The sequence below is a fragment of the Streptomyces sp. ISL-100 genome, assembly GCF_018614615.1.
Lineage (GTDB): Bacteria > Actinomycetota > Actinomycetes > Streptomycetales > Streptomycetaceae > Streptomyces.
The window spans coordinates 1-55,622 of sequence record NZ_JAGGOK010000063.1; the positions used below are offsets into that span (position 1 = coordinate 1).

Consider the following 55,622-nt stretch of genomic DNA (forward strand, 5'->3'; position numbering starts at 1 on the left):
ACTGCGGTGACCGAACTGAGCCGCTTGCCCAGGGTGATCTCCAACGGCAGCCCGTCCAGCGCGGCCAGCACCTTCGCCCGGGTCAGCGGCAGGTCGAGCCCGATCTCCGGCTCCTGGTGCAGGGACCTGCGCAGGCCGGCCAACTCGGGCTGGAGCAGCGCTGCGGACTCACGCAGCCCCGCCTGGCGGTGGGCGGCGTCGGTCCCGGCGGGCAAGGCGTTCATCGCAGTCTCCTCAAGGAGTGGGTCCTCAGCGGGTGGAGTCCCATCCTCTCCGGACCCGGGCCGGGGAGGCGGTTGCTGCAAGGATCGGCCCGCTCGTGCCGCGCCGCCGCACGGATGCGCCGTCGGCCGGAGACCTGCCGCAGACCTCAGTCCGACTCGGGCCGCTCCTCGTCGCCGTCGTCGTCCTCGCAGTCACGGCGGTGCTTGCGCGGGATCTGCTCCGCCAGCAGGGTGCCGATCCGGTTGCGGCGTCCGGCCGTGCTCTCCGCGGTCAGCCGGATGGCACGGATCGGCAGGTCCTCACCGTCCGGCACCGGCAGTTCTGGCTTTGTAGGTGAGTTTTGAGGCCGCTGGTGACTCTGCTGCGCAATTCGTGGGGGTCACGCGGTGAGTTGGTAGGCGAGGCGTTCGAGGCGGCTGGTGCGGGTGCGTCGGAGGGGGCTTTCGGTCCAGTGGGCTCTGACCTGGCCTGATGCGTGAAACACGCCGTTCCCTGCGAGGCTTGAGGCATCTGATCACAAGCTCACAAGCTCTGGGGAACGGCGTGTCCGTCTTCAGTGGACGCAAGCGCGTTCTGATCGGACCACGGTGGCCGAAGGTCCGATGGGACCCGGGCGAACAGAGCATGACTGTGCCGGCACAGCCCGACACCCCATCTCGACGAGCCCGGCCCAGAGTGCGCCCGCAACCCGCCCACCCGGTCCCGGGCAGCCACCCACCCGCGAAGCGACCGCCGCGTACTCGGCACCCCGCCAGGACAACCGCGTGCCGCGGCGATCCGGTCGGCGTAGGTGCGGTATGCCTACGCCCAGCCGGGTGGAGCTGTCGCGAGGGCGGCGCACTGCTTCAGGGCGGCTTGGTGCAGCGCGAGCAGGGCGGTGACACGCACCGAATGGCCCTGTCCGCGGCGAATGATCCGGCCGCAATGCAGTGCTTCGCGGACGGCAGCGTCCCGGGTGGCTCGCAGGTGGTCGGCGAGCAGGCCGGGCACGTCGAGGACCACCATGGTGGTCTCGGGCCCCTGCCGCTGCCGCGACACGCACGACCGGCGGCAAAGAACCCGACAGATCGTCCGGATCCGCATCTCGCGCGGATCCCTTCTCGAACTCCGCTTCACCAGCGCCGCGTTCGGCGACCACGCGGGCGAGAGTCGCCCGGGTAACCACCAGATCGGACAACTCCTCCTCTCCGGCAGCGATCCGCTCGTTCAGCACGGCCAGCTCGGCTCGCAGCCCTTCCACCCGCAGCCGGGCCGCCCCCTCGTGCTGCTTCAGCAGCGCCAGCAGCTCCTGCCCCACGCGTCCCTCCCGGCGATACCACCGACGCAACCGCGTCGAGCTCAAACCCCGCACCCCCCAAGGACTTACCGATCCTTCGGAACGCGAAACTCCTCACGATCACCGTCCCTCAAACCGAGCCGCACCCTTGTCCTTTTGGGGTACGGAGAATCTGACGCGCGTGCTCATGGCAACACTCCACGGTTCCCGTGGACGGCCCTCAGTACCATGCTGTCGTGCGAGCTCAAGGGCATCACAGAGTCATCGGTCTCGTCCGGAACGAACAGTTCCACTGTCCCGGTCCGGCCAAGGCCGTGGCAGAGCGGATGGGACCGCGCACGGAGCACGACGGCGCATTTACTGTGCCCACGGCGCACGGCGAAGCCGCGCTGAGTTGCTGTCGGGAATCTTGGAGTTTCCCCATGCGGCAGCGTGATCAACGGGCAGGCTCGGGGCTGTTCCGAAGGCCGCTGCCGTTGTCGAGGTGCCCGTTGTCCGTCCGTCCCCGTTCCGGTGAGCAAGTCCCGTCTCTGACTGCGCAGATCGCGCGGGCGAGCAACCCGGGCGGTACGACGGCGATGTGGGTGAGAGACCGGCTGGACGGGCTGTGGTGCGACCAGGACTTCGCCGACTGGTACCCGCGCGACGGGCGCCCCGGCCTCTCGCCCGCCCAGCTCGCCACCGTCTGCGTGCTGCAGTTCCTGCTCGATCCGTCCGACCGACAGGCCGCCGAGGCGGTGCGCTGCCGCATCGACTTCAAATACGCCATGGCCCTGGAGCTGGACGATCCCGGCTTCCACCACAGTGTCCTGGCCGACTTCCGCGAGCGTCTCACCGAGGGTGATCGCGCTGACCGCCTGCTCGACCTCGCCCTGGCCCGGCTCAAGGACGCCGGGCTGGTACGCGAACGCACCACGCAGCGCACCGATTCCACCCACGTACTGGCCGCAGTGCGCGACCTGACCCGGCTGGAGCTGATCACCGAGGCGGTGCGGGCCGCGCTGGAAGAGCTCGCCGGCACCACCCCTCACCTGCTGACCGATCTGGTCGACGAGGAGTGGGGACGCCGCTACGGACGCCCGGTCCGCTTGGGCAAGAACCCCACCCGGCCCATGACCAGGATCCTCGCCACCGGCAATGACGCCTTCCGGCTGCTGGAGCGCCTCCAACAGCACGGGGCAGAGCGCGCGTTCGGCCCCCGGGCCCAGGCCCTGCGGCTGATCGTGGTGCAGAACTACTACCGTGACGCGGCAGGCCGCCTGCGCTGGCGCACCGCCGAAGACGGCGGTCTGCCGCCCTCCTCCCAGGCGATCGTCTCGCCCTACGATCCGACGGCTCGCTATGCCCGCCGGGGGCAGGTCACCCGGTGGACGGGGTTTCTCGCGCATCTCAGACATGCGCGACCGACGGCGTGAACGTGATCACGGATGTCGCCACCACCGCGGCCACCACCTACGACGCCCAGGCCCTGCCCGGCATCCACGCTCGGCTGGGGCGCCGTGGCCTGCTGCCCGCCGAGCACCTCGTCGACGGCGGCTACACCTCCCTGGTCCATCTGGAACAGGCCGCCCGAAAGCACCAGGTCACGGTCACCGGACCGCTTCCGGGCAACCCCACCCGCCAGCACCGCCAGAACGAAGGCTTCGGCCGGGACGACTTCCACATCGACTTCGACCGCCGCCAAGTGACCTGCCCTCAAGGTCAGGTCAGCCGCGGTTGGCACGGCCCTTATCCGACGTCCTCACCCACCGCAGCCCCGCTGATCGTGGCCCGGTTCACCAAGGGCCAGTGCCAACCGTGTCCGGCCCGCACCCAGTGCACCAGCTCCAGCGAAAGCGCCCGGAACGTGGGCTTTCCCCCGAGAGAACTCCGCGACCTGCAAGTCCGCGTCCGCACCGAGCAGCAGACGCCCCAGTGGAAGGCCCGCTACGCGGTCCGCTCCGGAGTCGAGGGCACCGTCAACGAGTTCGCCCACGGCCACGGTATGCGCCGCTGCCGCTACCGAGGACAGCAGAAGGCCCACCTCCAGCACGTGCTCACGGCCATCGCCGTCAACATCGAGCGCCTCAGCGCTGTGTCGCCGACAGGAAAAGCATCCCCGCCCCGGCCACCAACTGCTCTCCAGGACTTCCTGGACCAACACGGGATCCCCCGGCCGAAGTCCTGGCGGACCGCCAGCGACTGACCTCGACAACTACAAGATCCCCGACAGCAACTCAGCGCGGCTTCGCCGTGCGCCGTGGGCACAGTAAATGCGCCGTCGTGCTCCGTGCGCGGTCCCATCCGCTCTGCCACGGCCTTGGCCGGACCGGGACAGTGGAACCGTTCGTTCCGGACGAGACCGATGACTCTGTGATGCCCTTGAGCTCGCACGACAGCATGGTACTGAGGGCCGTCCACGGGAACCGTGGAGTGTTGCCATGAGCACGCGCGTCAGATTCTCCGTACTGCCTTGGCCCTCCCGGAACGGCACCGCGAAGCGAGAACCGGACAGAAACGGAGTCGCGACCATGGACGTCCTGCACGAGCGCTGCGCAGGCATCGACATCAGCAAGCGGGACGCCAAGGTGTGCGTGCGCACCCCCAGCCCGCGCCGCAAGGGCACGTTCACCAACCAGACCACGACTTTCGGGGCGACCACGAACGCCATCCTGGACCTGCGCGAACACCTCCTCGACGCGGGCGCCACCCTGGTAGTGATGGAGGCGACCGGCGACTACTGGAAGCCCTTCTACTACCTGCTGGCCGAGGAGCTGAACGTCATCCTGGTCAACGCCCGGCAGGTGAAGAACCTGCCCGGCCGCAAGACCGACGTATCCGACGCGGCGTGGCTGGCCCAACTCGGTTCCCACGGACTGGTGCGGGCCTCCTTCGTCCCTCCGCCGCCGGTGCGCGAGCTACGGGACCTGACCCGGGCCCGCACCCAGCTCACCCGCGAACGCGCCCAGGTCGTGCAGCGCCTGGAGAAGCTGCTGGAGGACGCCGGCATCAAGCTGTCCGCCGTCGTCTCCGACCTCATGGGGGTCTCCGGCCGGGCAATGCTCGAGGCCCTGAGCGCGGGTGAGCGCGACCCGCATGTCCTGGCCGAGTTGGCCAAGCGCCGCATGCGCAGCAAGATCCCTGAGCTGGGCCAGGCACTGACCGGCCGATTCCGCAAGCACCACGCGTTCCTGACCCGCATCTACCTCGACCAGTACGACCAGCTGTCCGGCTCGATCAACCTGTTGACGGCGCGGATCGAGGAGGCGATGGCCCCTTTCCGCCGGGCGCTGGAGCTGCTGGACACGATCCCCGGGGTGAACCAGGCGGTGGCCGAGGTGATCGTGGCCGAGACCGGCGCTGGCATGGCCCGGTTCCCCTCGGCCAGGCACCTGGCTTCCTGGGCCGGACTGTGTCCGGGGCACCACGAGTCGGCCGGCCGGGTCAAGAGTACGCGGGTACGTCCGGGCAACCCGTACTTGAAGGGGGCGCTGGGGATGGCCGCGTTCGGCGCGGCCCGCACCAAGGGCAGCTACCTGCAGGCGCGCTACAAACGGCTGACCGCCCGCCGGGGCCCGATGAAGGCATTGATCGCCGTCGAGCACTCGATCATCACCGCGGTCTGGCACATGCTCAGCGACGGCGTGCCCTACCACGAACTCGGCGGCAGCTACTTCACCCAGCGGGATCCCGAACGAGCCGCCCGCCGAGCCGTGTCCCGGCTTAACGAACTCGGCTACCGCGTCACCCTCGCCCCCTGGAGACCGCCGGGTGAACAGACGGAGAGGAACCCGGCGGGCAAGGCCACGACCGGGCCCACAGTCCTGCCCGAAACTCCCCCTACCTGTAGTTATTTACGCGTCAGAGTCTCTCAGTGGTGTATGGAGGCGGCACAGATGATTTGTGCGGGGCACGGAAGTTGGGGTCGTACTTATATCCCGCTCCGACGATAGTGGTGATGGAGCTGCGCCAAGCGGGGCCGAGCCTGCCGCGCAGACGCGAGATGTGCACGTCTACGGTCCGCCGCGATGCCGGTTGCGTCGGCCACAGGAGCCGGATCAAGTGTTCCCTGGAGTAGACGCGGCCAGGGTGCTGGACCAGGTGGGCCAGCAGGTCGAACTCCAGGTGCGGCAGCGTGATCCGCTCTCCGTCCACCTGCACCGTGTAGGCCCACAGATCGACGAGCAGCACACTCTCGTCGCTGCTGACGTGCCGGACAAGGCCGGGCCGGGCGTCCGCATGCCGCGGGGTGGCCGTCGTGAAGACCACCCGCACTTCTGGCCCCTCCTGGAGAACGGTGACAGGGGTGAGATCCGGACCCCTGACGATCCACTCACCCGGCGCCAGCGCGGTGAGCTGCACTCTCTGTTCTGTAGCCAGCTGTTCGTCGCTTCCCTGGTACGCCACACGTGGTCGAAGGACCGACCTGGCCTGGCGTGGTGAACTCGTCACCTCTGCGCCCCTTCTCTGCGAGGCCGTCCCGTGGGGCACGAGCCAGTGCCAGGGCCTGCACGGCCGAACCGCGGTCGGATGCGTTGAGTTGCTTGCATATGCCGGTGCATAGAGGCCATGACTGCGGAACGCAGCAGCGCTGCCCCTACTCCGAGGTAAACACTATCCGTGATCCTTCGTTTACGGAATACCCTTTCCGCATTGCGGAAGATGCGGCCGCGCTGCAACCTCAACAAAGGGGATGAGTTCGACAATAAATATCCACCTCGCGGCCGCGCCGCCGCTGATGCCGAACCCCACGCTCGCCAGCAGGAACCGGGAGGGCGGCGACAGAACCCCGGACACGGTGAGCTTTTTCAGTGTGGCCGCCGATCGGGTGACGGGGTCGGTGCCCGCAACGCACGAGGCTCCCGTGCCATTGAGGGAGGTGTTCGAAGTCTCAACCCCCCGGCACAGGAGCCTCGTTGGTTCCCTATCCTGCCGCACTCGGCCTGCCTCATGCCGTGGTCGAGTGGGTCACCATGCTCATCGTCACCCGCGAGGGTGACCGCCGCTGCAAGCTGCCCCCGCACCAACGCGCGTTGGTCGCCCTGGTGTACCTCCGCATCCGGACGATCCGGTGGGTGCGTGCCGCGGTCAGGTCGTGGCAGCGGCCCGGCAGGGCCGGTGAGATCCACAGGACGTCGCCGGTTGGGTCGGTCACGACCTGCACGTTCACCCCGTGGCGTCGGTGCTTGGCGGAGTAGTCGGCCCGGCCGTCGCCCAGGCGGTCGCACTCCGCGAGGGTTCCGTCGAGCAGGACGTAGTCCGGATCGTTCTCGCGCAGGACTTTGAGCAGGCCCGGTGCGCGGTCGGCGAGCAGGTCGACGACCGCAGTGGTGTAGGCGTGGGCGGTGCCCACCGAGATGCCGAAGCCGGCGGCGATCTGGGTGAGGGTGTCGTGCTTGCGGAGGTACACCAGGGCGACCAGCGCGCGTTGGTGCGGGGGCAGCTTGCAGCGGCGGTCACCCTCGCGGGTGACGATGAGCATGGTGACCCACTCGACCACGGCACGAGGCAGGCCGAGTGCGGCAGGATAGGGAACCAACGAGGCTCCTGTACCGGTGGGTTGAGACTTCGAACACCTCCCTCAACGGCACGGGAGCCTCATGCGCTGCGGGCACCGACCCCGTCACCCGATCGGCGGCCACACTGAAAAAGCTCACTGGATCTTGAGGATCTGGTAGAGCGGCGTCCCTGTCGGGACGAGGCATCCTCCGACTTCCCAGGAGTCCTGATCATGACGAGCCACAGCCGCGGCCTGCGGGCCGCGACCGCCATACCCCTGGCCCTGGCGGTGCCCGCCCTGGCCACCTGCTGCAAGGGCGGCGCCAACACCTGCCGGGCCCAGGTCCACATGGACAAGGCCGGGTGAGCTCGCGCAGGGGGCGCGTGGTGGGTCCTGTTCAAAGCCCGAAGACGAAGAGCAATCTCAGTCGGGGATCAGGTGGAATTCTCGTAGAAGTTCGCCGATTTGGGTGGAACTCACCTTCTTGAGCAGGTGTTTGCGTAGGAGCGCTGGGCCGGGTAGGCCGAGTTGCTGTCCGTCGCGCAGGCGGTTTGTCGAGGCGAGCAGTGTGCGGATGTCGTAGGTCGAGTTGAACACCTCCGGCACGCCGCGTTCGATGGCGAGAAGTTGGTAGACGGCTTCCATGGCGGTGCGCACCGAATATTCGGTGGTGAAGACGCAGTCGCGGGTCGGTGTCTCGGCGAATTGGCCGATGAAGGCGAAGTTGAGCGCCCCGTGTGGCACGATGTCGGGCCGGTCGCCGGCCTGGCGGGGCATGAAGAACGAGGTGACATAAGGCATCATGACCGGCACGCACTTGGCCCCGTTCGCAGCGAGTTCCGGGATGTCGGCAACCGGAACACCCAGGTGGTACAGCCATTCCTGTGTGATTTCCTCGCCTGTGCAGTACTGCATCGGCTTGTCCACGTAGTCGCCGGGGACCTCTCCGAACAGCGAGTAGAGCCAGACTACGATCTGGTCTTTGGGCTGCTGTTTGAAGTGTGGCTGCCGGTTGACCGTCCAGCTCATCAGCCAGTTGGAGTCCTTCGCGGTGACGATGCCGCCGGTGACAACTTTCCCGCTGAACGGGTCACGCTTGCAGATCCGCTGGATGTGCGCGGGGATGCGGGCGTCGAGCGCGGTGACCGTCGCCGACTCCCACTTGGTCTGCGGGATGTGCGCGCCGAACACGTCGGGGCGGCCGAATGACGGGTCCTTGGCGGCGATACGCCGCCAGAGGTCCCACGCTGGGGCCGGCCCTTCGTCGAGCTTGGCCGGGGTGTGGTGGTCGCCGTTATCGGAGTTTTCGGTGAGTGAGCCGATCGTCACCATCACCAGGTCGTCCGGGCCCAGAGCGACAGCGCCTACGGCGCCTTCACGGACCCAGTGGATTCGGGTCGCCTGCTTGTGCTCCGCGGTGATGTGGAAGTCGATGTCGGTGACTTCGGTGTCGTACTGGAACGTGACGCCCTGGTCGGTCAGCCATTTGTGCAACGGAAGGACCAGCGACTCGTACTGGTTGTACTTCGTGAACTTCAGCGTGGAGAAGTCGGCCAGCCCGCCGATGTGGTGGATGAAGCGATGCAGGTAGAGCTTCATCTCCAGCGCACTGTGCCATTCCTCGAAGGCGAACATGGTCCGCCAGAAGAGCCAAAAGTTACTCTTGAGGAAGTCTTCGCTGAAGACCTCGTTGATGCGCTTGTTCTCCATCTCTTCGCGAGTAGCGAGAAAGATTCTGATCAAGTCCTTCTGCGCCTTGTCGCTCAGCGTCAAGAGGCCTTCGGTGTGGGCGTCCTGGCCCTGGTTCTCCGTGACGCGCTGCAACGAGTAGTTGGGGTCGTCCTTGTTGAGCCAGTAAAATTCGTCAAGCACGCTCGCGCCGTCCACCTCGATGGACGGGATCGACCGGAAGAGATCCCACAGGCACTCGAAGTGGTCTTCCATCTCCCGGCCGCCACGGATGACAAAGCCCCTCTCCGGTTCCTTGATGCCGTCCAGAGCGCCACCGGGCAGCTTCAGCCGCTCCAGAATTGTGATCTTCCCACCGGACATCTGCCCGTCGCGGATGAGGAACGCCGCCGCAGCCATGGCAGACAATCCCGATCCCACGAACCACGCGGTCTTCTCCTCCACCCCAGCGGGCTTGCGCGGGCGCGCGAAAGCCTCGTAGTTACCGCTGCTGTAGAACATTGCGGAACCCCTTCATCCGGATCGGCTGCCTGAGCGTACTCCGGCACGGGTGATACTCCGGCGATATCTACTTGTGTCTCGTGACCCGGTTCGTGTCAGTTCGAGTTGCTATTGATCCCTGGTCAAACAACGTGAAGCCGTTGATGTCGCAGCGGCTGGCACCGCACTTGGTAGTTCGGAAAAGTCTGAGCTGCAGTTTCTGTGTCCTCGGGTGTGAGGCGGACGTGGTGCTCGCCGCGCGGCTGCGCCCGAAGAAGGCCGCCGAGTTCGTGGCCGTGGAGAAGAAGGTCGGCGCCGACTTCAAGCACGGCCTGTCCATGTCCCAGAATCGAGCGGGCCCGAGCGCTGGACGCCGAGCACGGGGAGCTGCGTCGCCCACCGCGCGGCACAACACTGTCCGGCTACGTCGGCCGCAAGGCCACCCGCGAGTACCTGGCGCGCGTCGAACGAGGCCGTCTCGACCTGGCGGCCTGACCGCCCCGGCCGCCCGGCCGGGGCCCACCGGCCCGGAGAGCAACCGGGCCGTGACGCCGCAGGAACGCAGAATGAGAAGGACCCCGGCACGTGTGCCGGGGTCCTTCTCGTTGTACGGGCGCGCCTCGCCTCACCCCCGTGAAGGCAGGACGCGCCCGGGTCTGTCAGGCCGTCAGGGCCGGAGCCTGCGGCGGGGTGGGCAGTGCCTTGGACAGCAGCTTGGCCACAGCGATGACGGTGCGGTCGGCCAGGTAGGGGCCGATGATCTGGATGGCGAGCGGCAGACCGTCGCGGGTCTGCCCGGTGGGCATCACCACGGCCGGCAGACCGACCGGAGAGGCCAGGTTGACCCAGCTCGTCTGGTCGAAGAAGCTGCGCTTCTCGCCGTCCACGGTGATGTACCGGTCCTGGGAGGGCACGGACGTCTGGTCGAGGACGGCGGCGGTCGGCGCGGCCGGGGTGATCAGCACATCGTGCTCGGCGAAGTAAGCGGCCCACTTCGCACGCAGCTTCTGCCGGTCCTCATCGGCCCGTGCCCAGTCGCGGTGTCGCATGGTGCGGCTCTTGAGGTAGCGAGCGGACGGCGCATCGTCGGCCACGGAGTCGGCTGCCTTCACCTCTCCGGCAAACGCCTCATCGGTGGCCGAGGCTGCGGAGGTGGCGTACATCAGACGCTCGAACAGGGTGTTGCTCGCCTCGAACTCCACGGGGCGCGTCGAGTCGTCGACGCTGGCGCCGGAGGTGCGCAGGGCACCGGCCACTTGGTCCATCAGGCTGCGCGTCGCGGCGTCCACGCGGCAGAACTCGTCGTCGGCCCAGAGACCGACCCGGTACTGACCGAGACGGGTCTTCGACGGGGCGGGCAGGTCGATCTTCCACGCGGCGTTGTCGGCTGGGGCAGGTGCGGCAAGGACGTCCAGGAGCAGGTCGAGGTCATCCGCGTCCCGCGCGATCGGGCCGAGGGTGAGCATGTCGCTGGACGTGAGCCAGCCAGGAGGCCGGGGGATGTGCCCGCGGGTGGGGACGATCGGGGAGGCGCCGCGCGACGTACGCAGGGCGAACACCCCGCAGTACGCAGCGGGCAGGCGCAGCGATCCGGCAAGGTCCGAGCCGACCTCCAGGGCGCTGAGGCCGGTAGCGACGGCGACGGACGGCCCACCAGAGGAACCGCCGGCGGTGTGGTCGGGAGAGAAGGGGTTGTTCGTCTTCCCGAAGATCGGGTTGCTCGTCTGGATGTCCTGGCACATCGTCGGCACGTTCGTCTTGCCGATGACGATGGCCCCGGCCTGGAGGAGCAGCGCGACAACGTCCGCGTCGGCGCTGGGGACATGGTCACTCAGGTTGGTGCTGCCGCACGTGGTGCGTAGGCCCTTGGTCTCCAGGGCGTCCTTGACCGTGATGGGCAGACCGTGGAGCGGGCCCAGGGTGCGGCCGGTCTCGGCGAGGTAGGCGTCTGCCTTATCGGCGGCGGCGCGGGCGGCGTCGGCGTCGAGAGTCACCACGGCGTTCAGGCCCGGGTTGACCTTGGCGTGGTGGGCAAGCACCTGGTCCAGGAGGTCCCGGGCGGTGATGGTGCCGCGCCGCAGAGCGGAGAGCTGGGCGCGCGCGGTGGAGCGGTACGGGGCGGTGCTGTTCATGGCGTCCTTGGTTGCTGCGGCTGCGGGCGCCGCGATGGCCGTCTTCGGCAGGGAGGCCGCGGCCACGGTGGTGGCGGCTGCGGCGAGGAGGGTTCTGCGGTTCACGTGCGGACTCCAGGGGCGCATTCGGCCTCGGGCTTCGTCGACGGCGCCGTGAAGTAGTGGGCGACGCGGACGAGGTGGTGGAGGTCCTTCTGCGGGGTCGGGGTGTTCAGGGCCGCGTCAGCGTAGGTAGCCGGGTTGCTTACCGGCCCGCGCTGCCGCTGGAGGAGTGCGGCACTGATCTGGTCCGCGGTGACGGCGGCGGCCTGGTGCTTCCCGGGACGCCACCAAGCGGTGCGCCGGGTCTCGGCAAGAGCCCGCGCGTCGCGGGCGAGGTAGGGGCGGAGTTCGATCTGGGCGTCTCGGATCTCTACGACACGGCGGTACAGATCGAACGACCGGTCCCGGGAGTCCTTGGCAGGCTCGACGAACACGATGCTCGGCTCCGCGGCGGAGACGGCCTGCCAGAGCCGTTCGAGCTGCTGGTACTGCTGGCGCTCACGGCGGCCCCGGCGGGCGCCCAGCAGGCGCGCGGCCACGATGGGCATGAAGTAGCCGATCTGGGTCAGGGTCGCGCCGATGTCACCGCAGATCCAGGCGTAGGGCTCGGCGGGCCGCACACTGAAACCGAACTCGGCCCCGAGGATGGCGCACAGGCGAATGCCGCTGTAGCCGAGGGTGACGACGGCGCCCACGGCGATCAAGCGCAGGCCGCGGCTGATCCACGGGTCCGCGATCTCTCCGGCGTACTTCCAGCACACGCGGGCGAGGTAGATCTCAGCAGCCGTGTACGTGCACATGTAGAGCAGCAGGTACGCCTGGAACGCCGGGTCGTGTGCGTAGTAGAGCGTGAAGTCTGTGGGCCGCTGCGAGACGGGCGTCAGCAGTGCGAACAGCACTGCCATCATCGCGATAACCGAGGTCGCGCCGGCCATCAGCCACTTCGCGCGGCGTGCGGCCTGCTCGAACGGCTTCGTCCAGAACGCGAGGACGCTGGCCTGGAGGCCGAAGACAAGCATGACGCAGCCTTGCGCCAGGGGCACGGCGATGTTGGTCACGCCGAATACGCCGTCGATGCGCACCCACACCCAGGTGAGGGAGATGGCGTAGCTCAGCGCGGAGAAGAGGTACGTGAAGGCGAGCGCGACCAGTGCAGGGTCGCGCTGCTTGGGGGTGCGCCAGGCCGTGCGTAGGTCGCGCAGTAGCAGCAGGAAGCCGGAACCCGCGATGATCAGGCACAGCGGGTGGAGTATGTCTTTCACTGTTTCCGTCTGGTCAGTCTTCGCGCCGCATGAGCGTGCGCGTGATGCGGTCAGCCGACTCGCTTTGTGATGCGGGGCGGCTGGTGATGACGTGCGCCTGGAGGAAGGAGCCGACGGCTTCCGCCTCGCGCTCTATGGTCTCGGCGTAGTTCGTCCGGCCGAGGACGGTGGCCCACAGGTCCATCTCGACGTCGCCGAGGATGATGCCGTCCTGGGAGGCTGGTTCCACGCGGCTGCCGCTGTGGCCCATCAGGAGGTGGCCGAACTCGTGGGCGATGATGTGATCTTGGTGGGCGGGGCTGGTGTCAGGGTCGTACCTGACGTAGTGCACCCCGCCGCTCTTGACCACCATGCCGCAGGGTGTGTCCCCGTCGGCAGGGCGGCCAGGCGCGATCTCGATGGGCTCACGGATCAGGTTCTCGATGTAGCCACGCAGGTCGCGCACGCTCGACACGCGGGGGAGATCCAGAGACTGAACGAAGCTGCGGCTCTCGTCGAGAACAGGGTCCACCGATATCGAAGGCTCAGCTTTGCCGGTGCGGCCTGAGCGGCGGCGCCTCATAGATCGCTCCTCGTGCTGGTGGTCAGGTGTGCTCCCGACCGGTGTCGGGCTGGTCCGTGGGCTCGATTGGTAGACCTTCGAGCCGGCGGACCTGTTCGATCATTGCGGCGGCGGCGGAGAGCCCTTCGTCGGACAGCCCGGCCGCCCTCATGGCGATGCTGGTCACCCGGGCATCCTGCAGGCGCTTCAGGGTGCTCGCGGTCACTCCCTGCTCGTTCATCCGGGCCAACTCATCCAACTGCGCGATGAGTGCTTCAGGGGCAGCGCCCTCGCTCATCCGTCTGGTGAAGCTGACGAGCTGCCGGTGCAGCTGCTCCGGCGTCGCGCCGTTGGCCTTGAACCCGTTGAGGCGAGCGATCAAACGATTGATGACCTGCGCCGTGGCGCGGTTGGACCAGTAGTCCTTCGGCACTCCGAACAAGTCGGCGAGGGCATCCATGTGCTTCTTGGTCGGGTTGTCGGCCAGTCCCTTGCGCAACTGCCACATGTAGGTGTTGGAGAAGCTGGGCAGGCCCTGCTTCTCCAGCATCTTCACGACCGTCGGGTTGGTGAAGGGCCCCCGAGGGTCGTTGGTGCACAAAAAATCAAGACGCTCCGCGAAGCTGCCCCCATCGGGACCCTCCGGCGGAGACTGCGTCCCGTGGGCATGGGTCACGGTGGCGCCTCCTCCTCCATTCATATGAGTTGACCTGGGTGGATGTGTCGGTCAACCATCGGCTTAGGATGTTAACTCAGGTTGCTCGACGGGCCAGCGCTCGGGTCGTGTGTGCGCTGGTGAGCGGGGGCTCCCGCTCTGCAACAGTAAGAGCTGTCGAACTAGTATTCGACAACGGCTCTAGTGACGGGATGGACGAACGTGACGCTTTCTCCCACTGAACGACGCCTGCAAGCCCTGCCGTCGACGATGTGGCAGCACCTCACGATGGACCGCGACATCACCTTCACCATCGGCCCGGAGGCCAAGCCGGTCGACGCCATGGCCCGCGCAACAGCGTTCGCACGGAGAACGCTGCCCATGCTGCTCAAGGACGCGCCCGGCACCGCAGTCGCCGCGGGTAGCGCCATCAAGGTGCTCGCTGAACTCGTCGACATCACCGCCCGGGACCGACACAGCACGGACGTGCTCGGCCGCGTCGCGTTCGACGGGGCGCACATCACTGTGTCCGTCGGCGAGATGAGCAGTTCTCTGCCCTCCCCGGACGAGGAGCCCGGCCTGTACCTCGTACGCGGCCTCACCGACGACATCGGCCAGTACGGTGGCGACGAGGGCGGCCACGTCACCTGGGCCTCAGTGCCCCTTTAGTCGATCGCCCACTGGTCTAGCCATTTCTGCCCGCTTGCCGTCCTGAAAAGGGCGGCCTCTGTTCTTCCGGGGTCGGCCGCAAGCTGGAAGTCGGGCTGGGCGCCATCGCCGCCCAGAAGGCTCCGCGGTGAAGCCGTCGGCGCCCGTCGGGGCCCCGATCGGGGTCAATTCGTCGGTGTTCGGCCCCTGTGATTTGAGTTCGGGCGATACCTCGGTCGGGGCGACCTATCGTGCGGCAAAGACAGCTTGGTGCCTTCCATATCCACGGACGCATCGCCGGGGAATTCCTGTACGTGCTGCACGATCCATTAGCGATGTGGCGTAAGTCACAAATGGTGTCCACATGTTGGACGGGCGGCTGGGTGCCTCTCTGGCTACCCAACCCCGACTGTCAGTCCCTGCCCGTACGGTCATGGCGTGATTAAGCACCCAGACGCCACGCTGCACCAGCTGAGCAAGGACGCCCTGGAAGCCAACGGTTGGCCTCCGTTCACCGGCATGTTCGACCTACTCAACGAATGGCCGGCCGAACTCCCGACGCGGAGGGGCGTCTACGTGTTCCTGTCGGGCGGCGAGGAGAAGATCACCTACCCGCTCGGGGAGTCGTCGATCGTCTACCTCGGCAAGGGGGAATCGGAGCGCGGAGTGCGTGGGCGGGTTGGGCAGCACAGGGGGCACATCAAGCGTGGCCCGAGCAGGAAGTACGTAGGGCATCCAGCGCACGAATGGATCATGGCCCGAGGCGGATTCTGCCTCTACTCCCTCGCCCCCGATGTCTTCGGCGCGGCGGGGATGGAACGTAAGCTACGAGAGGCGTTCAGGCTGCTGCATCGCACCCGCCCTGTCGGCAACGGGATTGACGCATAGAGAAGACATTCATACGTAGCCAGCAAAGTAGCCACAGTGGGGGTCTCTTGATGTGTTGTCGCAGGTGATAGCGCTGCGGTGATCTTCCCCGGCGTACAGCCCGACTCGTCTGCCGTCCTGACTTCTCCCGGGCCAGAAGCGCGGCCGTCGTCGCGACCACGCCCGGAAGGCCGGCCACGTCGGCACGCAGGTCGTCCACACACTGATCGCGGCGGGGCTGGTGGACGAGTGCCGGCTGGCCGTTCGTCTCGGGTGCCGTGCTGCTGCCGCGAAGCAACCAGGCCCGCATGCACACAGCGTCCTGGCCCGGCTCCAGGCCGCTAGTAGCAGACGCGGAAACCATAGGCCCGGGCGCTGGCCCGTCGCTCGGCCAGCAGCTCTTCGCTGACGACTTGGTCCAACTCCACTTGCGCCCGGTCAGTATCCCCGGCCGCCCAGAGGTCCCGCACGCGTTTCAGCACCGCCGCGTCCGCGTACTGCTTCTCGATGAAGACATCGGCCTTGCCCTCATCGCCGGGCGGAGGCGTCATGGCCTGCCACTCATTCGCCAAATCCGTGGCAAGGCTCATGAGAGTGGTGAGGAGCTCCTGGCTCAGCACGAACCCGGGAGTGGTGTGCTTGTCGGCCTGACGGGTCCACTTCTGACAAATCGCGTCAGCCGCTTTGACGTACTCCGCCTTCGTGGGAGAGCCCGGTATCGCCGATATGGGCGTCGGCGGGGTTTCCCGCCTTGGCGCTGCGGGCGGGTCCGCCGCCTGCTCTTTTACGTCGTTGCCGCTGTTTTGGTTGCCGCACACTGAGCCCGTGCAGTTATTGCAGCCCGTGACGAGCGAGAGCGTCACCAGGCCGGCACTTAACCAGCCGGCCGCGGCGCGGATACTCACTGCGCTCACCTGCTCGGCGACGGCGTGGAGACGACGACCTGATTGTTCCTGTTGTCGTCGCCGCAGACGGCCCCGGTACAGACGTTGTTGCTACCACCCACGGTGTTGGCCACGGTGAAGATGCCGATGATCCCCAGAGCCACCACCCCGAGCACCATGATGAGCTTGATCCAGACTTTCCGACGGTCCATGCCGCTCATGCCAACCATTGCGTCCCCCCGCTCGCGCCCGCTGTTTTCCGGTCATGGTGACACGGCCCGCATTTGTATAAGTGGCCTGCGTGAACAGAGGAGAAGAGTGTTCGATTGATTTCGAACAAAAGAATCGATTCTGCTATTTTCAGCCGGGTCAATCCTCCATTTTCTTTGGTCAGGCGGACCGCGACTCCGCTACGTTGAACCGAGTGACCGGGATCACAAAGTGTTGTTGATCTGCTACGTTGGGTAGACCTAACGTGCGTGCTCCCAGGGGGGTGTCATGGGACCGAACTTCACCGCAGGTATGTTGAGCGTTCTCGATCCGACCAGCCGTGTGTTGTCGGCCCGGCCAAGCGTCCAGCCGGCACCGAGTCGGACTTTCGACGAGGGGGTCGAGGCGCTGATCGCCGCTCTCTCTGTCGTGGAAGCCAAAGAGGAAAGGGCGCGCGAAGGCAGTGTCAGGGATATCGGTGACACGCACAGACCGCTCTCAAAGTTGCGCATCACAGCGGTAACTGGGAGTTTTCTCTGCGCCGTGTCAACGTTGGTGCTGTGCACGATCGCCATGGCCAGCGACACTGCCTGGCCTCTCATCGCCGTCAGCGCGATTTCGGCCAGCGCCACACTTGCGATTGTCCTCTTCTTCGCTGTCCTTCGGTGGACTCTGACTCGACAGGCGCTTGCACTGAAAAACGCCCAAGCTATGCGCGCCGTTCTGCGCCAAATGGCAGATTCCAAAGTCTCCGACTTGGAGACCAAGCAGCTTTTGCGCCTCAGTCAGGACAACCCCGAGTTAGCCAACGCCATTCTTGGGGAAATCATGACCGAGTACACGGACGCGGAGCAATCTCCCGACCGCTATTCGAGCCAGAATGATGGACGCGGAATTTCTGTAGAGCACTTGATGCAGGCAGCCAGTGTCAATCACGTGGTCGCTCGCACGCTGAGGCGACTGGCTTCCGACGTGAGCGAGGCTCGTCCGTCTGACGTGAGCGAGGCGCGTTGATGCCTCACGCTGCGGAAGTCAACGCCGACAAGGTTGACGTCGATCGCCTGATCGACCTCACTAAACAACTTGAGGGCGTCAAACCGAAGAATCTGAAGCTGGCCTTCAAGGCCATCAACTACCCGGCCCGAGTCGCGTTCAGAAGCGCAATGATGAACACTGCCGTGGCCGTCCTTGGTATTTGTGTTTCCGGGTTGCTCGTCATCGGCTTCATCTGGCTGGGCTACCAGCTGGTCCTCAAAGGCCATCCGGGCTGGTGTGTCACCCTCTGTGGAATCCCGCTCACCTCCGTGACCTCCATCTTCGTCTTGAAGAAAACCATCGCAACCCAGGCGATGAACGGGTTCGTCAACAGAACTGGCAGAACGATGAACGCAGAGGCTCAGGCCCAAGTGCCCCCTCAGTCGGCGTCGCCGGCTCAGGATCCTGCCGCGACATCACCGGGCGGTCAGAGCGCCGGCGGAACGCCTGCTCCCTGACGTCGTTCCACGACGGCTCGGCGCGAGGAAGTGGTTGCCCGCGTTTCCCGGGGAGGCGCTCGCTATTCCGCCTTCATGGGCCAGCGTGCGCCGGGCAGCTTGACGATGCGGTCACCAACGACGAACAGGTCGTACACCTCCGGGCTGACCTGCACTGTGAACTCGTGGCCGCCATCAGCACGGATTGTCAGCACACTGTCGTGGCGCATGCCGGTGGTCAGGGTCACTTCTCGCTTGAATTGGGCGATCACTTCGCCGGCGTACTGGCTGTCCACTTGCCGGCTGACTTGGCCTGCCAGGCCCCACAGGACCATGGCCAGGGGCAGTAACGCCAGGACAATCAAGATCCACATGCCCCCTGGTCGTCGGCCGGCGGGCGAGAGGACCGCACGGCCAGTTGAGCGTAATGCCGCAACGGCCCACAGCCCAGGGCGCGGCAGTAGATCGGACAGTGGAAGGCGGGCCGGAAGAAGGGGTGGTGGCCGACACCGGCCTCCGATGGGTTTTCGGCCTAAAGGAGCTCGATGGCGGCGGTGAACAGGTCAAGACCGCGAGGCTGCCGCCGTACAGGTAGGACGTGCGTGAATTCTCTGTCACGCTCCCGATCGGTGGCTGCCCCGGACGTGTCACAGGGATCGTCGTCCGACCACAGGGCGCATCCTTGACCGGGGGCGCCGAAACGAACGAGGAGACTCGCCGTGGTCATGTCTGTCGATCAGCTTTCGGAGCCGGCCGTGCGCGCGTTCGTCGCCGCGGTCAACGCCAATGACCGCGAGGCGTTCCAGGACGCTCTGGCCCCCGCGGCCACCATGTCCGACGACGGGACCGAGAGAGATCTCGGCGAGTGGACGGAGCGGGAGATCTTCTCCTCGGCCGGGCACATGGACGTCGAGTCGGAGAGGGCGGGCGGCCGGTCCTTGCTGGTCCGCTACCGCAATGAGACCTGGGGCGAGATGCGCACCGTCTGGGACTTCATCATCGACGGCGGAAAGATCGCCCGCTTCGAAACGGGGCAGGCCTAGGCGCGTCCGAGGGGGGATCAGTTCATCTCATTCGCAACCGATGCCGTCTCCGTCGCGGTCGAGGCGGTGGGGGTCGTCGGTGCCGACCATGACGGGGCCCGGCAGGTCCGAGCAATCGAGGTCCGGGCCGGGCGGTGGGCCGGGGGGATAGGTGCCCTCGGGGGTGGCCGGCTCCGGGGTGTCGGCGGGCGGCGGGGTATCGGGCGGTGGGGGAGTGTCGGCCGGTGGGGGAGTGTCGGGCGGTGTGGGGGTGTCTGTTTCGGGGGCGCAGGCGGACCAGAGGCCTGAGTCGTTCAGCTCGGCGGCGTCGCCGGCCTGCGAGATGGTCGGCCAGTGCTTGTCGTTGGGTTCGAAGAGAACCGCCTCGGCGTGCCCCGTACGCGCCAGGGATTCGTTCACGAACTCGCCCTTTTCGTTCCAGACGTACAGCAGGTAGCGGTCGTACCTGTCCTTGAGGTCCTTGTCCCGCTCGATGCGAACGGTCGAGCCCACGGGCAACAGCTGCTCCAGGCGTGCGGTTGCTTCGTCGCTGTAGCACGTTCCTTCCTCAGGGGCGTCGATCGCCAGAAGGCGTACGCGCAGTGATGAGTCCCTGGGGAGGATCTCGCCGTCTCCGCTGACCTCGATGGTGTCGCCGTCAACTATTCGCTCGACCACGGTCGATCGGCTCTCGGTGACTGGCGGCGCGGGAGGCTCACTCTCCGCTTCCTCCTCCCTTTCCTCTCTTTCGCCCTGAGGGGCGGGCTCGTTCGGAGGAGGGGGCTCTGGAGAGCGCTTGGGAGGTGGCTCAGGTGGTGGCTCAGGAGGTGGCTTGGGGGAAGTCTCTTCGCGGGGTGGCGTGGTGTCCTCGCGTGGCGGCGGGGTGTCTTCGCGCGGCCTGGTCTCCTGCGAGGTCACGGCACCGCCGTCGTTCTTCTCGCCCGCCTCGTTTCCGCCGCCGCATGCGGCAAGGGCGGTGCCCGTAGTCAGTGTGAGCGCGAGGACGGCGGTGGTGAGCGGCCTGCAGCGGTTCATGGCCCGCATCTTCTTTCGTGCGCGCAGGGCCTGTGACCGTCATTCTCCACCCTGACCAGCAACAGCGGCAATGCCCCATTTCTGGGGATTGCCGCCGCTGCGTTCGCCAAGGCAATCAGTGGCAGTACAAGCCAATCAGTGGCAGTACTTCGTGCCGTTGTTGCTCGTCGTCCAGGAGCACGAGTCCAGCTGGGTGCCGCTGGGCTTGATCAGGCGGGCCTTGTCGCTGGTGTTGTTCCAGACGTACGAGGCGCGGCCCCAGTAGCGGTCGGCCGCCGTGTTCGTGCCCTTGCCCGTGTGGATGCGGACCGTCTTGTAGGCGCCGATCCGGTACGTGCCGAAGGTGTACGTGTAGCCCGTGTTGTCCTTCAGCTTGTAGCCGCTGAGCTGGATCGACGAGGCCGTGTTGTTGTGGATGTCGACCCACTCGGCGTTCAGCGAGGTGTTGCTGCGGTTGTCGCTGCCCGGGCTGTTGTACTGGATCTTCCCGAGGTGTAGTCCGCCCTGGTGCGCGGCCGCCTGAGCGGGGGTGGCGACGACGAGCAGGGATGCCGCTGCGGCGGCGAGAGCGGCAACATGTATGCGCAAGGTGCACTCCGTGTGTGTGAGTTGTGGAGAGGAGTGTAAGGGCGCACCTTGCGTAAGGACCCGGTCCGGTCAGGGGTTCACGCGTTCGAGCCGCCGGACGCCTTTTCCGGGATGCGCGCGCCCGCGCCGCCGACCCTGATCCGCCCGTCGCCCGCGCGGAGTTCGACCGTCAGGACGCCGGGGCGGCCCATGTCGACGCCCTGGTGGAGGGTGAGGGTCGAATCCGCCGGGACCAGGCCCAGTTCGCGTGCGTACGCCCCGAAAGCCGCCGCCGCCGCGCCCGTTGCCGGGTCCTCGACGACGCCGCCCACCGGGAACGGGTCGCGGACGTGGAACGTCGTCGCGTCCTCCCGCCACACCAGCTGCACCGTCGTCAGATCCAGGCGGCGCATCAGCGCGGCCAACCGCTCGAAGTCGTACGACAGCCGCGCCAGCCGCTCGCGGGTCGCCGCCGCCAGGATCAGGTGGCGGGCGCCGGCGTACCCGATGCGCGGCGGGAACGCCGGGTCCAGGTCGGCGGCCGGCCAGTCCAGCGCGGCCAGTGCCTCCGCCACATCACCCTCCGCCACGTCCTCGACGCGCGGCTCGACGCTGGTGAGGGTGGCGCGGTACGTACCGTCGGCGCTCTCGGTCACCTTCACCGGGACCGTGCCGGCCTGCGTCTCGAACACCAGGTCGCCGGGGCGGCCCCGGTGCTCGGCGAGCGCGACGGCCGTCGCGACCGTGGCATGGCCGCAGAACGGGACCTCGGCCTTCGGGCTGAAGTAGCGGACGGTGAAGGCGCGTCCGGGCTCCAGCTCCTCCGTGAGGAACGCGGTCTCGCTGTAACCCAGCTCGGCCGCCACGGCCAGCATGCCCGCGTCGTCGAGCCCGGCCGCGTCCAGGACGACGCCTGCTGGATTGCCGCCCTCCGGGTCGGTCGAGAAGGCGGTGTAACGAAGGACGTCGGTGTCGGTGAATGACTTCATACCGCGCCCAACGGCGGAAGCCGCTCAGGTGTTCCCGTGATCGCTCAGCCTCGCCCGACGTACGGCATCGTCGTCGCCAGCACCGTCGCGAACTGCACATTCGCCTCAAGCGGGAGCTCCGCCATGTGCAGCACCGTGCGCGCCACGTCCCGTACATCCATCACCGGCTCCTCCATCAGCTCGCCGCTCGCCTGAAGGATTCCGGCCTGCATGCGCTCCGTCATGTCCGTCGCCGCGTTGCCGATGTCGATCTGGCCGCACGCGACCCGGTACGGCCGGCCGTCGAGTGAGAGGGACTTGGTCAGGCCCGTCATGGCGTGCTTGGTGGTCGTGTACGCGATGGAGTGCGGCCGGGGCGCGTGCGCCGAGATCGAGCCGTTGTTGATGATCCGGCCGCCCTGCGGGTCCTGATCCTTCATCTGCCGGTACGCCGCCTGCGCGCACAGGAACGCGCCCGTGACGTTCACGTCGACGACCGCGCGCCACTCCTCGTACCTGATGTCCTCCAGCGGCACGCCGCGCGGCCCGAACGTACCCGCGTTGTTGAAGAGCAGGTCGAGGCGTCCGTACCGCTCGTGTACGGCGGCGAAGAGGGCGTTCACGTCGTCCGGAATCGACACGTCCGCCTGTACGCACAAGGTCTCGCCGCCCGCTTCCTGCGCGGTCTCTTCGAGGGGTGCGGTACGCCGTCCTGCCAGCGCCACCGACCAGCCCGCCCCGGCGAGGGCGATGGCGACGGCCCGGCCGATGCCCGAGCCCGCTCCGGTCACGACGGCGGTCTTCGTCTGAGGGTTCATGGCCCAGCAGCGTACGTGACACGTACATGAAAGCGGCGCGACGCCCCGCGCCACTCCTGGACGGTGTCCGCGGTGACGACGCCCGGCGCGCCGGTCACGACGGCGGCATCGCTGGTGACGGAGGCGGGGAACCCGGGCCTGAAGCCCGCCTGGTTCCCGCTCAGTTCTGATCCCCCGGGTAGCGGACGCCGATGCGGTCACGCACCGCGTCGAGCGTCCGCATGACGGCGAGGCTGCCGGCCAGCGGCACGAGCGGCGACTCCTTCTCGCCCGCGCGCAGGCAGCGCATCACCTCGGCGGCTTCGTACTGGAGGCTGTGACGGCTGTCGACCCTGGCGGTGAACTCCTCCGGGTCCGCCCCGTTCCGGTGCAGCACAAACCTGTCCGGGTAGAAGAATCCGCGCCCGAGCTCGATCCGGCCCTTCGTCCCCGTCACGGCCGCCGTGATGGGGGTGTCGGCGGTGATGGAACAGCTCAGCAGCGCAGCCGCACCCGAATCCCACCCGAGGAGCATGCCGGTGTTCAGGTCGACGCCCTCCGGGGACAGGAGTGCGTCCGCCTGTACGCGGTCGGGCTCGCCCAGCAGCAGATGCGCGAACGACACCGGGTACACACCGAGGTCGAGGAGCGCCCCGCCGCCGAGCGCGGGGTCACGCAGCCGGTGCTCGGCGTCGAACGGCCCGGCGAGCCCGAAGTCGGCGTGTACGGTCCGTACTTCACCGATCGCGCCGTCCCGCACCAGCTCCACCAACCGCCGGACGACGGGGTTGCAGTACATCCACATCGCCTCCATCAGGAAGCGGTCGTGGCGCCGGGCCACGGCGACCAGTTCCTCGGCCTCCCGGGAGTTGAGCGTGAACGCCTTCTCGCACAGCACCGCACGGCCCGCCTCCAGGCACAGGCCGGCGGCCTCCCGGTGCGCGGAGTGCGGGCCGGCGACGTACACGACGTCGATGTCCTCGTCCGCGGCGAGCTCCGCCCAGCTTCCGTACGCCCGCGGTATCCCGAACCGGTCGGCGAATGCCTTCGCCTTCGCCGTCGTACGGGAAGCGACCGCGACCACCTCCGCGCCGTCGGTTTCGCGCATCGCCATCAGGTCCGTGGTGAACGACGACGCGATGCCGCCCGTCGCCAGCACGCCCCACCGCACGGTTTCCTTGCTCATCCCAGCCCCCAGGAAAAGGTCTCGACCACTCTGGACGAGCTGAGAGCATAGGTGCAGATTCAACGACATGGAGATGCGAATGCCGGAGACAGGCCAGTCCACGCAAGGTCACATATCCGGCACGGGGGTGGAAAGCGCTGCCGAAAGCGCGATCCTGACCCCCGCCGCCCGACGCACAAGCCTCCTGGTCACGCTGGTGCTCGGCGGGCTCACCGCGCTGCCACCGCTCTCCATGGACATGTACCTCCCGGCTCTCCCCGAGGTCACGGAATCCCTGCGCTCGCCCGCCGCGACCGTGCAGCTCACGCTGACCGCGTGCCTGGCCGGCATGGCGCTGGGGCAGCTGGTGGTCGGCCCGATGAGCGACAGGTTCGGCCGCCGGAAGCCCCTCCTCCTCGGCATGATCGTGTACGTCGTAGCCACCGCGATCTGCGCCTTCGCGCCCTCCACCGAGCTCCTGATCGCCTTCCGCCTGCTCCAGGGGCTCGCGGGGGCGGCGGGCATCGTGATCGCCCGGGCGGTCGTCCGTGACCTCTACGACGGCGTGGAGATGGCCCGTTTCTTCTCCACCCTCATGCTGATCTCCGGCGTCGCGCCGGTCATCGCGCCCGTCATAGGCGGCCAGGTGCTCCGCCTGACCGACTGGCGCGGCATCTTCGTAGTCCTCACCGCTGTCGGCGTCCTCCTCACCCTCGTGGTGTGGAAGTGGCTGCACGAGACGCTGCCGGTGGACCGGCGGCACGAGGGAGGCGTCGGCGAAGCCCTCCGTACGATGCGCGGCCTGCTCGCGGACCGCGTCTTCACCGGCTACGTACTGGCCGGCGGCCTCGCTTTCGCGGCCCTCTTCGCGTACATAGCCGCGTCCCCCTTCGTCGTCCAGGAGATCTACGGCGCGTCGCCCCAAACCTTCAGCCTGCTCTTCGGCATCAACTCGGTCGGCCTGATCGCGGTCGGCCAGATCAACGGCAAACTGCTGGTGGGCCGGGTCAGCATGGACAAGGTGCTGGCCACGGGCCTGACCGTGATCGCCCTCGCGTCCCTGGCCCTGCTGCTGATGTCCACGGGCGTATTCGGCAAGGTCGGTCTGGTGCCCGTCGCGGCCGGCCTCTTCGTCCTGATGTCGTCGATGGGCCTGGCCCTCCCCAACACCAACGCCCTGGCCCTGATGCGCACCCCGCACGCGGCGGGCTCGGCGTCCGCGCTGCTCGGTACGTCATCGTTCCTGATCGGCGCGATCGCATCACCCCTGGTCGGCATCGCGGGCGAGGCGACGGCGGTCCCGATGGCAGTGGTCCAGCTGACGTGCGCCCTGGCCTCACTGACGTGCTTCGCGGCCCTGTGCCGCCCGTGGAGGCGTTCACCCGTGCCGGTGTGACAGACGTGTTGGAGCGTCAGCGCGTGTACCGGGCCACTGTGTACGCAGTCGGACCGCTGAGTCCGGTCCCCCCGGACCCGTCGACCATGTCCACGATCTCGAATCCTGCGGCTGACGCGTAGCGCTCCAGTTCCCGCGGGAACAGGACACGCCGCCGGATCTCGTCCTGGGCATCGCTCCCGGAGGCGAGCACCCATCTCCTGTGCATGGTGTTGATCTGAGTCCGTAGGTCCCACTCATAGCCGATTGCGACCCGCGCGGGTCCGTCCGGAGTCTCGACAACGGCACTGATGGGCTCGGGGCGAATGATGGGCGCTACGGGCGAGCAGAGCACCAGGAGTGCGCCCGGTCGTGCGTGTGCGGCGAAAGTAGCGAACGCTTGGCTGATCTCGTCGTTGTCGTGCAGGTAGGCCAGAGAATTGCCGAGGCAGGTCACGGCGTCCATGCGTTGTTGGAGCCGAACGGTTCGCATGTCGCCGGCGCGGATGTCCAGCCCGGACCGTACTCGATGCGCGTAGTCGACCAATCCGGTCTGTAGGTCCACGCCGACGCAGTCGAAGCGCTTGGCCAAGATCTCCAAGTCGCGCCCCGTACCGCATCCGAAATCCACCAGCGTGGTCGCATCCGGCCGATGGCGTTCGATCAGGGCTTGGCATGCCTCGGCGCTGCCGCTGTCCGACTGGATCGCGTCATACAGTGCGGGGTCTCGATAGAAGAGGTTTGTTGCTTCCATGCGTTCGGCTTCCACGTCGGGGCTGGTCACATGAGGCTCCGCAGCCCGACTTCCAAGGCGAGCACGTCGCACAGCAGATCGGGCACCACGGGCGCGTGCTCGGCGTCCTCCCTGGCCTGCGCAAGCGCTTTGGGGTCAACGTATCCGAGGTCCACCAACAGTGAATCCCGCACCATGCCGGCCAGGGTAGGTAGCCCGAAGGAGCGCATTCCCGCTTCCATGACGCCAAGGAAATTCTCCGGTTCCGCCGGCGAGGCGACCGACTCGGGCAGTCCCGCACGCCTTAGCCGCTCGCGGAACAGAGCCTTTCCGCGCTTGTACTCGTGCGGTAGCTGCTCCATGAACCGCACGATGCGAGGGTGTACGAGCGGGCTTACGGGCCAGATTCCGACCCGAAGGAAACCCGGATTGTGGAGCCCGAACGCCATGAGCGTTGGCACCGGGAGTACCGGAATCGGTGCCAGGTGCTCGTTGACGTCGGCCAGTGCTCGTGCTGCCTCGTTGCCGAGCCACGGAACGGGGTCCGTCGCAGGGAGTCTGGCACTCGTTCTCGAATGGTGAGCGTTGGTCTCGTCGCCGCCGCTGCCCGTGAACATGACCTCACAGGCTCGTGCGGCTGCTTGCTTGCGGATCACGTCGAACGTTTCTTGGTAGAACGCGCCGACGGGGTCGTGGGGCGTACCGAGGGCGCGCACTCCACCCGGTACGAATGGGGGAAGTCGCATGGCAGGAGCGGCCGTGTCGCGAAAGCCGCAGTGGTCCACCAATGCCCGCCGACGCTCTCGCTGCTGTGCCCCGACGCTTCCGCCCATCAGCAACCCGAAGCTGTGCACCGCGTTGTAGCCGGCCGAACTCACTGACAAGGCGACGTTGGCGGAGTCGGATCCGCCCGAAAGTTCAATGCCGACGCACCCGATCGCCGTCGGGGCTTCGCGGACTGCCTCGGACAGCAGGGAGTCGAATACGTCGAGCGGATCCACGTCGGGGCGCAGAGGACGCGGTGCGAGTACATGCTCGGCGGGCTCGGGGTATTGCACCCTGAGGCCCGAGGAAGTGAAGACGGCTGTTGCCCGTTCGGTGAGGCGGTACACCCCCTCAAACAGCGTGTCGGCGGTGTACCGATGCTGTCTGGTCAGAGTCCGGGCTACGACGCGGGGTACGAGCCGGTCGACCCGTAGGTGCGGGCGCAGCTCCGCAAGGTCCCAGGACGCGTACAAGACATCCTCGGCCGACACGAGGAAGAGCGGCGCCGTACCGACCGCACCCGCCGTCAGACGCACTTCCCCGGGTTTCATCGTCAGTGCGGCGAAGTCTGCCTCTCCCTGCTTGCACTCCCTCACCGTCAGGCTGACACACGGCGCAGAGACCGGCACACCGCTGCGATACGACGAGTCGGCGGTGAGCCACTGGCTCGGCGGCACTGTTCCACGCAGTGCCGTGCGGGCATGCATTCTCGAAGCTCTCTCGCGCCGGCTCGGCCGACCTGTGACGCACGCTGAGGCGAGCTTGCCTGTTCCCCGCAGTCACTCCATTCCCTCCACGGATACCGTGGAGGGAATGATCGACCTGGGGAGGCAAGACATGGACCCGTCCCGCCGCAGCGTCCTGGGTGCCGGTCTGTTCTCCGTGGCGCTGACGATCCCCGGTTGGCCGGACGTAATCGGGCGTGCGGAGGCGGTACAGTCCGGCCGCACCGCGCGTATCGGGATGAACGAAGTAGACATGGTCATCGCCATGACGGAGCGAGTCTCCGATCTCGACGACCAGTTCGGCGGTCGTCACGCACGTCCCATGGCCGCCTCGTTCATGGTCAACACCGTGGCTTCATACCTTCGCGCCGACGCGTCGGAGGAGGTACGTCAAGCGATGCTGTCCGCCGCCTCAGACCTGCTGTACCTGACTGGCTACATGGCCGTGGACGAAGGGCTGCACGGCCTTGCGCAGCGCTACTACGTCAACGCCCTGCAACTGGCGGTCGCGGCCGAGGATCACCTGACGTACTGCACCACTCTGCGCGGCATGAGCGTCCAGGCGGTCGACCTGGGCTACGGGGCCAAGGCAATGGAGCTGGCCAATGCCGCTGCCGCCGCCTCGCCGAAGGCCGGTCCCCGGATGCGGGCCTTCCTTGCCGGGCAACAAGCGCACACAGCTGCGCAGACTGGCGACCGTACGAGTGCCTTGCGATACATCCGTGAGGCGGAGGCCGCCATGGACCGTGCCGAGTCACGCGGCAAGGCATTCGGCTCGTACGATCCGGCGGCGCTCAACTACCACATCAGCCAGGTCCGTTACGAACTGGGCGACGTGGCCGGCGCCATCGAAGCCATGCAGGAGTCGGACAAGGTGCGCTTCAGCGTCTATCGCCGTGCTCGGGTTCGGCACCGGGCCACGCTGGCTGAGAGGCAACTGGAGATCGGCCACCTGGAATCGGCTTGCACCACCTGGCACCAGGCCCTCGACGACTACCCCATGGTCCAGTCCGGCCGCGCCGACGAGCGCGTGAAGACGATGTTCAGCCTCCTACGCCCACATCTGAAGAACGCAACCGCCCGCGACCTGCACGACCGAGCACGGACAATCGCTCGCCCAGCGCTGGTGAGTTGACCCGGCCTGTCCAGCTCAGGAGCAAGCTGCACTTGCCCATTCCGATCCGCGAGGGGCCCCTCGACCTTCACGGCGGCGTCGGCGCCACCCCAGGCGTACGGTGCACGAGATGCGGCCGTTCTTGGATCAACGCGACAATTTCAGCGCGTGAGTGGTCCGGCGCCACATCGGCGGCGCCCGCTACGTAACTAATGAGACAGGGAAGCTCCCCTTACATATGGAGGTCAGCGATCGTCCGTATGGCGAGACATCCGTCACGCCAGATCGGTGCATCACGCCCAGAAACGACATCAGGCGGCATCGAGTGACACGAAACGACGGGGGTCGCCGTGGATTCGAAGGGAGTTCAGTAGGCGCTGACACCCAGTGCCTACGTGCCCCTCAAGCGAACCTCACGCTGTGTCAGGTACTGGGCGTAACCTGAACGACACAAGGCCGCCTTCGATCGGAAGGCGGCCTAGGGCAGCTCACGCGCGGAGTGCCATCCGTCGGGAGCTTGAGTTCAAGGGAGAAAACCTTGTCCGTACTGGACAGTACCTTGCCTCATGAAGAAGGCAACCCTGGGGTCAGCCCCTTCGACAAGATCATGCTGCTGGATCACAGCGGACAGGAGCGGTGGTCCGCCCGCGATCTACAGCGCCTCATGAGCTACGACCGCTGGGAGCGCTTCGCGGAAGTGCTCACGAGGGCACAGCAGACGATTACCGCTTCGGGCCTCGATCCGCTGGATCACTTTCGCGGTGCTGCGAAAGTGATACCGGGTGGTCGCTGGGGCCAGCAGAAGGTGTCCGACTACCGTCTGACCCGCTTCGGCGCCTACCACGTTGCCCTTGCTGGCGACGGTCGTAAGCCCGAGGTAGCCGCCGCGAAGACGTATTTCGCGGTCAAGGCCCGGGAAGCCGAGCTGGTTCAAGCACCTGCGCCGGACGTGTCGAGCCCTGAGGGAATTCTTGCGCTGGCTCAGCAGTACGTGGCTGCAGCTCAGGAGCTTGTGAGCACCAAGAAGGTCCTCGCGATCGCTGCGCCGAAGGCTGGTAAGTGGGACGCGTTCTGTGACTCGGACGGGCTCATCGACATGAACGCCGCCGCCAAGGCGCTCACAGACGTAACCGGCGGTCTTGGCCGCACTAAGTTCATGAAGCTGCTGAGGTCGCAGGAGATCCACTTCCTCCAGATCCAGAACCGGCGCCTGCCCTACGAGAACCACATCAAGGCTGGCAGGGCGGAAGTAAAGCTCGTGCAGGCGAACTACCAATGGGTCGAGCAGACCTTCTTCACCGGGAAGGGGCTCGATTGGCTCGCCGACAAGCTCGGCTCCGCCCGTCAGGCTGCCGCCTGAGACGACGTGTACCCCTCCCTCCGACAGGTAGGAGGGGTACACGTCGCCGCGCCCAGGACGAAAGTGTGTGGCCGTCACCCGACCGGCGGCGGAACGCGAAGAGGAACCGGATCGTGCTGCTGCCCGTCCCAACAGACACTGATCACAGCTGGGAGGGAAGTTTGGTCGGAGCTGACCAGTGAAAACTCGTGCAACGCCCCAGGGCGGAGCGTGAGGCCGGCGGGGAGGGGACTGCGTAGTCCTGGAGGGTCGCCCTCGATCATCACGTTGTGGGCCGTCGCAGTTCCGCGGTTGTAGAGGTGCCACAACGTGTGTCTGGAGTGTTCGATGACCAAGTCGACCCGAGGACGGTTGGCTTCTTCTTCAGCCAGTCGCCGTTCGGCCGCTTCGCGTCGCTGGTCGGCGAGTGTCTCTTCTGCCGCAACAGCTGACCTCTCGGCCGCGTTCGCCGATCGTTTCCCATCCCCCCGGGCCTTCAGGCTCACCACCACAGCGGTAGCGGCCATCACGCACGCGCCCCATGCGGGTATGTCTCCCCAGTTCATGACGGGACCTTAGCGGCACCCCGAGCGCTAGGCCTCACATGTCCAGGAGGGGTAGACGAATCTCCTCCTGGCACGATCGGATTCGTTCGGCCTTCTGTCACCGCTGCAAGCACGGTCGGGCCGGACGCTCGCACGTCGCCCACACGTCGTCGCATCGGCCTGGCCGATCGCTCGCCGTCTCAGTCCCGCCGTGCGTAGGCGATCAAATGCGGGTGGTCCTTGCGGTCGGTCCAGGGGAACAGGGCCGTGCCCGCTACCTCCACCGCTGGGATGTGCACGTTCGTCGGGAGGGCTGTTGGGCGGGAGGTTGGGAGGTCGGCTTCTACCGGGGTGTGCGTCGTCGTGGTGCCGTACGCGGTGCCCGTGTCCGTGACCATCGTCAGCGACAGTGGCTTCGTGCCGTCCGCTTCCTCGAAGCAGTGGCCGGCGCCCGTCTCCAGGTCGAAGCCCAGGCTGCCCGCCACCATGTACCGGCCCTCCGGCGCCACCGCCGCCTGTGGGTACGTCCCCGGCTCTATGGCCGGCTTCCGGCACTCCGCCTTCGCCAGTACCTTCCCCGTCGTCGTGTCGTGGACTGCCCACACGTCGTAGTCGGCGGCGCCTTTGCTGCCCCGCTTCTTCTGCCATCTGGCGAGAACCCGGCCGTCGGTCACCGAGGTCGGCACCCCCGAGGCCGAATCCGTTCCGGCGGGAGCGGTCTTTCGGCTGTGCCAGCCGTCCCGGACCCAGAACTCCCGGCGGCCGCTCACCAGCAGCCCCTTCTCCGTCACCGCCCGCACCTGGGTCTGCACCCGGCAGTCCCCGCACCCCTTCGGGTAGCGGAGGTCCGAAGCAGCGATGTGGGTGATCCGGCCCGTCACCGGGTCCACGACGGCGCTGTCCGCGCCGCCGTCGCTGACGAGGATGCCGGGGCCGGCGCCGTTCACCGTCGGGACGTCCGCCCAGGGCAGCTCGACCCGCTGCTGCGCACCGCTTTCCACGTCGTACACGTCCAGCGCCACGATCATGTCGGCCGAGGTCAGCGCGTCCTCGCCGACCTTTCCGTACGACCAGGTGACGAAGTACTCCCGGCCGTCCTTGGCCACGGCCAGCAGCCGGGGGAAGTATGTGGGGTCGGACAGGGGCTGCCAGGCGTCACCCGCCCATTGCCTTTTGCCGCTCGCGGCGTCTACCGTCCGCAGCCGGAAGCGGGTGGCGGACACCCGCTCCAGGTAGCCGACCCGCCCCGCACTCGGGGCGACCGCGTAGTCCGGCGAGACGTTGGCGATCTGCCAGCCCTGTTCGTTGGTGTACGCCGAAGGAACCGCAAGCCGCGTCGCGGGCCCGGCGGCCGCGGTCTTCTTCGCGGGTTTCGGGGGCTCGGGCTTCGTCCGCTTCTCGCCCTCGCTGCCGCCGCCGCACGTCGCCAGCAGGAGCAGCAGTGCGAGGGCGATCACACCAGCCACCAGAGCCACCCGTACGACCCGCTGTCCCATGGTCCCCCCGATGGTCAAGTCAACGGGCGTCAGCGTAGCAACTGCGCGTGGTGGCAGATCAGTTCGGCCGCAAGGCCCTCAGGCCCTCGTACGGGCGCCCCCGGCGTACTCCAGAAGTGCCTAAAATTCGACAGTGAACTCCACCCTCCCCACCGCAGAAGCCCTGCGCAGCGCACTCGCCGGACTTCTCGACGGGCTGCCGCCCAAGCAGGCCGCACAGGCCGTCGAGCGGCTGATCGCGAACTACCGGGGGACCACCCCCACCGGCGCCCCCGTGCTCCGCGACCGCTCCGACGTCGCCGCGTACGCCGCGTACCGGATGCCCGCGACCTTCGAGGCGGTACGTTCCGCGCTCGCCGCACTGCGCGACGCGGCCCCGGAGTGGATTCCGGCGACGCACGCGGACATTGGCGGGGGGACCGGTGCGGCGACCTGGGCCGTGGCGGAGGCGTGGCAGGAGAAGGCGGCCAGTACCGTCATCGACTGGGCGGAACCCGCCCTCGCGCTCGGCCGGGAGCTCGCCGAAGCCTCCGGGTCACCCGCGCTGCGCGCCGCGACGTGGCAACGCTCTCGCATCGGATCGGCGCTCCGGATCGAGAGCGCCGATCTCGTTACCGTGTCGTACGTCCTGAAGGAGCTCACCCCCGCCGGCCGCGCCACCGTGGTCACGGAGGCCGCTCGCGCCGCCCAGGCCGTCGTGATCGTCGAACCCGGCACCCCCGACGGCTACCTCCGCATCATCGAGGCCAGGCAGCAACTGATCGACGCCGGCATGAGCGTCGCCGCCCCCTGCCCGCACAGCGGCGCCTGCCCCATCGAGCCCGGCACCGACTGGTGCCACTTCTCGGCGCGGGTCAGCCGCTCCTCCCTCCACCGTCAGGTCAAGGGCGGTTCGCTGCCGTACGAGGACGAGAAGTTCAGTTACGTCGCCGCCGTCCGCGGCGACGTAGAAGCCGATCCGGCCGCCAACCGCGTGATCCGCAGGCCGCAGATCCGCAAGGGCATGGTCCTGCTGGAACTGTGTACGAAGCCGGAAGAGCTCACCCGCGAAACGGTCACCAAGAAGCGCCACGGCGACCTCTACCGGGCGGCCCGCGACATCGACTGGGGCGACGCATGGCCGCCGCCCCCGTCGGACAGGCCTTAGCCGCGCGCCTCCCCGCGCAGCTCCTGCGTACAGCACTTCACGCTGCCGCCGCCCTTGAGCAGCTCCCCGAGGTCAATCCCGACCGGCTCGTACCCGCGCGCCCGCAGCGGCTCGAAGAGCCCCAGCGCGGTCTGCGGCAGCAGCACGTGCCGCCCGTCGCTCACCGCGTTGAGCCCGAGCGCCGCCGCGTCCGCCTCCTGCGCGATGATCGCGTCCGGGAAGAGCCGGGCCAGGACGGCCCGGCTGCCGGGGGAGAAGGCGCCGGGGTAGTACATGACTTCGTCCGTACGGTCGTCCAGGACGGCCAGCGCGGTGTCCAGGTGGTAGTAGCGCGGGTCGACGAGGTCCAGGCCGATGACCGGGCGGCCGAAGAACTCCTGCGCCTCGTCGTGCGCGAGCGGGCTGGAGCGGAAGCCGCGCCCGGCGAGGATCCACGACGAGGTGACGGCGAAGTCGCCCTCGCCCTCGTTGATGTGCGCGGGCTCGCCGATCTCGGTGAAGCCGTGGGCGCGGAACCACTCCAGGTGCGCCTCGGCCTCCTGCGCCCGCTCCGCGTACGCGAACCGGGCGCCGAGCACCCGCCCGTCGATGACGGTGGCGCCGTTGGCGGCGTACACCATGTCGGGCAGCCCGGGCCTGGGCGTGAGGAGTTCGACGGTGTGGCCGAGGCTCCGGTAGCGGTCGCGCAGATCTTCCCACTGGGTGAGGGCGAGCGGCAGGTCGACCGGCTTTCCGGGGTCCATCCAGGGATTGATGGAGTACGTCACCCTGAAGTGCTCCGGGGGACACATCAGGTAGCGGCGGGGTGAGGCGTCACGAGGCAATGAGGGCTCCTCACGAGCGGCATGGGGCACAGAGTGTGCCGTGAGGAAGCCATGGTCGCGCCGAACAGGCCTGTCGCGCTGTGAACCGATCGGGTGGTTCCCGACTGGTCAGCCCGTGTCCATGCAGCGAGACGTGGCGTCTCGTCGCGCTGGTAGATTGGCCCCCATGGCCGAGACAGGAACCACCGGAACCCCCAGAACCCCCAGCACCCCCAGAACCCCCGACACCACGCGCCGCAGCGAGCGCTCCCGCCGCGCGATCTACGAAGCGGCCCTCTCCCTCGTCGGCGAGGTCGGTTACGCCAAGACGACGATCGAGGGCATCGCCGCCCGCGCCGGCGTGGGCAAGCAGACCATCTACCGCTGGTGGCCGTCGAAGGCCGCCGTCCTGCTCGAAGCCTTCATCGACCTCGGCGAACAGGCGGCGGAGGCGGCGGGAACCGATGGGAGCGAGTACGAGATCCCGGACACCGGCGACCTCGCGGCCGACCTCAGGACCGTCCTGCGCGCCACGGTCGACGAACTCGTCGACCCGAAATACGAAGCCCCCTCCCGCGCCCTCGCCGCCGCGGGCGTCGTCGACCCGAAGGTGGGCGCCGAGTTTGTCGAGAAGCTGCTCGAACCGCAGCTCCAGCTGTACGTGAAGCGGCTGCGCGCCGCGCAGGAAGCCGGCGACGTACGAGCCGGAATCGACCCGCGCATCGCCCTGGAACTCCTCGTCGCCCCGCTCGCCCACCGCTGGCTGCTGCGCACACTCCCCCTCACGCACGAGTACGCGGACGCCGTTGTCGACTACGCACTGGGCGGCCTCACGCCGCGCTGAGGTGAGTTCGCTCACGGAGTTCGCCGTACGTTCACCTCGACGCCACTTATCGGGGCAAAGGAGCCAATCACACCACCTCTGTGGTATCGGCCCACGTACCCCGGATGGGGACTGCGGCCACCCGAGGCGCAGGATGGTGGCAGCATGGACAGCACAACGCTGAGGTGAGGGGTTGAATGGGCGCCGATTTCGGCCGCTATCGCGGCACAGAGAGCAGGCAGACAGTGGAAAGCAGACTTCCCCAGTGGCTGCGCCGCCGCCCGAAGGCCACCGACGCCGACGACCTGGCCGAGGGCCGCGAGGCTCTTCTCCTGGCCGCCGCCGCCGCGGGACTGCCGCTCGCCCCCGCCGCGTACCCCGCGGGATACCGATGTTCGTGCGAACGGGTCGGCTGTCCCACCCCTGCCAGGCACCCGGTCTCGTTCGCCTGGCAGACCCAGTCGACCACCGACCCGGCGCAGATCAAACGCTGGGCCGAGGGTCAGCCGCAGGCCAACTTCATCACCGCCACCGGCATGGTCCACGACGTACTCGACGTACCGCTCGAAGCGGGCCGCAGCGCGCTTGAGCGGCTGCTCGAAGCCGGAGTCGACGTCGGCCCGGTGGCCGAGTTCGGTGCCAGCAACGGCGACGATGCGCGCCTGCTGTTCTTCACCGCCACCCGCGGCACCCCGGACGACGAGGACGAGTGGTGGCCGTGCGAGCTGGACTGCCACCCCGAGACCATGGACGAACATCCGGGGCTGCGCTGGCACTGCCGGGGCAGCTACGTCCTCGTACCGCCCGCGAAACTCCCCGGCGAGCATGAGGTCAGCTGGGTCCGCGGCCTCGAAAACCCACTGCCCGACCCGCTGACACTCCTGGAGACGCTGACCGACGCCTGCGCGCGGTACGTCGGCGAGGACGATCCGGACGACCACCACGCGGTGGCCTGGCCCCTGGGCCGCTGAGCCGGTCGAAGCAAAGGAAGCCGGAAGACCGGCTTACGACCCCTTGGCGGCCGTAAGCCCCTGAATCCGGGCGAGCACCGTTACCTGCTTGCCCTTCACCGGCACCTGCACGACCTGACTGGAGACCCGCTCCTTGGTGAGCCTGGTCTTCGCGGTGCCGGTCATCAGCGCCCGTACGTCGGCGTTGAGATCCAGCCGGACCCCCTGCGCCACGGTCTGCTGCTCGAACTGGCGGGTGGCGAAGAACACCGTCGCCCCGCCGTCCTGCGTGACGAGCCCCAGCGGCGCGAACGCCCCGGTGTCCAGCCGCTGATCGAGGTACTGGACTGTGCGGCCGAGCTGCCGCGCCGACTTCTGGCGCGTCTGGCGTACGGCGGAAGTGTGCGGCCCCGGCGCGAAGTTCTCGGGTTCGCCGTTTTGCATGTACGACGCGTACTGCTCGCTCAGATCCTTCGGAGGTACCGCGAGGTCGGGCGCGTCCGGCCTGACCGGCTCGGCCCAGCCGTCCTTGTCCTTCTTGAAGACCGGGACCTCGTTGGGCGTCAGCACCGCCAGGTGTGAGACCTCCCACAGCTGGTCGGCGCTGCCGCGTACGAACACCAGCAGCCAGCGCGTGTCGAGCCGGCCGCTGTCCTTGTCGCGGTTGCTGTCGGTGTCCGTGACGAACCACCGGGGCCAGCCCTGCTTCTTGGGGATGGCGTACTTCGCGTCCGTCAGCTCCAGCGGCTCGTGGCGCGGATTCCCCTCCGGGCTCTGCACCTGGCGCGCCTTGAGCCCGGCCTGGTTGATCGCGCCGAGCGCGCCGGTGACCCGGCCCGCGTCGAGGGCCGGGTCGTACGCCTTGTCCGCCTTGTTGTACGCCGCTGTGAAGTCCTTCAGGGCCTGTGCGGCCTCGGACTTCGTCGCCGACCGTACGACTTCCAGCTCGCCGTGCACGGTCACGCAGCCGCTCGCCGTCATCGACATCGCCGTCGCTGTCGCGAGACTCGTTCCCAGCCGCCTCAGCGTGCTCCGCCTGCCCAGCCTGCTCATGCGCTGCCTTCTGTGTCTTCGTCCCCACCGACTCCCGGAACCCTACCGGGGACAGGAAAAGCGCGAGCGTGGGGATCAGGTACAGCAGCCACACCGTGACCTGAGCCAGTGCTTCAATTCCGGGATGAACGAACTCGACGTACTCCGCGTCTTCTGCGGGCCCGACGGCCGCCACGGCAACGCCCTCGGCGTCGTACGCGACGGACGCGCGTACCCCGACGAGGCGTCCCGGCAGGCCCTCGCCGCCGAACTCGGCTTCAGCGAGACCGTGTTCGTCGACGACCCCGAGCGCGGCATCGTCGACATCTACACACCCGGCCTGCGTCTGCCCTTCGCAGGGCACCCCCTCGTCGGCACCGCCTGGCTGCTCGACCTGGAAATCGTCAACCCACCCGCGGGGGAGGTGTGGGCCCGCCACGACGGCGAGTTCACCTGGATCACGGCGCGCGCCGAGTGGGCCCCGCCGCGCCGCCTCCAGCAGTACGCGTCGGCCGCCGAGGTCGACGCGCTGCCCGCGCCGCCGCCGGGCGAGGTCTGGCTGTACGCCTGGGCCTGGGAGGACGAGGCCGCGGGCCGGGTCCGCGCCCGCGCGTTCCCGCGCCGCGACGACGGCATCACGGAGGACGAGGCGACCGGCGCCGCCGCGCTGCTGCTCACCGCCGAACTCGGCCGCGCCCTGAACATCACGCAGGGCCGCGGCTCCCAGATCCTGACGGCGCCGGGACCGGACGACGACACGATCGAGATCGGCGGCCGCGTCCGCTTCGCTCCGCACGCGCCCTGGCGCTAGGCGGTGAGCGGGAACTCCCCGCCCAGCTCGAGGAAGACCGCCCCGTTGAAGTCGAAGGCGCGCTTGCACTCGTCGATGATGCGCTGCTTCTCCAGGTCGTCCGCGTTCACCCGGTCCAGCAGCTCCCGGTAACCCCGCTTGAAAGCAGCCGGGTTCGAGATGGCCTCGAAGACGTAGAAGCGCACACCGTCGCCCTTGCGCGCGAAGCCCCAGGTCTTCTCCGCCTTGTCGCGGATGATCTGGCCGCCCGACAGGTCACCGAGATAGCGCGTGTAGTGGTGCGCCACGTACCCGGCCGGCCAGTCGCGCGCGCATTCGGCGACGCGATCGGCGTACGCCGCCGTGGCGGGCAGCGGGCGTACGCCATCGCGCCAGCTCTCACCCCGCAGGTGCGCCAGGTCGCGCTCCAGTTCGGCGGTGCGCATCAGCTCGGGCTGGATGAACGGGCCGGCGACCGGGTCGTCCGCGAGCGAATCGGCCCCGTCCTCCAGCGCCCGGTAAACGAACCACAGCTGCTCCGTGTAGCGCGCGTACGCGTCCACCGAAAGCTTCCCGCCGAGCAGGTCGCTCATGAAGGTGGAGGTCTCCGCCTGCGTGTGCTGCTCGTGCGAGGCGACACGGATCAGTGTCGAGAACGGTGTATCGGCGGCTGTGGCGGTTGCGTCCAAGGCGGGCCTCCGGGGACCGAGGGAACGGGAAAGGGAAGAGCCGGCGATGACGGCACACACGCAGCCGCCACCGCCGATCTTCCTACTTAGGTATGCCTAAGTCAATGAGTTCCCGACGACCTGTCGGTAAAAACGCTACGCCCCCCACTCATTTACGGCAGCGTGAGAATTTCCGCCCCGGTCTCCGTCACCACCAGCGTGTGCTCGAACTGCGCCGTACGCCTGCGGTCCTTGGTCACGACCGTCCAGCCGTCGTCCCACATGTCGTACTCGTGCGTACCGAGCGTGAGCATCGGTTCGATGGTGAAGGTCATGCCGGGCTGCATCACCGTCGTCGCGTGCGGGCTGTCGTAGTGCGGAATGATCAGCCCGGAGTGGAACGACGAGTTGATGCCGTGGCCGGTGAAGTCCCGCACCACGCCGTAGCCGAAGCGCTTGGCGTACGACTCGATGACCCGCCCGATGACGTTGATCTGGCGCCCCGGCTTGACCGCCTTGATGGCGCGGGCGAGCGACTCGCGGGTGCGCTCGACCAGCAGCCGCGACTCCTCGTCGACGTCACCGCACAGGTACGTCGCGTTGTTGTCGCCGTGCACACCGTTGATGTACGCCGTGACGTCGAGGTTCACGATGTCGCCGTCCCGCAGGACCGTGGAGTCCGGGATGCCGTGACAGATGACCTCGTTGACGGAACTGCACAGCGACTTCGGATAACCGCGGTAGCCGAGCGTCGACGGGTACGCGCCGTGGTCGACCATGAAGTCGTGGGCGACCCGGTCCAGCTCGTCCGTGGTCACGCCGGGCGAGATGTGCTTGGCGGCCTCCTCCATCGCCTGCGCGGCGATGCGGCCCGCGATGCGCATCCGCTCGATGGTGTCGGAATCCTGGACTTCCGGGCCGGTGTACGGCGTGGGCGCCGGCTTCCCGACGTACTCGGGACGCCGGATATTGCCGGGAACGGAACGGGCGGGAGAGAGCTCCCCTGGTACGAGCAGCGACTGGCCAGACATGCAAGCGAGTGTATCCAGCCGGGATCGGGCAGCATGGCGGCAGAGGAAGGAGCCGACGATGGCCCTGTTCAAGAAGCGCACGGTCGGAAAACCGGGCGAATGGTTCTACTGCCTGGAGCACAAGAAGGTCGAGGAGGGCCCCGAGTGCCCGGCGAAGGACCGTTTCGGTCCCTACGCGACGCGTCAGGAGGCGCAGCACGCGATGGAGACCGCGGCCGAGCGCAACCTTCAGTGGGAGACGGACCCGAAATGGCACGACAAGAACGGCGCGCAGTCGGGGGAGGAAGACGCCTGAGCGGCCCTCCCTGCCTCACCCCACCGCTTCGGCGTTCTTCTCGCTCTTCTGGGCCCGGCGACGCTGGGCGTCCGCGTCCGTATCGGCGTCGTACGTCATGAGCTTGGGCAGGGCCGCGGCGAGCAGGCCGACGGAGGCCAGGCACGCCAGGCCGCCGCTCCAGATGGCGGGCCGGGTCCCGGACCAGCCCGCCATGGCGCCGGCCCGCACCTGGCCGAGCTGCGGGCCGACGCTGTACGAGAGCACCTCGATGCCGGCGAGGCGGCCGCGCAGCTCCTCCGGGATGGTCTGGTTCCAGATGGTCGACCGCCCGAGGCCGCTGAGCATGTCGCCCGCGCCCGCGAACGCCAGGCACACGAGCACCACCCACACACTGGCGAACCACCCGGCGGCGGCGATCGCGAGCCCCCAGCCCGCCGCGCCGTACACGACGAGCTGCCCGTGCCGCTTGACGCGCGAGGCCCAGCCGCTGGTCAGGCTGACGAGGACCGATCCGACGGACCCGGCGGCGTACATCAGCCCGAGGGCCCATTCGGCGTCGAGGTCGTCCGCGAGGAACGGGAAGAGCGCGTTGGGGAACGCGAAGAACATCGCGGCCATGTCGATGGCGTACGTCCCGAGCAGTACGGGCCTGCTCCACGCGTAACGCGCGCCTTCCGCGATTCCGCGCAGGGAGGGCTTCGGGGCGCTGGGGGAGGGCGGTGCGGGCGCCAGGCGCGTACACATCAGTACCGAGGCGGCGAAACCGACGACTGTGACGGCGTACGCGCTGGGGTGACCGGCGTACGCGACGACCAGGCCCGCCAGGGCCGGCCCCACGATGGCGCCGGTCTGCCACCGCAGCGAGTTGAGCGCGGCGGCGGCGGTGAGCTGGTCGTGCGGCACGATGCGCGCCATGAGGGAGTCCAGCGCGGGTCGCTGCAGCCCGGCGAGGGCGGAGACTCCGGCGGCGACGACGTAAAGCGGCCACAGCAGCGGCTCCGGCAGCAGCGAATTGACGAGCAGCACGACGGCCAGCACGCCGAGCCCGGCCTCGCTCAGCAGGATGACCTTGCGCCGGTCGGCGGAGTCGGCCAGCGCCCCGCCGTACAGCCCGAACACGACCAGCGGCACCAGCTCGACGGCGCCCATCGCGCCGACGGCGAGCGGTGAGTCCGTGAGGTCCTTGATCTGCAGCGGCATCGCGACCATGGCCATGAAGCTGCCGAAGTAGGTGACGAGCCCCTGGACGAAGAGGAGGCGGAAGTCGCGCGAGGTGCGCCAGGGGGCGAGATCGGGCAGTACGGCCGCGAGCTTGGAGGTCACGAGCGGCCATGGTCCGCGCCCCTGCACCCACGGACAACCGATTTATGGGGGAGAGCGGGGTCTGGGGCGGCGCTCTCCACGCGGCGGAGCCGCAAAGTGTCACAGCGGGAAGGGGCGGGCCGGGGAAAGCCCCGCGCAGCGGCCACCCGCACCGGTGCCCGAACCACCCCGCTACCACCGCCCCGGCGGCGGCGCTGTCAGCTGGTCGGCCAGCCGGGACAGCCGGTCGCGGAACCGGCGGGGACCGCGCGGCGCCGGCAGGCTGTTCTCCCCGGCGGCCGCGCTCACCAGGTGCTGGACCGTGTCCAGGTCCACGTCCCCACTTCCTGGCACGGACAGCGCCTCGTGCGCCAGACCCCGGATCTCCCGGTCACCACCGTCCAGCGAGAGCACAGTCGCCCCGGCCCGCCGCGCGTCATGCACCCGCTCCAGCAACCCGGCCTCCGGCCGCTCCGGCGCCACCACGAGCAGCGTCTCGCCCCGCCCGGCCGCCTCGATCCTGCCGAGCCCCACCGACAGGTGCGCCGGCTCCCCGGGCCGCACCCGGTGGCGTACGAGCGTGGGGTTCAGTTCCGCGAGCCCGGACCAGGCCGCCTCGTCGACGAGATGCGCGGCCAGGTGCCAGGGCTCGTACGCCTCGGTTCCCACCAGCAGCAGCCCACCACCCTGCGGCACGACGGAGGACCGCAGCGCCCCGGCGAACCGCCGCGTGGCCGGCAACCACTCGGTCCCGTCGAGGACTTCACGCAGCAGGGCGACACGTACGGCATCCATGCGGCGGCATCCTGCCGTACGCCCACGCCGGCGGCAGGCGAATGCTCCCGCCTCACCCGTACGAGCGTGCTACCTGCAAGTAGGGTCGCCCCATGACTTCCACTGACAACAGCACCGGCAGTGCGGCGAAGCCGGCCGCCAAGGATCCCTGGGACCTCCCCGACGTATCGGGCCTGGTCGTCGGCGTGCTCGGCGGGACCGGCGACCAGGGGCGCGGGCTCGCGTACCGCCTCGCACGGGCCGGCCAGAAGGTGATCATCGGCTCGCGCGCCGCCGAGCGCGCGCGGAGCGCCGCCGAGGAGCTGGGGCTCGGCATCGAGGGCGCGGACAACGCGGAGTGCGCCCGGCGCAGCGACATCGTGATCGTCGCGGTGCCGTGGGACGGCCACGCCAAGACGCTCGAAGCGCTGCGCGAGGAACTGAGCGGGAAGCTCGTCGTCGACTGCGTCAACCCGCTCGGCTTCGACAAGAAGGGCGCGTACGCCCTGAAGCCGGAAGAGGGCAGCGCCGCCGAACAGGCCGCCGCCCTGCTGCCGGACTCGCGGGTGACCGCCGCCTTCCACCACCTGTCGGCCGTCCTCCTCCAGGACCCGGCGATCGACGAAATCGACACCGATGTGATGGTGCTGGGCGAGGTCCGCGCCGACACCGACATCGTGCAGGCTCTGGCGGCCCGGATCCCCGGCATGCGCGGCGTCTTCGCGGGCCGGCTGCGCAATGCCCACCAGGTGGAGTCCCTGGTCGCCAACCTGATCTCGGTGAACCGCCGCTACAAGGCGCACGCGGGCCTGCGCGTGACCGACGTATAAGCACGATCGGGGCATGGGGGACACTGGACCGCAAGCATTCTCACCCGGACAGGAGCCGACCCCCATGCCCCGCCTCGCTCTGTACGCCCTCCTTGTCTGCGTCCTCGCCGTGGCCGCCGCGGTGGTGTCCTTCGTCCAGGGCCACTGGCTCGGGGTCGTCTGGATCCTGCTGGCCGGCGTCGCCTCCAACATGGCCTGGTACTACGTGCGCAAGGCGAAGGCCGACCGCGAGACCCGGCCCGTCACGGGCTGACCGGCGCGATCTCCGGCTCGCCCTCCCAGAACTGGTAGAACTCCCGGCCGGTCCTCCAGTCGTCGACCCCCAGGCCGCGCAGCACGGCGTCGACCGCGTCGAAGAAGAGCCCGCCGACCTCGGGAATCCACAGCACGGCGAAGATCAGCAGCAGCCCGAACGGTGCGAGCGGCTCGACCTGGCGGCGGATCTTGTACGAGAGCCAGGGCTCGATCACGCCGTAACCGTCGAGCCCCGGTACCGGCAGGAAGTTCAGGATCGCGGCCGTGACCTGGAGCAGCGCGAGGAACGCGAGCGCGTAACGGAACACGTCCGGGACGCCGGCCAGCGCGTCCAGCCAGAACGGCGCGGTGCACACGATCGCGAACAGCACATTGGTCAGCGGCCCCGCCGCCGAGATGAGGCTGTGCTTCCAGCGGCCCTGGATGCGGCCCCGCTCGATGAAGACCGCGCCGCCCGGCAGGCCGATGCCGCCCATGATCACAAAGAGCACCGGCAGCACAATGCTCAGCAACGCATGCGTGTATTTGAGTGGATTAAGGGTCAAATATCCTTTCGCGCTGACGGAGATGTCGCCGCTGTGGAGGGCGGTGCGGGCGTGCGCGTACTCGTGCAGACACAGCGAGACGATCCACGCGGACGTGACGAAGAGGAAGACGGCGAACCCGGTACTCGCCGAGAACTCCGTCCACACTGCCCAGCCGGAGACCGCCATGACGGCGACGATTCCCAGGAAGACGGGACTGATCCGCCGGTCACGGCGGGTGAGGGCGGTGGTCATGGGCGGGGCTCCAGGGATGGAGGACGGCAGGACTACGAAAACGTCTCGCGCGGCAACGGTAGTTCCGGCAAAGCTGGATCCATGGCGCTCTGGAGAATGAAGTACGACGACTGGCAGATGGAATGCTGCGGCGAACCGTTCTCCGTCGGCGACGAAGTGCGGTGGCGGCTGGCGCTGCGGGGGCCGGACGAGGGGGCGCGGCGCCCCGGCCTCACCGCCCTGTACGCCGGAGAGCCGGTCACTCACCCGGTCGGACTTCTCGCCGTGGAGACCCACGGACCGGGACAGGGCGGGTCGCGTACGTACGAGCCGGTGGCGGGGGAGCGATGGCTGCGGGCGGTCGGCACCTGCCCCAAATGGTTCAGCAACGAGACGCGGCCGGACCGCCGGGGTCGCGGCTACCGGCGCGACGAGACCGGGGTCCTGGTCGAGTTGGAGACGCCCGGCGGCGCGTCGTCGCCCGCGCGTCCCGGAGAATAGAGCGGGTGCGCTACCGCATCCTCGGCCCCACGCAAGCACTCCGCGACGACGGCAGGCCCGTAACCGTCGGCGGAGCGCGCCTGCGTGCGCTCCTCACCGTGCTGGCGCTGTGGCCCGGGCGTACGGTCACGGTCGGGGCCCTCACCGACGAAGTGTGGAACGGCGAGCCGCCCGCCGACGCCACCGGCGCCCTCCAGGCCCTGGTCGCCCGCCTGCGCCGGGCCCTGGGCCGCGCCACTATCGCCTCGACCGACGGCGGCTACTGCCTGCGCGCCGACCCGGACGACGTGGACCTGTACCGCTTCGAGCGGCTGGCGGGGGAGGGCGCGCGGGCCCTGGACGACGGTGACTCGGGCAAGTGTGCGGAACTGCTCGACGAGGCGCTGGCCCTGTGGCGCGGCCCGGTCCTGGCCGACCTGCCGGACCGTACGGCGGAAGCGGCCCGCTGGGAGACCCGCCGCCTGGCGGCCCGCCGCGGCCGCCTGACCGCCCTGCTCGCGCTGGGCCGGCCGGAGGAGTCGCTTCCGGAGCTCGCGGAGCTCTGCGACGACCACCCGATAGACGAACACCTCCAGTCGCTCCGCCTGCGCGCCCTGCGCGACACGGGCCGTACGGCACAGGCGCTGGCGGCGTACGACGAACTCCGCCGCGACCTGGCATCCCGCCTGGGCACGGACCCGTCCCCGGAACTCCGAGCCCTCCACACCGAACTGCTCACCCCGCCCCCAACGAAACCCACCGCCGCCCACACGCCCCGCCCCGGAGCCCCGCGGTCCGCATGGGACGAGACCCCCGCGGGCTCGCCGGACACGGTGCCAGGAGGGGACGTGCCGGGGCGCTCCCCGCAGGGCGTTGAACGCAACGAGCCCGAACAAAACCCAGTACCCGAACGTTCGACGCCCGAGGAGACGCCACGGCGCGGCACCGACCCCAGGGCCCCGGAACCCACGGCACCCGAAGCGCCCGCACCGGAAACCCCCGCGCCGGAAGCCACGGCACCCAAACCCCCCGCACCCGCAAAGGCCCCCGCGCACGGCAACTTGCGCGCGCGGCTGACGTCCTTCGTCGGCCGCGAGAGTGACATCGCTGCCATCACCGCCGACCTGGGGCGCGCCCGGCTCGTCACCCTGCTCGGCCCCGGCGGCGCCGGCAAGACTCGCCTGTCGCAGGAGGCGGCCGAGGCCGCCAACGACGCCTGGCGGGACGGCGTCTGGCTCGCTGAGCTCGCCCCCGTCGACGACCCCGACACCGTCCCCGAAGCCGTGCTCGTCGCGTTGGGCGCACGCGAAACAGTCCTCCGCGGCGCCGGCGCCGAGGAGTTGCGCGCCGCGGACCGCCACGGCGACGACCCGCTCGTCCGCCTGGTCGAGCACTGCTCCCGCCGCCAGATGCTGATCCTGCTCGACAACTGCGAGCATGTCGTCGACGCCGCCGCCCACCTCGCCGAGGAACTGCTGGCCCGCTGCCCCGGCGTGACCGTACTCGCCACCAGCCGCGAACCCCTCGGTGTACCCGGCGAGATCGTCCGCCCCGTGGAACCCCTGCCGGACCCCATGGCCCTGCGCCTGCTCGCCGAACGCGGCGCGGCCGCGAAACCCGGCTTCCGTATCGACGACGACCTGGCCGCCGCCGCCGAGATCTGCCGACGCCTCGACGGACTGCCCCTCGCCATCGAACTGGCCGCCGCCCGGTTGCGGATGCTCACCCCGCGCCAGATCGCGGACCGCCTCGATGACCGGTTCCGGCTCCTGACCGGCGGCAGCCGCACCGTACTGCCGAGACAGCAGACCCTCCGCGCGGTGGTCGACTGGTCGTGGGACCTGCTGGACGAAGACGAGAGGGCGGCCCTGAGCGCCCTGTCCGTCTTCGCGGGCGGCTGCGACCTGGCAGCGGCGGAGGCGGTGATCGGCCCCGACGCGCTGGAACTGCTCGGCTCGCTGGTCGACAAGTCGCTGGTGGTGGCGGCCCCTTCGGACGACGGCACGAACAACGGCGGTATGCGTTACCGACTCCTGGAGACCGTCGGCGAGTACGCCGGCGAACGCCTGGACGACGCAGGGAGCCGCCCCACCGCCGAGCGCCGCCACCTCGTCCACTTCCGCGAACTGGCCCGCCAGGCCGAACCTCTGCTGCGCGGCCGCGAACAGCTGGCCTGGTTCAGCCGCCTGGAGGTCGAGTACGAGAACCTGCGCACCGCGCTGCGCCGCGCCGTCGCCGCCCGCGACGAGCACGAGGCACTGTGCCTCGTCCACTCACTCGGCTGGTACTGGACGATCCGCGGCCTGCGCAGCGACGCCCGCCACTGGTCCCTCGCCGCCGCCGAGCTCGGCCCCGACCCCTTCGCCCCGCCGGCCGTCCCCGCTCCCGCCCTGCACGAGCGGTGTACGGACGCGCCGCCGCCCATGGCGCCCGAACAGCTGCTGGAGGCCCGGCGCGGAGCCTGGCTGATCCATCTGGCGAGCATGAACCACGAGCTCGACGAATGGACCACCGACGAGGCGATGGCATGGCTGCGCCGCGTCGTCGACGTCTACCGGCCCGGCCTGCCACAGACCTGCCGCACCCCGGGGACACTCTGGTTCTACGCGATCCTGCTGACCGGTGACCCCGGGCAGCTGTACGAGGTCGTCAACGAGACCGTCGACGCCTGCCGGGAGTACGGCTACACCTGGGAGCTCGCCTCCGCCCTCCAGCTGCGGGCCAACATTTTCGCCAACCGGAGCGACTGGGCGGGCGACGCGAGCCGTGACGCCGACGAGAGCCTGGAGATCTTCACCCGGCTCGGCGACGCATGGGGTGCGGCCGAGGCCCTGGCCGCACGCGCCGAGGCACGTGAGCGCAAGGGTGAATTCGCCCTGGCCGCCGAGGACTACCGCGCCGCGATCGGGCACGCGGACATGCTCGGCGCCCAGACACAGGTGCTGCTGCTGCGGGCCAGGCTCGCGGGCGTACTCGTGGAGACGGGCGACGGCGAGGAGGCCGAGGTGATGCTGCGCGACATCCTTTCCAAGGTTGAACAGCAGGGGCACGAGTCGGAGCCCGCCGCCCGCCTGTACCTGGCGATGTGGCTGGCCCGCACGGGCCGTATCGACGAGGGGCGCTGCGAACTGGAGCTGATGCGCCGCTCCTTCAACCGGTCCAACCTCGCCATCTTCGAAGGCTACGTGGTCGGCCTCCTCGCGTGGATGGACAACCTGGACGGCCGGTACGAGCAGGCGCTGGAGCAGGCCCGCCACGCGCTGGAGCGCTCACGCGAGCCGCTGTCCCGGATGGTCGCCCCGCAGATGCCCGCGGTCCACCTGATGACGGCGGCCCGCGCCCTCGCCGGACTGGGCAGCCCGGACCGGGCCCGTGACGCCGCGCGGCTTCTCGGCGGATGCAAGGCGCTGCTGCCGGCCGGCCACTTCGCCACGACCCAGGAGCGCGAGGCCGTGGCGGACGCCGAGGCGGCGGCCTCACCATGGAGGAGGCCGCCGCCCTCGTCGGCCGCTGAGACGACCCTGAGGCGAGAGCGTCGTAACCTCAGCTCTTAGTGCGGAACTTCGAGATCGCCAGCGGCGCCGTCACGAGCGTGATGGCCACGGCCCACCCCACCACCATCCATACATCGCGGGCGACAGGTCCGCCGAGGAACAGCCCCCGCGCCGCGTCGGCGAGGCTCGACAGCGGGTTGTAGTCGGTGAAGGTCCGGAGCCAGCCCGGCATCGTCGACGGCGGGGTGAAGATCGAGGACCCGAACTGCAGCGGCATCAGCACGAGCATCGCCATCCCCTGCACGGCCTGCGCCGTCTTCACGGACAGCCCGATCAGGATGAAGATCCACATCAGCGAGGCGCCGAAGAGGAGCGAGAGCCCGATCGCGCCCAGCACGTGCAGCGGGGACGTCTCGACCGACAGACCCAGCACGAAGCCCACGGCCAGCAGGATCGCGAACGCGACCATCATCCGGCCGACCTCGACGACGATCTTCGCTATGAGGACGGAGGACCGGGCGATCGGCATCGTACGGAACCGGTCCATGACCCCCTTCTGGAAGTCCTCGTTGATGCCGGTGCCGACCGCCATGGAGACGTTCAGGCCCATCATCGCCATCAGACCGGGGACCAGATAGCTGACGTACTCGTCCTGCTTGCCATTGCCCGCGACCGCGCCACCGAAGACGAAGGTGAACAGCAGCGTGAAGACGATCGGCATCAGCAGCACGTCGAACATCGACTGCGGGTCCTGCTTGATCTGCAGGGTGTTGCGGCGGGCGAGCGCGCCGATGTGCCGCAGATTGGCCCGCAGACCGATCCGCCCTTCGCCGTCGTGCGCCTTCGCGGGCGGGGGCACGGGCGTCGGCGTCGCCGTCGGTGTCACTGTCGTCGCCGCGCTCATGCCGCGACCTCCTCATGCTTGTTGTCGGCGGGGGATTCGACGGCCTCGGACGTCGCCTCGCTCGTCTTCTCGCCCGTGATGGCCAGGAACACCTCGTCCAGGCTGGGCAGATGGGTCCCTATGTGCGCGATCCCGAAGCCGCGCGCGCCCAGCAGCCCCACGACCGCGGTCAGTTGCTCGTCGCTGAGGATCGGTACGTACAACAGACCTTCACCGGCATCGACCTTCGCCCCCGCGATGCCGTCGAGCCCCGCCTCAGCCAGCGCCTGCGCCATGGCAGGCAGGAGAGCCGGGTCGGCCGGACGGACCTCGAGCGTGCGGCCGCCGACCTTGGCCTTGAGCTCGTCGACCTTGCCGCCCGCGATGACACGGCCGCGGTCGATGACTGTCAGCTCGCTCGCGAGCTGCTCGGCCTCCTCCATGTACTGGGTGGTGAGCAGGACGGTGACCCCCTCGCCCACCATCCGCTTCACCTCGTCCCACACTTCGTTGCGGGTACGGGGGTCGAGCCCGGTCGTCGGCTCGTCCAGGTAGAGCACGGCGGGCTGCCCGATCATCGAAGCCGCCAGGTCCAGGCGCCGCCGCATGCCGCCGGAGTACTGCATCACCGGCTTCTTCGCGGCCTCGGTGAGCGAGAACCGCTCCAGCAGCTCGTCCGAGCGCCGGCGCGCGTCCTTGCGGGACAGATCGAGCAGCCGCCCGATCATGTAGAGGTTCTCCCAGCCGGCGAGCTTTTCGTCGACCGAGGCGTACTGCCCGGTCAGGCCTATGGTGCGGCGAAGCTGCCGGGGCTGCTTCACCACGTCGTACCCGGCCACGACGGCCGTTCCGGCATCAGGGTGGACCAGGGTGGACAGGCAGCGTACGAGAGTGGTCTTGCCGGCGCCGTTGGGCCCGAGGACACCGAGCACGGTGCCTTCCCGTACGTCCAGGTCCACGCCGTCCAGTGCCTTGGTCTCGCCGTAGTGCTTGACCAGTCCCCTTACCTCGACGGCGTTGGCCGCGCCGCCTGTGGGGTTCTTGTCGAATCGCGTCATGCCGACTATGAGAGCAGCCGCCACTGACAACGCACCGACATCACACCGACAGCCCGCCGATGGGGGATGTCGGCGGGCTGTCTTGTGGTGCGGCAGTGGCTCTGTTACTGACTAGTGGAAGGTGTGCTCCTCCTGCGGGAACGTTCCGCCGACGACATCACCGGCGAACGCCTTCGCCGCGTCCCCGAGGGTCTGCCGCAGGTTCGCGTACTGCTTCGTGAAGCGCGGCACCTTGCCGCCCGTCAGCCCCGCCATGTCGGTCCACACAAGCACCTGCGCGTCCGTGTCCGGACCCGCGCCGATGCCGACCGTCGGAATGTGCAGCGAGCGTGTCACCTCGGCGGCCAGCTCGGCCGGTACGAGTTCCAGCACGACCGCGAAGGCACCCGCGTCCTGCGCCGCCTTCGCGTCCCGGAGCAGCTGGTGCGCGGCCTCGTCGCTGCGCCCCTGAACCCGGTAGCCCATGGTGTTGACGGACTGCGGCGTCAGGCCGAGGTGCGACATGACCGGGATGCCGGCCTTCACCAGCAGCTCGGTCTGGGCGTGCGAGCGCTCGCCGCCCTCCAGCTTCACCGCTCCCACGCCCGCGTCCTTGATCAGCCGGGTCGCGTTGCGCAGGGCCTGCACCGGGCCTTCCTGGTACGAGCCGAAGGGCAGGTCGCCGACGATGAGGGCGCGCTTCGTGCCCCGTACGACAGCGGCGGACAGCAGGGTCATCTCGTCCATCGTGACGGGCACGGTGGTCTCGTAACCGAGATGGCAGTTCCCCATGGAGTCACCGACGAGCATGACCGGAATCCCGGCCTCGTCGAAAACGGACGCGGTCATCGCGTCGTACGCGGTGAGCATGGGCCACTTCTCGCCCCGCTCCTTGGCGGCGGCGATGTCGTGGACGGTGATGCGGCGAGTGCCCTTGCCGCCGTACAGCGCCTTGCTGCTGTCGGCGGATGTCGGGTGGGCAGCCTGAAGCGTCATGGCCAACGGCTCCTTCGAAATCTCGAGGCGCCCTGACGGCGTCCCCGGACCACGTACATGGTGGCATCCTGGCGGTGCTCACGGGAAGTGGGGGCCCATAGCGGTCCGCACACACTGGCTTGTTTGTGCGCGTTTCGTCACAGGGGCCGCCCGACGCGCCCGAACCGGAACCCCGCTCGCCGCGCCTTCGTCCTCGTGGCAGTACGGCCGTGGTGTTTCGACGGCCGGGAAAGACACCGGCCATCCCCTAGGGTCAGACGGCGGGGCGGTGTGCACGGCAAGGCAGTCAGTGAGGGCAGCGGAATGGCGCAGGCGTACATGACGGACACAGGGAACGGCAGCTCAGGGCCTGAGCGTTCCGGATCCCGCCTCCGGCGCCGCCTCGAAAGCCTGCGTCACGACCGCGGCATCTGGCGCCGCGGCATCCTCCTTGCCCTCTGCGCGGTCCTGCTCACACTGCTGATGGTCTTCCACGCGGAGATCCCCAACACGATCGGCAACCTCGGCAGCCTCACCGAGACCTTCCTCCCGTGGCTCGGCGTGGGTATTCCGCTTCTCCTGATCGCCGCCCTGCTGCGCCGCTCGGCGACCGCGCTGGTCGCGCTGCTGCTGCCTGCAATCGTCTGGCTGAATCTTTTCGGCGGCCTGCTCACCGACAAGGCGGGCCCCGGCGGCAACCTCACGGTCGCCACCCACAACGTCAAGGCCGACAATGCCGACCCCGCGGGTACGGCCCGCAAGCTGGCCGATTCGGGCACGGACGTGGTGGCGCTGCAGGAGCTCAAGGCGAGCGAGGTGCCGACCTACGAGAGCACCCTGTCCGGTACGTACAAGTACCACTCGGTGCAGGGCACGGTCGGCCTGTGGAGCAAGTACCCGATGACCGACACCGGCCCCGTGGACATCAAGATGGGCTGGACGCGCGCGATGCGCTCGACGGTGGCGACCCCGGCGGGCGACGTCGCGGTGTACGTCGCCCACCTCCCCTCGGTACGGGTGAAGGTCAACGCCGGTTTCACGGCCGGGCAGCGCGACGACAGCGCGGACGCGCTGGGCGAGGCGATCGCCCGTGAGCCGCTCGGCAAGGTGGCCCTCCTCGGCGATCTGAACGGCACCATGAACGACCGTGCGCTGAACGCCGTCACCTCGCAGATGCGGTCCACGCAGGGCGCGGCGGGCGACGGCTTCGGCTTCAGCTGGCCGGCGTCGTTCCCGATGGCGCGGATCGACCAGATCATGGTGAAGGGGATCAACCCGGTGTCGTCGTGGGCACTGCCGGCGACGGGCAGCGATCACCTTCCGATCGCGGCGCGAGTCGAGATCTGACGCGCGCACGCCCTCTCGCAACCCCGCGTTTACGTCGCGGAACATTTCACCTGAGAGACTTTGTTCAGTACGGGAACGTACTCATGCGCACTCGCACGTACTCGTGTACTCCCCCCGCCCACGGAAAAGGTCTCCCATGCCCCGGCCGCCCCGGCCCGTAGCCCTGTTCGCCCTCGCCGTCAGCGCCTTCGGCATCGGCACCACCGAGTTCGTGATGATGGGCCTGCTGCCCAATGTCGCGGACGATCTGAGCACCTCGGTACCGAGCGCGGGCTACCTGGTCTCGGCGTACGCCATCGGCGTGGTGATCGGCGCCCCGCTGCTCACCGCGCTCGGCTCGCGCATCCCGCGCAAGCGCATGCTCCTGCTCCTGATGGCCCTCTTCACGGTCGGCAACCTGGCCTCGGCGCTGGCGCCCGGTTTCGGCTGGCTCGTGGCGGGGCGGGTGCTCGCCGGGCTGCCGCACGGGGCGTTCTTCGGGGTCGGCGCGGTGGTCGCGGCGCGGCTGGTCGCGGACGGGCGGCAGGCGCGGGCCGTCGCGACGATGTTCCTGGGCCTTACGGTCGCCAACATCGTCGGCGTACCGGCGGCCACGCTGCTCGGCCAGCACCTCGGCTGGCGGGCGACCTTCCTGGTGGTGGCGGCGATCGGGCTGGTCGCGATGGCGGCGCTGGCCCGCCTGGTCCCGTACGTCCCGCTCGACTCGCGGCAGAGCGTCGGCCGCGAACTGCGCACCCTCGGCAACCGCCAGGTCCTGCTCGGCCTGCTCACCGCAGTCTTCGGCTTCGCCGGAGTCTTCGCGGTCTACTCCTACCTCGCCTCGATGACGACCGAGGTCATGGGCTTCGGCGAGTCCTCGGTGACGGTCGTCCTGGCCCTCTTCGGCATCGGAATGACGCTGGGCGCATTGGCAGCGGGCCCGCTGACCGACCGCGCGCTTCGTCCCACCCTCTACGGCTCACTGGCCGCGCTGGCGGTGGTCCTGGTGGCGTTCAACTACACGGCGCATGTGCGGTGGGCGGCGCTGGTCACAGTGGTCGTGCTGGGCGCGGTCGGCTTCATGACCACTACCCCGCTCCAGATGCTGGTCATGAACAAGGCCAAGGACGCGCCCACGCTGGCGTCGGCCTCCAACCACTCGGCGTTCAACCTCGCCAACGCGGGCGGCGCGTGGCTCGCCGGCGTGGCGATCACGGCGGGCTGGGGCTGGATGTCCCCGGCGCTGGTGGGAGCGGTACTGGCGGCGGCGGGCCTGGGCATCGCGGTCACGGCGGGGCTGCTGGACCGGACCCCGGAGCCGTCCCGCTCCCGCGTGGTCGCCTCCGGCGCGACGCGCGAACCGGCTCGGGACACGGTGGCGTGACGGCAGCGTGTTCCGCTGGGGCTCGGCCCCAGACGCATGTCCTCAAACGCCGGACGGGCTGAAAACCGCCGCACGGAACGTGCAGCCAGGCCGGCGGAGGCGCGGCCCTGAGGGGACGCCCGGCGGTGCTGTGCGGCAAGCTCAGCCCTGCGGGCGAGCCCCAGCCATGCCGGCCAAGCGCCGCAATCAAGCCCGTCCGGATGGCGTCTGTGCGGTCCGGGGTCTGGGGCCTGCCCCAGTTCGGGAAGGGGCGGGTAGGGGAAAGCCCGCCGCAGGCGCCCCACCTCGCGCACCCGGCCCACCTCTTGTCGCGCGGACCTGCGCCGTACGGACCGGCGTCGTACGGGCCCAGCGCACACGGACCCGCGTCACCGGACCCGCGTCACCGGACCCGCGTCGTACGGACCCGCGTCGTACGGACCCGCGTCGTATGGGCCCATCGCACACGGACCCGCGCCACGCGCCCCCGCGTCAGCCCGACTCCCGCCACCGGTTCGTGATCGGCAGCCGCCGGTCCTTGCCGAAGCCCTTCGCGGAGATCTTCGTGCCCGGCGGGTACTGCCGGCGCTTGTATTCCGCCGTGTCCACCATCCGCAGCGTCTTGGCGACCAGCGCCCGGTCGAACCCGGCGGCCACGATCGACTCGAACCCCTGGTCCTTGTCGACGTACATCTCCAGGATCCGGTCCAGCACGTCGTAGTCCGGCAGCGAATCCGTGTCCACCTGCCCCGGCCGCAGCTCCGCGCTGGGCGGCTTGGAGATGGAGTTCTCCGGGATCGGCGGAGTCTGGCCCCGCTCCTGCGCCGCCTTGTTGCGCCACCGCGCCAGGGCGAAGATCCACGTCTTGTAGACGTCCTTGATCGGCCCGTACGCCCCGACCGAGTCGCCGTACAGCGTCGAATAGCCCACCGCCAGCTCGGACTTGTTGCCCGGCGCGAGCACGATGTGCCCCTCCTGATTGGAGATCGCCATCAGCGTCGTGCCGCGCAGCCGCGACTGGAGGTTCTCCTCGGCGAGCCCCGTCAGACCGAGCGAGTCCATGTACGCGTCGAACATCGGCTCGATCGCGACGGTCCTGTAGTTCAGCCCGGTACGCCGCGCCAGCTCCGCCGCGTCGCCCTTGGAGTGGTCCGAGGAGTACTTCGACGGCATGGACACGCCGTACACGTTCCGCGCCCCCAGCGCGTCACAGGCGATCGCGGCCACGAGCGCCGAATCGATGCCGCCGGACAGCCCGACCAGGACGCTGCTGAAGCCATTCTTGGCGGCGTACGCGCGAAGTCCCACGACCAGCGCCGAGTACACCTCCTCCTCGTCCTCCAGCCGCTCGGCGTAGCCACCGGTCAGCTCCGGCTCGTACGCCGCGACAGGCTCCTCGGAGAGGATCACGCGGTCGATGTGCAGCCCGTCGTCGACGACACCGGTCGGCGCGTCCTCGCTCGCCGCAGCCGCCGGCAGGTCCAGGTCGAGCAGCATGCTGCCCTCCGAGAACTGGGGTGCGCGGGCGATGACTTCGCCGTCCTTGTCGCAGACGATCGAGTCACCGTCGTAGACCAGCTCGTCCTGGCCGCCGATCATCGCGACGTACGCCGTCGTGCAGCCCGCCTCCTGGGCGCGCTTGCGGACCAGCTCCAGCCGGCTGTCGTCCTTGTGGACCTCGTACGGCGAGGCGTTGATGGAGACCAGCAGTCCCGCACCGGCGGACCTGGTGGCCGGCACGCGGCCGCCGTCCTGCCACAGGTCCTCGCAGATGGCGAGGGCGACATCGACGCCGTGCACGCGGATGACGGGCATCGAGTCGCCCGGCACGAAGTACCGGAACTCGTCGAAGACGCCGTAGTTCGGCAGGTGGTGCTTGGCGAAGGACAGTGCGACCTTGCCGCGGTGCAGCACGGCGGCGGCGTCCTGCGGGGCGCCGGCGGGCTGGCCGTAACGCGGCTGGGCCTTCTCGCAACGGTCGAGGTAGCCGACGACGACGGGGATCTCGCCGAAGCCCTCGTCGGCGAGGCGCCCGGCGAGCGCGCGCACGGCGTCGCGCGAGGCCTCGACGAAGGACGACCGCAGCGCGAGGTCCTCGACGGGGTAACCGGTCAGCGCCATCTCGGGGAACGCCACGAGATGGGCGCCCTGCTCGGCGGCGTGCCGGGTCCAGTGGACGATCGCTTCGGCGTTGCCGGCCAGGTCGCCGACGGTCGAGTCGATCTGATTCAGAGCGAGGCGTAGTTGAGGCACGTAGTCAGCGTAACCGTCACATTGACGCGATGTCCCGGCGAAGCCCCACGGCTTCGCCCCCGGACCGCGCCTTGGACTGCTCTCCGGACCGCGCCCCGGACCACGACCGGGAGAAATGGACCTTCTCTGTGCCGTCGTTGACGGCGACGACCGTCACCCGGACCGCCTTGCTGCCCTTCGGGGGGCCGATGGCGTAGGCGTCCCGCACGTGCGGCCGCGGATTGGAGACGGTGATCTTCCGCCGCCTCGGCCGGTGGGGGCCATTCCCCTGTTGGGCGCAAGGCCCGCAGGCCGAGGACCGCACCGGATGTGCCGAGCACCAGCGCCGTGACGCCTGCCGTTACGGGGCACCGCCATCGGAGGCGGCGGCCCCGGCGCGGCCCGGTCGCCGCCGTTCCGTAGACCCGAAGTAGCGTTCATCCCACTATGCCGATCGCGTTTCTCCGCAGTACCCGGCCCGTCTCCGTCCTCCTCGCGCTCGGCGCCACCGTGTACTCCGCCTGGGTGCTCGAAGTCGTCCTCGGGACCGGCCTCGACCCCCTGCGCACGTACGTCAGCGAACTGGCCGCCGCGGACCAGCCGTTCGGCGGCCTCTTCCGGTCCACCGACCTGGCCGCGGGCCTGCTGATCCTCGCCGGCGCGCTCTGGGCCGTCGTCCGGTTCCGCCCGCGCGGCCTGTGGGAGGTCACCGGCTGGGCCGCACTCGCCGTCTTCGGCGCCGCGACCGCCGCCGACTCCCGGCTGCCGCTGAGCTGCGCGCCGACCGTGGACGCGGCATGCGTGGTCCGGGAGACGGCGGGGCTCGTCCCGGCCACCCACCTGGCGCACACGTGGAGCAGCAGCCTCGCGTCGACCGCCGCGGT

55 protein-coding genes and 4 pseudogenes (1 of these 59 running past the window's edge) are annotated in these 55,622 nt (G+C 68.9%); 26 read left to right on the forward strand and 33 right to left on the reverse strand.

Going from position 1 to position 55,622, the window contains the following annotated elements; translation table 11 throughout:
- The 3 genes and pseudogenes from J7E89_RS26930 to J7E89_RS26940 all read right to left on the reverse strand — a co-directional run.
- Positions 1 to 224, reverse strand: a pseudogene (locus J7E89_RS26930) (amidohydrolase); the annotation flags it as partial.
- A gap of 146 nt (positions 225 to 370) precedes the next feature.
- Positions 371 to 538: a hypothetical protein gene (locus J7E89_RS26935; protein ID WP_214977038.1), complete on the reverse strand. Its 168-nt coding sequence runs from the start codon at positions 536 to 538 to the stop codon at positions 371 to 373.
- Positions 539 to 1,026: 488 nt separating this feature from the next.
- On the reverse strand, positions 1,027 to 1,230 hold the full coding sequence (locus tag J7E89_RS26940; protein WP_214977039.1) for a hypothetical protein: 204 nt from the start codon (positions 1,228 to 1,230) through the stop codon (positions 1,027 to 1,029).
- A 762-nt stretch (positions 1,231 to 1,992) separates the two neighbouring features.
- On the opposite strand from J7E89_RS26940, the gene J7E89_RS41140 reads away from it, so the two are divergent.
- The 3 genes and pseudogenes from J7E89_RS41140 to J7E89_RS26950 all read left to right on the forward strand — a co-directional run.
- The gene (locus J7E89_RS41140) at positions 1,993 to 2,916 is read left to right on the forward strand and encodes a transposase (RefSeq protein WP_251061141.1); all 924 of its coding nucleotides are present in this window, start codon (positions 1,993 to 1,995) and stop codon (positions 2,914 to 2,916) included.
- A gap of 2 nt (positions 2,917 to 2,918) precedes the next feature.
- A complete protein-coding gene (locus J7E89_RS41145; RefSeq protein WP_308315615.1) occupies positions 2,919 to 3,686 on the forward strand; it encodes a transposase in 768 nt (255 codons plus the stop codon).
- A 325-nt stretch (positions 3,687 to 4,011) separates the two neighbouring features.
- Positions 4,012 to 5,253 (forward strand): annotated as a pseudogene (locus J7E89_RS26950) (IS110 family transposase); the annotation flags it as partial.
- A gap of 88 nt (positions 5,254 to 5,341) precedes the next feature.
- Here J7E89_RS26950 and J7E89_RS42460 read toward each other — a convergent pair.
- Positions 5,342 to 5,641 carry a helix-turn-helix domain-containing protein gene (locus tag J7E89_RS42460; protein WP_374196893.1) on the reverse strand — a complete coding sequence of 100 codons (300 nt, stop codon included), beginning with the start codon at positions 5,639 to 5,641 and terminating at the stop codon, positions 5,342 to 5,344.
- Here J7E89_RS42460 and J7E89_RS41150 point away from each other — a divergent pair.
- Positions 5,543 to 5,923: a hypothetical protein gene (locus J7E89_RS41150; protein ID WP_251061142.1), complete on the forward strand. Its 381-nt coding sequence runs from the start codon at positions 5,543 to 5,545 to the stop codon at positions 5,921 to 5,923. The two genes, J7E89_RS42460 and J7E89_RS41150, sit on opposite strands and share 99 nt — an antisense overlap.
- A 473-nt stretch (positions 5,924 to 6,396) precedes the next feature.
- A pseudogene (locus J7E89_RS26960) lies at positions 6,397 to 6,537 on the forward strand (IS5/IS1182 family transposase); the annotation flags it as partial.
- Here the strand turns inward: J7E89_RS26960 and J7E89_RS26965 are convergent.
- A pseudogene (locus tag J7E89_RS26965) lies at positions 6,537 to 7,019 on the reverse strand (transposase family protein); the annotation flags it as partial. The pseudogenes J7E89_RS26960 and J7E89_RS26965 overlap by 1 nt on opposite strands.
- Positions 7,020 to 7,211: 192 nt before the next feature.
- On the opposite strand from J7E89_RS26965, the gene J7E89_RS41900 reads away from it, so the two are divergent.
- On the forward strand, positions 7,212 to 7,346 hold the full coding sequence (locus J7E89_RS41900) for a hypothetical protein (RefSeq protein WP_285439292.1): 135 nt from the start codon (positions 7,212 to 7,214) through the stop codon (positions 7,344 to 7,346).
- 57 nt (positions 7,347 to 7,403) lie between these two features.
- Here the strand turns inward: J7E89_RS41900 and J7E89_RS26970 are convergent, their stop codons facing one another.
- The 5 genes from J7E89_RS26970 to J7E89_RS26990 all read right to left on the reverse strand — a co-directional run bounded on the left by J7E89_RS26970 (position 7,404) and on the right by J7E89_RS26990 (position 13,802).
- Positions 7,404 to 9,170 (reverse strand): oleate hydratase, encoded by a 1,767-nt coding sequence (locus tag J7E89_RS26970; protein ID WP_214977041.1) that lies wholly within the window; start codon positions 9,168 to 9,170, stop codon positions 7,404 to 7,406.
- A gap of 638 nt (positions 9,171 to 9,808) precedes the next feature.
- On the reverse strand, positions 9,809 to 11,386 hold the full coding sequence (locus J7E89_RS26975) for an amidase family protein (RefSeq protein WP_308315616.1): 1,578 nt from the start codon (positions 11,384 to 11,386) through the stop codon (positions 9,809 to 9,811).
- On the reverse strand, positions 11,383 to 12,585 hold the full coding sequence (locus tag J7E89_RS26980; protein ID WP_214977043.1) for an MAB_1171c family putative transporter: 1,203 nt from the start codon (positions 12,583 to 12,585) through the stop codon (positions 11,383 to 11,385). The genes J7E89_RS26975 and J7E89_RS26980 overlap by 4 nt, the downstream gene beginning before the upstream one ends.
- Positions 12,586 to 12,598: 13 nt before the next feature.
- Entirely contained in the window at positions 12,599 to 13,039 is a 441-nt protein-coding gene (locus J7E89_RS26985; RefSeq protein WP_214977044.1) for an ImmA/IrrE family metallo-endopeptidase, read from the reverse strand.
- A gap of 130 nt (positions 13,040 to 13,169) precedes the next feature.
- Complete coding sequence (locus J7E89_RS26990) at positions 13,170 to 13,802, reverse strand: hypothetical protein (RefSeq protein ID WP_214977045.1); 633 nt, start codon at positions 13,800 to 13,802, stop codon at positions 13,170 to 13,172.
- A 201-nt stretch (positions 13,803 to 14,003) separates the two neighbouring features.
- On the opposite strand from J7E89_RS26990, the gene J7E89_RS26995 reads away from it, so the two are divergent.
- Positions 14,004 to 14,450 (forward strand): hypothetical protein, encoded by a 447-nt coding sequence (locus tag J7E89_RS26995; protein WP_214977046.1) that lies wholly within the window; start codon positions 14,004 to 14,006, stop codon positions 14,448 to 14,450.
- Between the two features lie 417 nt (positions 14,451 to 14,867).
- The gene (locus tag J7E89_RS27000; RefSeq protein ID WP_214977047.1) at positions 14,868 to 15,317 is read left to right on the forward strand and encodes a hypothetical protein; all 450 of its coding nucleotides are present in this window, start codon (positions 14,868 to 14,870) and stop codon (positions 15,315 to 15,317) included.
- 320 nt (positions 15,318 to 15,637) lie between these two features.
- Here the strand turns inward: J7E89_RS27000 and J7E89_RS27005 are convergent, their stop codons facing one another.
- Together J7E89_RS27005 and J7E89_RS27010 are read right to left on the reverse strand one after the other, a co-directional pair.
- Complete coding sequence (locus tag J7E89_RS27005; protein WP_214977048.1) at positions 15,638 to 16,201, reverse strand: hypothetical protein; 564 nt, start codon at positions 16,199 to 16,201, stop codon at positions 15,638 to 15,640.
- Positions 16,202 to 16,206: 5 nt separating this feature from the next.
- Positions 16,207 to 16,392, reverse strand: a complete 186-nt coding sequence (locus J7E89_RS27010) for a hypothetical protein (RefSeq protein WP_214977049.1) — start codon at positions 16,390 to 16,392, stop codon at positions 16,207 to 16,209.
- A gap of 286 nt (positions 16,393 to 16,678) precedes the next feature.
- Between J7E89_RS27010 and J7E89_RS27015 the strand changes: the two genes are divergently transcribed.
- Both J7E89_RS27015 and J7E89_RS27020 read left to right on the forward strand, forming a co-directional pair.
- A complete protein-coding gene (locus J7E89_RS27015) occupies positions 16,679 to 17,404 on the forward strand; it encodes a hypothetical protein (RefSeq protein ID WP_214977050.1) in 726 nt (241 codons plus the stop codon).
- Positions 17,404 to 17,883 carry a hypothetical protein gene (locus tag J7E89_RS27020; protein ID WP_214977051.1) on the forward strand — a complete coding sequence of 160 codons (480 nt, stop codon included), beginning with the start codon at positions 17,404 to 17,406 and terminating at the stop codon, positions 17,881 to 17,883. Before J7E89_RS27015 ends, J7E89_RS27020 begins: the two co-directional genes overlap by 1 nt.
- A gap of 62 nt (positions 17,884 to 17,945) precedes the next feature.
- Here the strand turns inward: J7E89_RS27020 and J7E89_RS27025 are convergent, their stop codons facing one another.
- A complete protein-coding gene (locus J7E89_RS27025; protein WP_214977052.1) occupies positions 17,946 to 18,236 on the reverse strand; it encodes a hypothetical protein in 291 nt (96 codons plus the stop codon).
- A gap of 345 nt (positions 18,237 to 18,581) precedes the next feature.
- On the opposite strand from J7E89_RS27025, the gene J7E89_RS27030 reads away from it, so the two are divergent.
- Positions 18,582 to 18,905, forward strand: coding sequence for a nuclear transport factor 2 family protein (locus tag J7E89_RS27030; RefSeq protein ID WP_374196891.1), 324 nt, complete (start codon positions 18,582 to 18,584; stop codon positions 18,903 to 18,905).
- A gap of 27 nt (positions 18,906 to 18,932) precedes the next feature.
- Here the strand turns inward: J7E89_RS27030 and J7E89_RS27035 are convergent, their stop codons facing one another.
- From J7E89_RS27035 to J7E89_RS27055, 5 genes are all read right to left on the reverse strand, one after another.
- Positions 18,933 to 19,919: a thermonuclease family protein gene (locus tag J7E89_RS27035; RefSeq protein WP_214977054.1), complete on the reverse strand. Its 987-nt coding sequence runs from the start codon at positions 19,917 to 19,919 to the stop codon at positions 18,933 to 18,935.
- Between the two features lie 135 nt (positions 19,920 to 20,054).
- Entirely contained in the window at positions 20,055 to 20,507 is a 453-nt protein-coding gene (locus J7E89_RS27040) for a lamin tail domain-containing protein (RefSeq protein ID WP_214977055.1), read from the reverse strand.
- 77 nt (positions 20,508 to 20,584) lie between these two features.
- Entirely contained in the window at positions 20,585 to 21,475 is an 891-nt protein-coding gene (locus J7E89_RS27045) for a PhzF family phenazine biosynthesis protein (RefSeq protein WP_214977056.1), read from the reverse strand.
- A gap of 44 nt (positions 21,476 to 21,519) precedes the next feature.
- Positions 21,520 to 22,272 (reverse strand): SDR family oxidoreductase, encoded by a 753-nt coding sequence (locus J7E89_RS27050; RefSeq protein ID WP_214977057.1) that lies wholly within the window; start codon positions 22,270 to 22,272, stop codon positions 21,520 to 21,522.
- Between the two features lie 160 nt (positions 22,273 to 22,432).
- A complete protein-coding gene (locus J7E89_RS27055) occupies positions 22,433 to 23,437 on the reverse strand; it encodes a Gfo/Idh/MocA family protein (protein WP_214977058.1) in 1,005 nt (334 codons plus the stop codon).
- A gap of 79 nt (positions 23,438 to 23,516) precedes the next feature.
- Between J7E89_RS27055 and J7E89_RS27060 the strand changes: the two genes are divergently transcribed.
- Positions 23,517 to 24,812 (forward strand): Bcr/CflA family multidrug efflux MFS transporter, encoded by a 1,296-nt coding sequence (locus J7E89_RS27060; protein ID WP_214977059.1) that lies wholly within the window; start codon positions 23,517 to 23,519, stop codon positions 24,810 to 24,812.
- Positions 24,813 to 24,828: 16 nt separating this feature from the next.
- On the opposite strand, the gene J7E89_RS27065 is transcribed toward J7E89_RS27060, so the two are convergent.
- Together J7E89_RS27065 and J7E89_RS27070 are read right to left on the reverse strand one after the other, a co-directional pair.
- Positions 24,829 to 25,545 (reverse strand): bifunctional 2-polyprenyl-6-hydroxyphenol methylase/3-demethylubiquinol 3-O-methyltransferase UbiG, encoded by a 717-nt coding sequence (locus J7E89_RS27065; RefSeq protein ID WP_214977101.1) that lies wholly within the window; start codon positions 25,543 to 25,545, stop codon positions 24,829 to 24,831.
- Positions 25,546 to 25,571: 26 nt separating this feature from the next.
- Entirely contained in the window at positions 25,572 to 26,996 is a 1,425-nt protein-coding gene (locus J7E89_RS27070; RefSeq protein WP_214977060.1) for an asparagine synthase-related protein, read from the reverse strand.
- A 97-nt stretch (positions 26,997 to 27,093) separates the two neighbouring features.
- On the opposite strand from J7E89_RS27070, the gene J7E89_RS27075 reads away from it, so the two are divergent.
- Positions 27,094 to 28,149 (forward strand): transcriptional regulator, encoded by a 1,056-nt coding sequence (locus J7E89_RS27075; protein ID WP_214977061.1) that lies wholly within the window; start codon positions 27,094 to 27,096, stop codon positions 28,147 to 28,149.
- A gap of 517 nt (positions 28,150 to 28,666) precedes the next feature.
- Positions 28,667 to 29,488 carry a phage antirepressor KilAC domain-containing protein gene (locus J7E89_RS27080; protein WP_214977062.1) on the forward strand — a complete coding sequence of 274 codons (822 nt, stop codon included), beginning with the start codon at positions 28,667 to 28,669 and terminating at the stop codon, positions 29,486 to 29,488.
- Positions 29,489 to 30,212: 724 nt separating this feature from the next.
- On the opposite strand, the gene J7E89_RS27085 is transcribed toward J7E89_RS27080, so the two are convergent.
- On the reverse strand, positions 30,213 to 31,526 hold the full coding sequence (locus J7E89_RS27085) for a hypothetical protein (protein ID WP_308315617.1): 1,314 nt from the start codon (positions 31,524 to 31,526) through the stop codon (positions 30,213 to 30,215).
- 115 nt (positions 31,527 to 31,641) lie between these two features.
- Between J7E89_RS27085 and J7E89_RS27090 the strand changes: the two genes are divergently transcribed.
- Positions 31,642 to 32,655: a small ribosomal subunit Rsm22 family protein gene (locus J7E89_RS27090; RefSeq protein ID WP_214977063.1), complete on the forward strand. Its 1,014-nt coding sequence runs from the start codon at positions 31,642 to 31,644 to the stop codon at positions 32,653 to 32,655.
- Here the strand turns inward: J7E89_RS27090 and ddaH are convergent.
- Positions 32,652 to 33,509: a dimethylargininase gene (gene ddaH / locus J7E89_RS27095; RefSeq protein WP_374196892.1), complete on the reverse strand. Its 858-nt coding sequence runs from the start codon at positions 33,507 to 33,509 to the stop codon at positions 32,652 to 32,654. The two genes, J7E89_RS27090 and ddaH, sit on opposite strands and share 4 nt — an antisense overlap.
- A 136-nt stretch (positions 33,510 to 33,645) precedes the next feature.
- Between ddaH and J7E89_RS27100 the strand changes: the two genes are divergently transcribed.
- Together J7E89_RS27100 and J7E89_RS27105 are read left to right on the forward strand one after the other, a co-directional pair.
- Positions 33,646 to 34,302, forward strand: a complete 657-nt coding sequence (locus J7E89_RS27100) for a TetR/AcrR family transcriptional regulator (RefSeq protein WP_214977064.1) — start codon at positions 33,646 to 33,648, stop codon at positions 34,300 to 34,302.
- A 176-nt stretch (positions 34,303 to 34,478) separates the two neighbouring features.
- Entirely contained in the window at positions 34,479 to 35,252 is a 774-nt protein-coding gene (locus tag J7E89_RS27105; protein ID WP_214977065.1) for a bifunctional DNA primase/polymerase, read from the forward strand.
- Between the two features lie 33 nt (positions 35,253 to 35,285).
- Here J7E89_RS27105 and J7E89_RS27110 read toward each other — a convergent pair whose 3' ends face one another.
- Positions 35,286 to 36,284 carry a hypothetical protein gene (locus J7E89_RS27110; protein WP_214977066.1) on the reverse strand — a complete coding sequence of 333 codons (999 nt, stop codon included), beginning with the start codon at positions 36,282 to 36,284 and terminating at the stop codon, positions 35,286 to 35,288.
- A gap of 124 nt (positions 36,285 to 36,408) precedes the next feature.
- On the opposite strand from J7E89_RS27110, the gene J7E89_RS27115 reads away from it, so the two are divergent.
- Positions 36,409 to 37,074 (forward strand): PhzF family phenazine biosynthesis protein, encoded by a 666-nt coding sequence (locus tag J7E89_RS27115; protein ID WP_214977067.1) that lies wholly within the window; start codon positions 36,409 to 36,411, stop codon positions 37,072 to 37,074.
- Here the strand turns inward: J7E89_RS27115 and J7E89_RS27120 are convergent.
- Together J7E89_RS27120 and map are read right to left on the reverse strand one after the other, a co-directional pair.
- Complete coding sequence (locus J7E89_RS27120; protein ID WP_214977068.1) at positions 37,071 to 37,742, reverse strand: heme oxygenase (biliverdin-producing); 672 nt, start codon at positions 37,740 to 37,742, stop codon at positions 37,071 to 37,073. The genes J7E89_RS27115 and J7E89_RS27120 overlap by 4 nt on opposite strands.
- 152 nt (positions 37,743 to 37,894) lie before the next feature.
- Positions 37,895 to 38,752: a type I methionyl aminopeptidase gene (gene map / locus J7E89_RS27125; RefSeq protein WP_214977069.1), complete on the reverse strand. Its 858-nt coding sequence runs from the start codon at positions 38,750 to 38,752 to the stop codon at positions 37,895 to 37,897.
- A gap of 58 nt (positions 38,753 to 38,810) precedes the next feature.
- On the opposite strand from map, the gene J7E89_RS27130 reads away from it, so the two are divergent.
- On the forward strand, positions 38,811 to 39,047 hold the full coding sequence (locus tag J7E89_RS27130) for a hypothetical protein (RefSeq protein ID WP_214977070.1): 237 nt from the start codon (positions 38,811 to 38,813) through the stop codon (positions 39,045 to 39,047).
- A gap of 15 nt (positions 39,048 to 39,062) precedes the next feature.
- Here J7E89_RS27130 and J7E89_RS27135 read toward each other — a convergent pair whose 3' ends face one another.
- A complete protein-coding gene (locus J7E89_RS27135) occupies positions 39,063 to 40,352 on the reverse strand; it encodes an MFS transporter (RefSeq protein ID WP_214977071.1) in 1,290 nt (429 codons plus the stop codon).
- A 171-nt stretch (positions 40,353 to 40,523) separates the two neighbouring features.
- Positions 40,524 to 41,126 (reverse strand): hypothetical protein, encoded by a 603-nt coding sequence (locus tag J7E89_RS27140; protein WP_214977072.1) that lies wholly within the window; start codon positions 41,124 to 41,126, stop codon positions 40,524 to 40,526.
- A 92-nt stretch (positions 41,127 to 41,218) separates the two neighbouring features.
- Between J7E89_RS27140 and npdG the strand changes: the two genes are divergently transcribed.
- Together npdG and J7E89_RS27150 are read left to right on the forward strand one after the other, a co-directional pair.
- Positions 41,219 to 41,935 (forward strand): NADPH-dependent F420 reductase, encoded by a 717-nt coding sequence (npdG, locus tag J7E89_RS27145; RefSeq protein WP_214977073.1) that lies wholly within the window; start codon positions 41,219 to 41,221, stop codon positions 41,933 to 41,935.
- Positions 41,936 to 41,948: 13 nt separating this feature from the next.
- The gene (locus tag J7E89_RS27150) at positions 41,949 to 42,188 is read left to right on the forward strand and encodes a hypothetical protein (RefSeq protein ID WP_214977074.1); all 240 of its coding nucleotides are present in this window, start codon (positions 41,949 to 41,951) and stop codon (positions 42,186 to 42,188) included.
- On the opposite strand, the gene J7E89_RS27155 is transcribed toward J7E89_RS27150, so the two are convergent.
- On the reverse strand, positions 42,178 to 42,969 hold the full coding sequence (locus tag J7E89_RS27155; protein ID WP_214977075.1) for a site-2 protease family protein: 792 nt from the start codon (positions 42,967 to 42,969) through the stop codon (positions 42,178 to 42,180). The genes J7E89_RS27150 and J7E89_RS27155 overlap by 11 nt on opposite strands.
- A gap of 81 nt (positions 42,970 to 43,050) precedes the next feature.
- Here J7E89_RS27155 and J7E89_RS27160 point away from each other — a divergent pair, with 81 nt between their 5' ends.
- Both J7E89_RS27160 and J7E89_RS27165 read left to right on the forward strand, forming a co-directional pair.
- Complete coding sequence (locus J7E89_RS27160) at positions 43,051 to 43,449, forward strand: DUF6578 domain-containing protein (protein ID WP_214977076.1); 399 nt, start codon at positions 43,051 to 43,053, stop codon at positions 43,447 to 43,449.
- Positions 43,446 to 46,982, forward strand: a complete 3,537-nt coding sequence (locus J7E89_RS27165) for a BTAD domain-containing putative transcriptional regulator (protein WP_308315620.1) — start codon at positions 43,446 to 43,448, stop codon at positions 46,980 to 46,982. The genes J7E89_RS27160 and J7E89_RS27165 overlap by 4 nt, the downstream gene beginning before the upstream one ends.
- Here J7E89_RS27165 and J7E89_RS27170 read toward each other — a convergent pair.
- From J7E89_RS27170 to panB, 3 genes are all read right to left on the reverse strand, one after another.
- Complete coding sequence (locus J7E89_RS27170; protein WP_214977077.1) at positions 46,972 to 47,826, reverse strand: ABC transporter permease; 855 nt, start codon at positions 47,824 to 47,826, stop codon at positions 46,972 to 46,974. The two genes, J7E89_RS27165 and J7E89_RS27170, sit on opposite strands and share 11 nt — an antisense overlap.
- Positions 47,823 to 48,863 (reverse strand): ATP-binding cassette domain-containing protein, encoded by a 1,041-nt coding sequence (locus J7E89_RS27175; RefSeq protein ID WP_214977078.1) that lies wholly within the window; start codon positions 48,861 to 48,863, stop codon positions 47,823 to 47,825. Before J7E89_RS27175 ends, J7E89_RS27170 begins: the two co-directional genes overlap by 4 nt.
- A 111-nt stretch (positions 48,864 to 48,974) precedes the next feature.
- Complete coding sequence (gene panB / locus J7E89_RS27180; RefSeq protein ID WP_214977079.1) at positions 48,975 to 49,838, reverse strand: 3-methyl-2-oxobutanoate hydroxymethyltransferase; 864 nt, start codon at positions 49,836 to 49,838, stop codon at positions 48,975 to 48,977.
- A gap of 303 nt (positions 49,839 to 50,141) precedes the next feature.
- Between panB and J7E89_RS27185 the strand changes: the two genes are divergently transcribed.
- Positions 50,142 to 51,164 carry an endonuclease/exonuclease/phosphatase family protein gene (locus J7E89_RS27185; RefSeq protein ID WP_214977104.1) on the forward strand — a complete coding sequence of 341 codons (1,023 nt, stop codon included), beginning with the start codon at positions 50,142 to 50,144 and terminating at the stop codon, positions 51,162 to 51,164.
- 136 nt (positions 51,165 to 51,300) lie between these two features.
- Positions 51,301 to 52,527, forward strand: a complete 1,227-nt coding sequence (locus tag J7E89_RS27190; protein WP_214977080.1) for an MFS transporter — start codon at positions 51,301 to 51,303, stop codon at positions 52,525 to 52,527.
- A gap of 471 nt (positions 52,528 to 52,998) precedes the next feature.
- Here the strand turns inward: J7E89_RS27190 and J7E89_RS27195 are convergent, their stop codons facing one another.
- Entirely contained in the window at positions 52,999 to 54,759 is a 1,761-nt protein-coding gene (locus J7E89_RS27195; RefSeq protein WP_214977081.1) for an NAD+ synthase, read from the reverse strand.
- A 16-nt stretch (positions 54,760 to 54,775) separates the two neighbouring features.
- Positions 54,776 to 54,967: a hypothetical protein gene (locus J7E89_RS27200; protein WP_214977082.1), complete on the reverse strand. Its 192-nt coding sequence runs from the start codon at positions 54,965 to 54,967 to the stop codon at positions 54,776 to 54,778.
- Between the two features lie 218 nt (positions 54,968 to 55,185).
- Between J7E89_RS27200 and J7E89_RS27205 the strand changes: the two genes are divergently transcribed.
- Positions 55,186 to 55,622, forward strand: the 5' portion of a protein-coding gene (locus tag J7E89_RS27205) for a DUF998 domain-containing protein (protein WP_214977083.1). It continues 259 nt past the right edge of the window; 437 of the gene's 696 nt are visible here — the first part of the coding sequence; its start codon is at positions 55,186 to 55,188; the stop codon falls past the right edge of the window.

Coding starts and splice junctions, on each gene's coding strand:
- J7E89_RS27140 (WP_214977072.1), bottom strand. CDS start 41,126: ATGGATGCCGTACGTGTCGCCCTGCTGCGTGAAGTCCTCGACGGGACC.
- J7E89_RS27190 (WP_214977080.1), top strand. CDS start 51,301: ATGCCCCGGCCGCCCCGGCCCGTAGCCCTGTTCGCCCTCGCCGTCAGC.
- J7E89_RS27160 (WP_214977076.1), top strand. CDS start 43,051: ATGGCGCTCTGGAGAATGAAGTACGACGACTGGCAGATGGAATGCTGC.
- J7E89_RS27060 (WP_214977059.1), top strand. CDS start 23,517: ATGCCGGAGACAGGCCAGTCCACGCAAGGTCACATATCCGGCACGGGG.
- J7E89_RS27070 (WP_214977060.1), bottom strand. CDS start 26,996: ATGCATGCCCGCACGGCACTGCGTGGAACAGTGCCGCCGAGCCAGTGG.
- J7E89_RS27185 (WP_214977104.1), top strand. CDS start 50,142: ATGGCGCAGGCGTACATGACGGACACAGGGAACGGCAGCTCAGGGCCT.
- panB (WP_214977079.1), bottom strand. CDS start 49,838: ATGACGCTTCAGGCTGCCCACCCGACATCCGCCGACAGCAGCAAGGCG.
- J7E89_RS27050 (WP_214977057.1), bottom strand. CDS start 22,272: ATGAACCCTCAGACGAAGACCGCCGTCGTGACCGGAGCGGGCTCGGGC.
- J7E89_RS27130 (WP_214977070.1), top strand. CDS start 38,811: ATGGCCCTGTTCAAGAAGCGCACGGTCGGAAAACCGGGCGAATGGTTC.
- J7E89_RS27035 (WP_214977054.1), bottom strand. CDS start 19,919: ATGAACCGCTGCAGGCCGCTCACCACCGCCGTCCTCGCGCTCACACTG.
- J7E89_RS27065 (WP_214977101.1), bottom strand. CDS start 25,545: ATGGAAGCAACAAACCTCTTCTATCGAGACCCCGCACTGTATGACGCG.
- J7E89_RS27010 (WP_214977049.1), bottom strand. CDS start 16,392: ATGGACCGTCGGAAAGTCTGGATCAAGCTCATCATGGTGCTCGGGGTG.
- J7E89_RS27055 (WP_214977058.1), bottom strand. CDS start 23,437: ATGAGCAAGGAAACCGTGCGGTGGGGCGTGCTGGCGACGGGCGGCATC.
- J7E89_RS27170 (WP_214977077.1), bottom strand. CDS start 47,826: ATGAGCGCGGCGACGACAGTGACACCGACGGCGACGCCGACGCCCGTG.
- J7E89_RS27025 (WP_214977052.1), bottom strand. CDS start 18,236: ATGTGGATCTTGATTGTCCTGGCGTTACTGCCCCTGGCCATGGTCCTG.
- J7E89_RS27045 (WP_214977056.1), bottom strand. CDS start 21,475: ATGAAGTCATTCACCGACACCGACGTCCTTCGTTACACCGCCTTCTCG.
- J7E89_RS27175 (WP_214977078.1), bottom strand. CDS start 48,863: ATGACGCGATTCGACAAGAACCCCACAGGCGGCGCGGCCAACGCCGTC.
- J7E89_RS27150 (WP_214977074.1), top strand. CDS start 41,949: ATGGGGGACACTGGACCGCAAGCATTCTCACCCGGACAGGAGCCGACC.
- J7E89_RS26970 (WP_214977041.1), bottom strand. CDS start 9,170: ATGTTCTACAGCAGCGGTAACTACGAGGCTTTCGCGCGCCCGCGCAAG.
- J7E89_RS27105 (WP_214977065.1), top strand. CDS start 34,479: ATGGGCGCCGATTTCGGCCGCTATCGCGGCACAGAGAGCAGGCAGACA.
- J7E89_RS41900 (WP_285439292.1), top strand. CDS start 7,212: ATGACGAGCCACAGCCGCGGCCTGCGGGCCGCGACCGCCATACCCCTG.
- map (WP_214977069.1), bottom strand. CDS start 38,752: ATGTCTGGCCAGTCGCTGCTCGTACCAGGGGAGCTCTCTCCCGCCCGT.
- J7E89_RS27015 (WP_214977050.1), top strand. CDS start 16,679: ATGGGACCGAACTTCACCGCAGGTATGTTGAGCGTTCTCGATCCGACC.
- J7E89_RS27155 (WP_214977075.1), bottom strand. CDS start 42,969: ATGACCACCGCCCTCACCCGCCGTGACCGGCGGATCAGTCCCGTCTTC.
- npdG (WP_214977073.1), top strand. CDS start 41,219: ATGACTTCCACTGACAACAGCACCGGCAGTGCGGCGAAGCCGGCCGCC.
- J7E89_RS27100 (WP_214977064.1), top strand. CDS start 33,646: ATGGCCGAGACAGGAACCACCGGAACCCCCAGAACCCCCAGCACCCCC.
- J7E89_RS27115 (WP_214977067.1), top strand. CDS start 36,409: ATGAACGAACTCGACGTACTCCGCGTCTTCTGCGGGCCCGACGGCCGC.
- J7E89_RS27110 (WP_214977066.1), bottom strand. CDS start 36,284: ATGAGCAGGCTGGGCAGGCGGAGCACGCTGAGGCGGCTGGGAACGAGT.
- J7E89_RS27020 (WP_214977051.1), top strand. CDS start 17,404: ATGCCTCACGCTGCGGAAGTCAACGCCGACAAGGTTGACGTCGATCGC.
- J7E89_RS26940 (WP_214977039.1), bottom strand. CDS start 1,230: ATGGTGGTCCTCGACGTGCCCGGCCTGCTCGCCGACCACCTGCGAGCC.